Annotated in this window: 58 protein-coding genes and 1 tRNA gene (2 of these 59 only partly in view); 18 read left to right on the top strand and 41 right to left on the bottom strand. The window is 68.7% G+C overall.

Annotated elements, in window-relative coordinates:
* Positions 1-189 carry the 5' portion of a DNA polymerase I gene (gene polA / locus QM841_RS26145; protein WP_280782499.1) on the bottom strand. The gene continues 2556 nt to the left of window position 1, outside the view, so the window shows 189 of its 2745 coding nt (coding positions 1-189); the start codon lies at positions 187-189; its stop codon lies beyond the left edge, outside the window.
* 226 nt (positions 190-415) lie between these two features.
* Between polA and QM841_RS26140 the strand changes: the two genes are divergently transcribed.
* Genes QM841_RS26140 through QM841_RS26125 form a run of 4 tightly spaced genes read left to right on the top strand, consistent with a single transcriptional unit; the run spans position 416 to position 4583 of the window.
* Complete coding sequence (locus QM841_RS26140; RefSeq protein WP_283334311.1) at positions 416-1786, top strand: branched-chain amino acid ABC transporter permease; 1371 nt, start codon at positions 416-418, stop codon at positions 1784-1786.
* A gap of 4 nt (positions 1787-1790) precedes the next feature.
* Complete coding sequence (locus QM841_RS26135) at positions 1791-2780, top strand: branched-chain amino acid ABC transporter permease (protein WP_009473649.1); 990 nt, start codon at positions 1791-1793, stop codon at positions 2778-2780.
* Positions 2773-3792, top strand: a complete 1020-nt coding sequence (locus tag QM841_RS26130; RefSeq protein WP_105413707.1) for an ABC transporter ATP-binding protein — start codon at positions 2773-2775, stop codon at positions 3790-3792. Before QM841_RS26135 ends, QM841_RS26130 begins: the two co-directional genes overlap by 8 nt.
* The gene (locus QM841_RS26125) at positions 3789-4583 is read left to right on the top strand and encodes an ABC transporter ATP-binding protein (RefSeq protein WP_005247455.1); all 795 of its coding nucleotides are present in this window, start codon (positions 3789-3791) and stop codon (positions 4581-4583) included. Before QM841_RS26130 ends, QM841_RS26125 begins: the two co-directional genes overlap by 4 nt.
* Positions 4584-4651: 68 nt before the next feature.
* Here the strand turns inward: QM841_RS26125 and QM841_RS26120 are convergent, their stop codons facing one another.
* Positions 4652-5974 (bottom strand): ABC transporter substrate-binding protein, encoded by a 1323-nt coding sequence (locus tag QM841_RS26120; RefSeq protein ID WP_007295814.1) that lies wholly within the window; start codon positions 5972-5974, stop codon positions 4652-4654.
* Between the two features lie 313 nt (positions 5975-6287).
* Positions 6288-6917 (bottom strand): ANTAR domain-containing response regulator, encoded by a 630-nt coding sequence (locus tag QM841_RS26115; protein WP_005260374.1) that lies wholly within the window; start codon positions 6915-6917, stop codon positions 6288-6290.
* A gap of 100 nt (positions 6918-7017) precedes the next feature.
* On the opposite strand from QM841_RS26115, the gene QM841_RS26110 reads away from it, so the two are divergent.
* A tRNA-Leu gene (locus QM841_RS26110) sits at positions 7018-7091 on the top strand.
* A gap of 83 nt (positions 7092-7174) precedes the next feature.
* Here the strand turns inward: QM841_RS26110 and QM841_RS26105 are convergent.
* A complete protein-coding gene (locus tag QM841_RS26105) occupies positions 7175-7627 on the bottom strand; it encodes a carboxymuconolactone decarboxylase family protein (protein WP_105413705.1) in 453 nt (150 codons plus the stop codon).
* 97 nt (positions 7628-7724) lie between these two features.
* Between QM841_RS26105 and QM841_RS26100 the strand changes: the two genes are divergently transcribed.
* The 3 genes from QM841_RS26100 to QM841_RS26090 all read left to right on the top strand — a co-directional run bounded on the left by QM841_RS26100 (position 7725) and on the right by QM841_RS26090 (position 10261).
* Positions 7725-8600: a sigma-70 family RNA polymerase sigma factor gene (locus tag QM841_RS26100; protein ID WP_283334310.1), complete on the top strand. Its 876-nt coding sequence runs from the start codon at positions 7725-7727 to the stop codon at positions 8598-8600.
* 105 nt (positions 8601-8705) lie between these two features.
* The gene (locus tag QM841_RS26095; RefSeq protein WP_005260370.1) at positions 8706-9209 is read left to right on the top strand and encodes an SRPBCC family protein; all 504 of its coding nucleotides are present in this window, start codon (positions 8706-8708) and stop codon (positions 9207-9209) included.
* Positions 9210-9277: 68 nt separating this feature from the next.
* On the top strand, positions 9278-10261 hold the full coding sequence (locus tag QM841_RS26090; protein WP_283334336.1) for a glycoside hydrolase family 183 protein: 984 nt from the start codon (positions 9278-9280) through the stop codon (positions 10259-10261).
* A 12-nt stretch (positions 10262-10273) separates the two neighbouring features.
* Here the strand turns inward: QM841_RS26090 and QM841_RS26085 are convergent, their stop codons facing one another.
* The 13 genes from QM841_RS26085 to QM841_RS26025 all read right to left on the bottom strand — a co-directional run bounded on the left by QM841_RS26085 (position 10274) and on the right by QM841_RS26025 (position 28555).
* Complete coding sequence (locus QM841_RS26085; RefSeq protein ID WP_005247472.1) at positions 10274-12061, bottom strand: ABC transporter ATP-binding protein/permease; 1788 nt, start codon at positions 12059-12061, stop codon at positions 10274-10276.
* A 198-nt stretch (positions 12062-12259) separates the two neighbouring features.
* Complete coding sequence (locus QM841_RS26080) at positions 12260-12508, bottom strand: hypothetical protein (RefSeq protein WP_009473659.1); 249 nt, start codon at positions 12506-12508, stop codon at positions 12260-12262.
* A gap of 105 nt (positions 12509-12613) precedes the next feature.
* Complete coding sequence (locus tag QM841_RS26075; protein WP_009473660.1) at positions 12614-13492, bottom strand: acyl-CoA thioesterase; 879 nt, start codon at positions 13490-13492, stop codon at positions 12614-12616.
* Entirely contained in the window at positions 13493-14911 is a 1419-nt protein-coding gene (gene pyk / locus QM841_RS26070) for a pyruvate kinase (RefSeq protein ID WP_009473661.1), read from the bottom strand.
* Positions 14912-14948: 37 nt separating this feature from the next.
* On the bottom strand, positions 14949-16451 hold the full coding sequence (locus tag QM841_RS26065) for a glutamate synthase subunit beta (protein WP_283334309.1): 1503 nt from the start codon (positions 16449-16451) through the stop codon (positions 14949-14951).
* A complete protein-coding gene (gene gltB / locus QM841_RS26060; RefSeq protein WP_283334308.1) occupies positions 16444-21027 on the bottom strand; it encodes a glutamate synthase large subunit in 4584 nt (1527 codons plus the stop codon). Before gltB ends, QM841_RS26065 begins: the two co-directional genes overlap by 8 nt.
* 275 nt (positions 21028-21302) lie before the next feature.
* Complete coding sequence (locus QM841_RS26055; RefSeq protein ID WP_283334307.1) at positions 21303-22148, bottom strand: TM2 domain-containing protein; 846 nt, start codon at positions 22146-22148, stop codon at positions 21303-21305.
* On the bottom strand, positions 22141-23193 hold the full coding sequence (gene lgt, locus QM841_RS26050) for a prolipoprotein diacylglyceryl transferase (RefSeq protein ID WP_280782506.1): 1053 nt from the start codon (positions 23191-23193) through the stop codon (positions 22141-22143). Before lgt ends, QM841_RS26055 begins: the two co-directional genes overlap by 8 nt.
* Entirely contained in the window at positions 23190-23993 is an 804-nt protein-coding gene (trpA, locus tag QM841_RS26045) for a tryptophan synthase subunit alpha (protein WP_009473666.1), read from the bottom strand. The genes lgt and trpA overlap by 4 nt, the downstream gene beginning before the upstream one ends.
* Positions 23990-25309, bottom strand: coding sequence for a tryptophan synthase subunit beta (gene trpB, locus QM841_RS26040; RefSeq protein ID WP_005247488.1), 1320 nt, complete (start codon positions 25307-25309; stop codon positions 23990-23992). Before trpB ends, trpA begins: the two co-directional genes overlap by 4 nt.
* 62 nt (positions 25310-25371) lie before the next feature.
* Positions 25372-26181 carry an indole-3-glycerol phosphate synthase TrpC gene (gene trpC / locus QM841_RS26035; protein ID WP_005247490.1) on the bottom strand — a complete coding sequence of 270 codons (810 nt, stop codon included), beginning with the start codon at positions 26179-26181 and terminating at the stop codon, positions 25372-25374.
* 86 nt (positions 26182-26267) lie between these two features.
* Positions 26268-26972, bottom strand: a complete 705-nt coding sequence (locus QM841_RS26030; protein ID WP_283334306.1) for a TIGR02234 family membrane protein — start codon at positions 26970-26972, stop codon at positions 26268-26270.
* On the bottom strand, positions 26969-28555 hold the full coding sequence (locus QM841_RS26025) for an anthranilate synthase component I (protein WP_280782508.1): 1587 nt from the start codon (positions 28553-28555) through the stop codon (positions 26969-26971). The genes QM841_RS26030 and QM841_RS26025 overlap by 4 nt, the downstream gene beginning before the upstream one ends.
* 59 nt (positions 28556-28614) lie before the next feature.
* On the opposite strand from QM841_RS26025, the gene QM841_RS26020 reads away from it, so the two are divergent.
* Positions 28615-29079, top strand: coding sequence for a peroxiredoxin (locus QM841_RS26020; RefSeq protein ID WP_009473669.1), 465 nt, complete (start codon positions 28615-28617; stop codon positions 29077-29079).
* On the opposite strand, the gene QM841_RS26015 is transcribed toward QM841_RS26020, so the two are convergent.
* Positions 29067-29846: a dioxygenase family protein gene (locus QM841_RS26015; protein WP_283334305.1), complete on the bottom strand. Its 780-nt coding sequence runs from the start codon at positions 29844-29846 to the stop codon at positions 29067-29069. The two genes, QM841_RS26020 and QM841_RS26015, sit on opposite strands and share 13 nt — an antisense overlap.
* A 178-nt stretch (positions 29847-30024) precedes the next feature.
* Between QM841_RS26015 and QM841_RS26010 the strand changes: the two genes are divergently transcribed.
* Positions 30025-30534 (top strand): MarR family winged helix-turn-helix transcriptional regulator, encoded by a 510-nt coding sequence (locus QM841_RS26010; RefSeq protein ID WP_105413693.1) that lies wholly within the window; start codon positions 30025-30027, stop codon positions 30532-30534.
* A gap of 1 nt (position 30535) precedes the next feature.
* Here QM841_RS26010 and QM841_RS26005 read toward each other — a convergent pair whose 3' ends face one another.
* The 14 genes from QM841_RS26005 to QM841_RS25940 all read right to left on the bottom strand — a co-directional run bounded on the left by QM841_RS26005 (position 30536) and on the right by QM841_RS25940 (position 41993).
* Positions 30536-30715: a tautomerase family protein gene (locus QM841_RS26005; protein WP_005247502.1), complete on the bottom strand. Its 180-nt coding sequence runs from the start codon at positions 30713-30715 to the stop codon at positions 30536-30538.
* Between the two features lie 29 nt (positions 30716-30744).
* A complete protein-coding gene (gene hisI, locus QM841_RS26000; protein WP_061044217.1) occupies positions 30745-31089 on the bottom strand; it encodes a phosphoribosyl-AMP cyclohydrolase in 345 nt (114 codons plus the stop codon).
* Entirely contained in the window at positions 31086-31859 is a 774-nt protein-coding gene (gene hisF, locus QM841_RS25995) for an imidazole glycerol phosphate synthase subunit HisF (RefSeq protein ID WP_283334304.1), read from the bottom strand. The genes hisI and hisF overlap by 4 nt, the downstream gene beginning before the upstream one ends.
* Positions 31856-32689 (bottom strand): inositol monophosphatase family protein, encoded by an 834-nt coding sequence (locus tag QM841_RS25990; RefSeq protein ID WP_280782513.1) that lies wholly within the window; start codon positions 32687-32689, stop codon positions 31856-31858. The genes hisF and QM841_RS25990 overlap by 4 nt, the downstream gene beginning before the upstream one ends.
* A 9-nt stretch (positions 32690-32698) precedes the next feature.
* On the bottom strand, positions 32699-33433 hold the full coding sequence (gene priA, locus QM841_RS25985; protein WP_005247511.1) for a bifunctional 1-(5-phosphoribosyl)-5-((5-phosphoribosylamino)methylideneamino)imidazole-4-carboxamide isomerase/phosphoribosylanthranilate isomerase PriA: 735 nt from the start codon (positions 33431-33433) through the stop codon (positions 32699-32701).
* Between the two features lie 19 nt (positions 33434-33452).
* Positions 33453-33710, bottom strand: a complete 258-nt coding sequence (locus QM841_RS25980; RefSeq protein ID WP_009473676.1) for a membrane protein — start codon at positions 33708-33710, stop codon at positions 33453-33455.
* Positions 33707-34342: an imidazole glycerol phosphate synthase subunit HisH gene (hisH, locus tag QM841_RS25975; RefSeq protein WP_009473677.1), complete on the bottom strand. Its 636-nt coding sequence runs from the start codon at positions 34340-34342 to the stop codon at positions 33707-33709. Before hisH ends, QM841_RS25980 begins: the two co-directional genes overlap by 4 nt.
* A gap of 9 nt (positions 34343-34351) precedes the next feature.
* Complete coding sequence (locus tag QM841_RS25970) at positions 34352-35533, bottom strand: MFS transporter (RefSeq protein ID WP_283334303.1); 1182 nt, start codon at positions 35531-35533, stop codon at positions 34352-34354.
* On the bottom strand, positions 35533-35685 hold the full coding sequence (locus QM841_RS25965; protein WP_007297398.1) for a CG2302 family histidine operon protein: 153 nt from the start codon (positions 35683-35685) through the stop codon (positions 35533-35535). Before QM841_RS25965 ends, QM841_RS25970 begins: the two co-directional genes overlap by 1 nt.
* A gap of 13 nt (positions 35686-35698) precedes the next feature.
* Positions 35699-36313, bottom strand: a complete 615-nt coding sequence (hisB, locus tag QM841_RS25960; protein ID WP_005247522.1) for an imidazoleglycerol-phosphate dehydratase HisB — start codon at positions 36311-36313, stop codon at positions 35699-35701.
* Positions 36310-37452 (bottom strand): histidinol-phosphate transaminase, encoded by a 1143-nt coding sequence (locus tag QM841_RS25955; RefSeq protein WP_283334302.1) that lies wholly within the window; start codon positions 37450-37452, stop codon positions 36310-36312. Before QM841_RS25955 ends, hisB begins: the two co-directional genes overlap by 4 nt.
* Positions 37449-38771: a histidinol dehydrogenase gene (hisD, locus tag QM841_RS25950; protein ID WP_283334301.1), complete on the bottom strand. Its 1323-nt coding sequence runs from the start codon at positions 38769-38771 to the stop codon at positions 37449-37451. The genes QM841_RS25955 and hisD overlap by 4 nt, the downstream gene beginning before the upstream one ends.
* Positions 38772-38876: 105 nt before the next feature.
* Positions 38877-39938 carry a zinc-binding metallopeptidase family protein gene (locus tag QM841_RS25945; RefSeq protein WP_283334300.1) on the bottom strand — a complete coding sequence of 354 codons (1062 nt, stop codon included), beginning with the start codon at positions 39936-39938 and terminating at the stop codon, positions 38877-38879.
* A 111-nt stretch (positions 39939-40049) separates the two neighbouring features.
* The gene (locus tag QM841_RS25940) at positions 40050-41993 is read right to left on the bottom strand and encodes an acyl-CoA dehydrogenase family protein (RefSeq protein ID WP_105413685.1); all 1944 of its coding nucleotides are present in this window, start codon (positions 41991-41993) and stop codon (positions 40050-40052) included.
* Positions 41994-42080: 87 nt separating this feature from the next.
* Here QM841_RS25940 and QM841_RS25935 point away from each other — a divergent pair, with 87 nt between their 5' ends.
* Entirely contained in the window at positions 42081-43358 is a 1278-nt protein-coding gene (locus tag QM841_RS25935) for a glycoside hydrolase family 1 protein (protein ID WP_283334299.1), read from the top strand.
* 37 nt (positions 43359-43395) lie between these two features.
* The gene (locus QM841_RS25930; protein ID WP_283334298.1) at positions 43396-44025 is read left to right on the top strand and encodes a LysE family transporter; all 630 of its coding nucleotides are present in this window, start codon (positions 43396-43398) and stop codon (positions 44023-44025) included.
* A 51-nt stretch (positions 44026-44076) separates the two neighbouring features.
* Here the strand turns inward: QM841_RS25930 and nadC are convergent, their stop codons facing one another.
* The 3 genes from nadC to nadA are packed head-to-tail and all read right to left on the bottom strand — an operon-like array spanning position 44077 to position 47548.
* Positions 44077-44946 (bottom strand): carboxylating nicotinate-nucleotide diphosphorylase, encoded by an 870-nt coding sequence (gene nadC / locus QM841_RS25925; RefSeq protein WP_283334297.1) that lies wholly within the window; start codon positions 44944-44946, stop codon positions 44077-44079.
* Entirely contained in the window at positions 44946-46514 is a 1569-nt protein-coding gene (locus tag QM841_RS25920) for an L-aspartate oxidase (protein ID WP_283334296.1), read from the bottom strand. Before QM841_RS25920 ends, nadC begins: the two co-directional genes overlap by 1 nt.
* A complete protein-coding gene (gene nadA / locus QM841_RS25915; RefSeq protein WP_005247541.1) occupies positions 46511-47548 on the bottom strand; it encodes a quinolinate synthase NadA in 1038 nt (345 codons plus the stop codon). Before nadA ends, QM841_RS25920 begins: the two co-directional genes overlap by 4 nt.
* Before the next feature lie 78 nt (positions 47549-47626).
* Here nadA and QM841_RS25910 point away from each other — a divergent pair, with 78 nt between their 5' ends.
* On the top strand, positions 47627-48352 hold the full coding sequence (locus tag QM841_RS25910; RefSeq protein ID WP_283334295.1) for an NUDIX hydrolase: 726 nt from the start codon (positions 47627-47629) through the stop codon (positions 48350-48352).
* Between the two features lie 19 nt (positions 48353-48371).
* Here the strand turns inward: QM841_RS25910 and QM841_RS25905 are convergent, their stop codons facing one another.
* Entirely contained in the window at positions 48372-48971 is a 600-nt protein-coding gene (locus QM841_RS25905; RefSeq protein WP_283334294.1) for a TetR/AcrR family transcriptional regulator, read from the bottom strand.
* A gap of 83 nt (positions 48972-49054) precedes the next feature.
* Between QM841_RS25905 and QM841_RS25900 the strand changes: the two genes are divergently transcribed.
* The gene (locus QM841_RS25900; protein WP_283334293.1) at positions 49055-49867 is read left to right on the top strand and encodes an SDR family NAD(P)-dependent oxidoreductase; all 813 of its coding nucleotides are present in this window, start codon (positions 49055-49057) and stop codon (positions 49865-49867) included.
* Here the strand turns inward: QM841_RS25900 and QM841_RS25895 are convergent.
* Genes QM841_RS25895 through bioB form a run of 3 tightly spaced genes read right to left on the bottom strand, consistent with a single transcriptional unit; the run spans position 49857 to position 51710 of the window.
* Positions 49857-50414 carry a DUF2567 domain-containing protein gene (locus QM841_RS25895; protein WP_283334292.1) on the bottom strand — a complete coding sequence of 186 codons (558 nt, stop codon included), beginning with the start codon at positions 50412-50414 and terminating at the stop codon, positions 49857-49859. The genes QM841_RS25900 and QM841_RS25895 overlap by 11 nt on opposite strands.
* Positions 50415-50424: 10 nt before the next feature.
* Positions 50425-50700 carry a biotin synthase auxiliary protein BsaP gene (bsaP, locus tag QM841_RS25890; protein WP_283334291.1) on the bottom strand — a complete coding sequence of 92 codons (276 nt, stop codon included), beginning with the start codon at positions 50698-50700 and terminating at the stop codon, positions 50425-50427.
* Positions 50697-51710: a biotin synthase BioB gene (gene bioB, locus QM841_RS25885; protein ID WP_005260291.1), complete on the bottom strand. Its 1014-nt coding sequence runs from the start codon at positions 51708-51710 to the stop codon at positions 50697-50699. The genes bsaP and bioB overlap by 4 nt, the downstream gene beginning before the upstream one ends.
* A gap of 153 nt (positions 51711-51863) precedes the next feature.
* On the opposite strand from bioB, the gene QM841_RS25880 reads away from it, so the two are divergent.
* The 4 genes from QM841_RS25880 to QM841_RS25865 all read left to right on the top strand — a co-directional run bounded on the left by QM841_RS25880 (position 51864) and on the right by QM841_RS25865 (position 55166).
* Positions 51864-52493, top strand: a complete 630-nt coding sequence (locus QM841_RS25880; RefSeq protein WP_283334290.1) for a TetR/AcrR family transcriptional regulator C-terminal domain-containing protein — start codon at positions 51864-51866, stop codon at positions 52491-52493.
* A gap of 77 nt (positions 52494-52570) precedes the next feature.
* Positions 52571-53701: a lipase family protein gene (locus QM841_RS25875; protein WP_283334289.1), complete on the top strand. Its 1131-nt coding sequence runs from the start codon at positions 52571-52573 to the stop codon at positions 53699-53701.
* 59 nt (positions 53702-53760) lie between these two features.
* Complete coding sequence (locus tag QM841_RS25870) at positions 53761-54498, top strand: FadR/GntR family transcriptional regulator (protein WP_283334288.1); 738 nt, start codon at positions 53761-53763, stop codon at positions 54496-54498.
* Entirely contained in the window at positions 54495-55166 is a 672-nt protein-coding gene (locus tag QM841_RS25865) for a sterol desaturase family protein (protein WP_283334287.1), read from the top strand. The genes QM841_RS25870 and QM841_RS25865 overlap by 4 nt, the downstream gene beginning before the upstream one ends.
* 61 nt (positions 55167-55227) lie before the next feature.
* Here the strand turns inward: QM841_RS25865 and QM841_RS25860 are convergent, their stop codons facing one another.
* Both QM841_RS25860 and QM841_RS25855 read right to left on the bottom strand, forming a co-directional pair.
* Positions 55228-55977 carry a succinate dehydrogenase/fumarate reductase iron-sulfur subunit gene (locus tag QM841_RS25860; RefSeq protein ID WP_105413673.1) on the bottom strand — a complete coding sequence of 250 codons (750 nt, stop codon included), beginning with the start codon at positions 55975-55977 and terminating at the stop codon, positions 55228-55230.
* A 1-nt stretch (position 55978) separates the two neighbouring features.
* Positions 55979-56574, bottom strand: the end of a protein-coding gene (locus tag QM841_RS25855) for a fumarate reductase/succinate dehydrogenase flavoprotein subunit (protein WP_283334286.1). It continues 1339 nt past the right edge of the window; the window shows 596 of its 1935 coding nt (coding positions 1340-1935); its start codon lies off the right edge, out of view — the gene reads right to left on this strand; it ends in the stop codon at positions 55979-55981.

Here is a 56574-nt window from a genome sequence, read left to right as displayed (position 1 = left end):
CGTGAACCCGTAGACGGCGTTGGTGACCTGACCGCTGTGCGTCTTGAAGTTCTCGGCGGGCAGGGCGTAGAACGCGCGGAAGGCCAGCGAGTGGCCGTCGAGCAGCATCAGGGTGGGGCGATCGTCGGACGACGCGGCGGCGCCGGACGCGGGGGACGTGGTGGACCGGGGGGTGGTTGCAGGGCTCACGGTTGCCCAGTCTAGGGAGCGGATCCGACACCGATCAGCCGGATGGTTCGATACCCAACCGAAACGTGCCGGAAATCCGAGAACCCCATTTCGCGCGACCGGAGCCGTTAGAGTCCGGAAATTGCGGCACGGGCGGTAGTCGAGTCCGTCGCAGCACGTTCCTGACCGATCTACACGTCCCCGGAGGACCTGCGTGGCCCCAACCGTGAGGAAGCGACTCCCAGCAGTGAGGACGCGACCGACATCCGCGAGGAAACGCACGAGGCGAGGGTCGGTCACCCGGCAACTCGGCCGTGCGTTCGTCCTCGTCCTGCTCGGCCTCGTCGCGGCGATCGCCTTCGGCGGTCCCGCGGCGGCGCAGGAACCCACCCCGCCGCCCCCACCGCCCGCGACGAGCGGGCAACCGGCGCCCCCGGAGAACGCGGTGCGGGTCAGCGGCAATCTGAACAACGCCGGCGAACGGCTCGCGGACGTCGAGGTACGCGCTCTCGATTCGTCGGGCAACGAGGTGGCGAAGGCGACGTCGGAGTCGAACGGCCGCTGGGAACTCCAGGTCGCGCCCGGCACGTACACGTTCGAGATCGTGGCGGACTCGCTTCCCGACGACGTCAGCGTGCAGGCCACGGTGCAGCGGGAAGTGGTGGCCGGTCGCACCAACACGGTGATCTTCTCGTTCGGCGAGGCCCGTACCGGTTCCGCGGTCCCGTTCTACGAGAAGCTGATTCGCCAGACCATCGACGGACTCCGGTTCGGTCTCGTGATCGCCATCGCCGGAGTCGGGCTGAGCCTGATCTACGGCACCACCGGCCTGACGAACTTCGCGCACGGCGAACTCGTCACCCTCGGCGCGGTCGCGGCGTGGGTGATCAACGTGACGTTCGGTGTGCAGCTGATCCCGGCCACCATCCTCGCAGTGTTCGTGGGCATCCTGATCGGACTGCTGAACAACGCCGGGATCTGGAAACCGCTGCGGCGACGCAAGACCGGCCTGATAGCGCAGCTGGTGGTGTCGATCGGGCTCGCGATCTCCCTGCGCTACCTGATCCTGATCTTCTTCTCCGATCGCGCGGAACCGTTCGTCGACTACCAGGCCCAGGTCGAGAGGCACTGGGGTCCGATCGCGATCACCGACGCCAACCTCGTGAGCATCGGCATCAGTCTCGTCGTTCTCGTCGGAGTGGCCCTGCTGCTGCAGAAGACGCGCATCGGCAAGGCCATGCGCGCGGTGTCCGACAACCGCGACCTGGCCGCGTCGTCCGGCATCGACGTCGAACGGGTGATCCGCTTCGTGTGGGGTCTCGGCGGCGGTCTCGCCGCGCTCGGCGGCGTCCTGTTCGGCATCTCCGAACTCGGCGGCCGCGTGCAGTGGGAGATGGGCTTCAAGCTCCTGCTGCTGATGTTCGCCGGCATCACGCTCGGCGGACTCGGCACCGCATACGGCGCGCTGCTCGGCTGCGTGATCGTCGGTCTGCTCGTCCAGCTGTCGACGCTGGTGATCAACCCCGACCTCAAGTACATCGGAGGACTGCTCATCTTGATCGTCATCCTGGTGGTCCGGCCTCAGGGCATTCTCGGCAGCCGGCAAAGGATCGGGTGAGGGCATGGACATCGCAGGAGCACTCCAGGTCTCGCTCGCCCAGCTGATCGGCCCGTCCGCGATCTTCTACGCGCTGCTGGCGATCGGCCTCAACCTGCACTTCGGCTACGCCGGACTGCTCAACTTCGGTCAGATCGGTTTCGCCCTCCTCGGCGGCTACGGCGTCGGGATCATGACCGTCACCTACCAGCAGCCGCTGTGGGTCGGCATCCTCGTCGGTCTCGCCGCGGCCGGACTCCTGGCCGTCGTCCTCGGTATCCCGACGCTGCGGTTGCGGGCCGACTACCTCGCCATCGTCACGATCGCCGCATCCGAGATCCTCCGCCTGATCTTCCGCTCCACCGCATCGGATTCCATCACCGGATCCACCAACGGGCTGTTCGGTTTCGCGGACCCGTTCACGACGCTCAGCCCGTTCGACTCGGGTAAGCAGTACAACTTCCTCGGCGTGAAGTTCTACGGCGACGACCTCTGGTCGATGGTCGTGGGGTGGACTCTCGTCCTGGTGCTGTGCGGGTTCGTGTTCCTCCTGACGCACAGCCCGTGGGGCCGTGTCCTCAAGGCCGTCCGCGAGGACGAGGACGCCGCACGCGCCCTCGGCAAGAACGTGTTCGTCTACAAGATGCAGGCGCTGGTCCTCGGCGGCATGATCGGCGGGCTCGGCGGCGTGTTCAACGCACTGCAGACCAAGTCGATCAACCCCGACTTCTACTCCACCGCACAGACGTTCTTCGCGTTCGGCGCCCTCATCCTCGGCGGCGCCGCCACGGTCTTCGGACCGGTGGTCGGCGCGATGCTGTTCTGGTTCCTGCTGGCCATCCCGGACGCCCTGTTGCGACAGGCGATCTCCGGGCCGGAGCCGCTGCTGCCGCTGACGGAACAGCAGGTCGGGGCCATGCGGTTCGTCCTGCTCGGCATCATGATCGCGGTGCTGATGGTCTTCCGGCCACAGGGCATACTGGGCAACAAGCGGGAGGTGCAGCTCAATGCCTGACCACAGACTGCCGGATCATCTGCAGACCGACACCGTGCTCACCGACGAGGAACGAGCCTCGATATTCACCGACGTCCCGCACTCCCCCGGCGCACCGAAACCCGACCCGATCCTCGTGGTCGACAACGTGTCCCGGACGTTCGGCGGGCTCAAGGCCGTCGACGTGGCGCATCTGGAGATTCAGCGCGGCTGCATCACCGGACTGATCGGTCCGAACGGTGCAGGCAAGACCACCCTGTTCAACCTGCTCACCGGTTTCGACCGGCCGGACAGCGGCACGTGGTCGATGGATGGCCAGTCGCTGGGCCGGATGTATCCGCACCAGGTGGCCCGCCGCGGCGTCGTCCGCACGTTCCAGCTCACCAAGGCGCTGTCGAAGCTGACGGTGCTCGACAACGTTCGGCTCGGCGCCACCGGGCAGCGCGGTGAGCGGATCTTCAACACGCTCCTGCCGTGGACGTGGAAGGCGCAGGAACGGGCCGTCACCGAACGAGCGAACGAACTGCTCGCGCGGTTCAAGCTCGACACCAAATCCGACGATCTCGCCGGCTCGCTGTCCGGTGGTCAGCGCAAGCTGCTCGAGATGGCGCGGGCGCTGATGACCGAGCCGACCGTGGTGATGCTCGACGAGCCGATGGCCGGCGTGAACCCGGCGCTCACCCAGAGCCTGCTCGGCCACATCAAGTCGCTTCGGGACGAGGGCATGACCGTCGTGTTCGTCGAACACGACATGGACGTCATCCGCGACATCAGCGACTGGGTGGTGGTGATGGCTCAGGGCAGTGTGATCGCCGAGTCCACGCCGGGACACCTCTCGTCCAACAACGCGGTGGTCGACGCCTACCTGGGCAGCCACCACGATCAGGCGCTCGAGTTCGACGACGAGGGGAATCCGGTGGGCGCGACGGCCGTTCTGGCCGAGGCACTCGAGAACGCGGAGGCGGCAACCCTCGAGACCGGCGGCGACCTCTCCGAACCCGACATCACCGAGCTGAGGCGTGAGAACTCATGACCGAACTGACCCCAGCGGAATTCGCGGCCACACCCGAGGAGCATGCCCGGCTCGCCGAGGGTGCCCTCGTCCGCGCGGACGGTGTGGTGGCCGGCTACATCCCCGGCGTCAACATCCTCCGCGAATGCAACTTCTTCCTTCGCGAGGGGGAGATCGTCGGCATCATCGGTCCCAACGGCGCCGGGAAGTCCACGCTCCTGAAGTCGCTGTTCGGGCTGATACCGGTGCGTGAGGGTTCGGTGACCCTGCGCGGTGAGGACATCACGTCCAAACCCGCCCACGTTCTCGTGCAGAAGGGTGTCGGCTACGTCCCGCAGACGCAGAACGTCTTTCCGTCGCTCACCATCGAGGAGAACCTCGAGATGGGGATGTATCTGCGGCCCAAGCTCTTCGCGGAGAGATTCGCGTTCGTCGGCGACCTCTTCCCGCTGCTCGTCGAACGGAAGAAGGTGAAGGCGGGCGCCCTGTCCGGCGGTGAACGGCAGATGGTCGCGATGGGCCGGGCACTGATGATGGAACCGTCCGTGCTGCTGCTCGACGAGCCGTCCGCCGGACTGTCCCCGATGTTCCAGGACGAGGTGTTCATCCGCTGCAAGCGAATCAACGCGGCGGGCGTCTCGGTGATCATGGTCGAGCAGAACGCCCGCCGGTGCCTGCAGATCTGCGACCGCGGCTACGTCCTCGACCAGGGCCGCAACGCCTACACCGACTCGGGACCCAACCTGATGCACGACCCGAAGGTGATCGAGCTGTACCTCGGGACCCTCGCGGGAAGTCAGGAGAAGAAGTAGGTCCGGTGGTTCCGGACACGACTGTGGGCCAGGTTCCCTGGCCCACAGTCCGTTTCAGGTGAGTGCGATCATCCGCCGACGACGATGTATCCGTCCGTCGTCAGCTTGTTGTCGGCACCGAACTTCAGCTTGCCGTACGAACCGATGGACGGCTCGCCTGCGGCGGTGAAGTCGAGTTTGCCGGTGATGCCGTTGTAGTCGACGTCCGTGCCGGCCTGCACGAGCGGCAGGCACTCCTGGTACGACGTGCACGGGGTTCCGCCCTCGGTGACGGCGTTGATGTTCGCGGCGATGTCGCGACCGGCCGTCGACTTCGCGGCTTCCGCGGCGAGCGCGGAAACGACTACGGCGTCGTAGGACTCACCGGCGTAGTTGAAGTCGATCAGACCCGGGTTGATGCCCTTGAGACGATCCTGGAAGGCCGGACCGACGTCCGTGAGCGGCGTGGTGCCCTGCATGCCGTCGAGCAGCGGTGCGGCCACCGACTCGCCGAGCGCGTTACCCATGTTGCCGTCCACGCCGTAGACCTTCATCCCGTCGGACGGGCCGATGCCGACCTCGTGCATGCGGGTGATGATCTTCGCGGACTCCTCGAATCCGACCACCGCGACGGCGTCGGGGGCGAAGTCCTTGACCTGGTCGATCTCGGAGTTGAACGACTGCGCGTTGGGGTCGTAGATGATCTTCTGGATCTGGTCCTCGGGGATGCCCGCGTCGACGAGGTTCTTCTGGATGTTGTCGGCGAGCCCGGTTCCGTACGGGTCGTTGAGGGCCAGGATGGACACGCGCTGGCCGCCGTCGTCCGAGATGAGTTGCGACACAGCCTGAGCCTGCAACACGTCGGTGGGGGCGGTGCGGAAGTACTGGCCCTTGTCCGGGTAGCAGACGAACTGGTCGGACGTGTTGGCCGGGGAGAACATCACGACGCCGGCGCTGGACACCTTGTCGATGACCTTCAGCGACACCGAGGACGACGCCGCGCCGATGATCACCTGGGTGCCCGCGGCCAGTTCCCGGTCGACGGTGGTGTTCGCCGTGTCGGTGGTGGTGTCGCCCGAGTCGCCGGGAATCAGCTGGACCGGCTGGCCGAGGACACCACCGGCCGCATTGACGTCGTTGACGCCGAGTTGGGTGCCCGCCACCATCGGCGGTCCGAGGAAGGAGAGGCTTCCCGTGTCGGGGAGCAGAGTGCCGATCTTCAGCGGCGCCGTGGACGGGGCACCCGCTGCCGCCGCCTCTTCGGGCGTGCAGTCGGTGGAAACAGTGGTGGCCGAGGCAGAGCTGTCACTCCCACTCGCGGAGTCGTCGCCACTGTCCGAACTACAACCTGCCAGTGCGAGAGATGCCGCGCCGAGAACCGCGGCCGCCCGCACGAGGGTCCGTTTAGCCATCCAAACTCTCCTTAGATCACCTGAGTGCGGGCGCCACCCGAGTTGGCGTCCGCTGTGGGATCAGACGCTAGCGGTCCGGCGGCTTTCGCGATCCGTCCAGAAAGGCTCGTGACCTTACTGTGATCTGAATACGACGAGTGTTTACGCGGCCGTAGCGTGGCGAGCCTCAGGCGCCGAGGAGAAGACGCACGGAGTCGACGACCACCTGACGCCGGAGGCCCAGCGGTGGGCCGACGTCAGCCGATCCGCGGACTTCCCCGCCGGCGCCTGGCCCCTCCGGCGAAAACGCATCGCCCGTCGCCGATCTCGCGCGTCAGCTGGTGGGAGCTTCCCCACCGAGGGTCTCGAGCACCACCTGCGCGACCGCCTTCATCGTCGACCGGCGGTCCATCGCGGCCCGCTGGATCCACTTGAACGCTTCGGGCTCGGTCAGCGACTGCTTCTCCATCAACACGCCCTTCGCCCGCTCGACGATCTTGCGGGTCTCCAGACGCTCGGACAGATCGGAGATCTCCCGCTCGAGCGCGGTCACTTCCTTGAACCGGCTGGCCGCCAACTCGACCGCAGGAACCAGGTCGGCAGTGGAGAACGGCTTGACGAGGTAGGCCATCGCCCCGGCGTCGCGAGCCCGCTCCACCAGCTCGCGCTGACTGAACGCTGTGAGAATGACCACGGGCGCAATACGTTTCGCCGCGATCTCCGAGGCCGCATCGATGCCGTCACGACGGGGCATCTTCACGTCCATGATCACGAGGTCGGGTTTGAGCTCCACCGCCAGGTCGACGGCGGCCTGCCCGTCCCCCGCCTCACCAACCACGTCGTAGCCCTCCTCCCGCAGCATCTCGACCAGATCGAGCCTGATCAGCGCCTCGTCCTCGGCCACCACGACCCGTCGCGGCTGCGACGGCACACCTTGCTGCTGGGGAGCGTTCATGGCCACCATTCTCCTCTGCTCGGACGACCCCGGCACGGGGAGCGAACGTTAGAAGGGTACCGGTGGTTGACTCCCGACGGCGATCTTCTACAGTGGTACAGCGCAACACGCCCTCGTATCCCAATTGGCAGAGGAAACGGATTCAAAACCCGTCCAGTGTGAGTTCGAGTCTCACCGAGGGCACTGCCAGGATTTCTCGCGAATCGCAGGTCAGATGCATTCTCTGACCTGCGATTCGCATTTCGTCCCCCGTCACGGTGTTTGCGTCACCACTGGCCCGCGACCTGCCGGGTGGCGGCGTTGAGCCGGTTCCAGAGGTTCACGGTGGCGATCGACAGGACCAGCGACGCGAGCGCCTGCTCGTCGTAGTGCCGGGCGGCCTCGTTCCACACGTCGTCGGGCACCGGGTCCGAACGGTCGCTCAACCGGGTCATCGACTCGGCCAGCGCCAGGGCCGCGCGTTCGGCGTCGCTGAAGTACGGAGCCTCCCGCCACGCGGCCACCGCGAAGATCCGCTCGTTGGTCTCGCCCTCCTTCTCCAGCTCACGCGAATGCATGTCGACGCACACGCTGCAGCCGTTGATCTGGCTCGACCGCAGATGGACGAGAGCGTGCGTCACCGGCGGCACGTCCGCCTTCGACGCTGCCTTTCCCAGAGCCAGCAGAGACTTCATGGCGTCGGGAACGATCATCGCGGGGTTGGTCATCCGGGCTTTCATGATTGCCTGCCTCCAAAGGTATTCGGGTGATCTGATGTCACACCGGGTGATTTTCGTTCTCACTGACATGACGAACCGCGACGGCAGAATGTGACAGATGAACGACGACGAAGTTCTGGCACACCGCTTCGAGGAGAGCCGGACGCATCTGTCTGCGGTCGCCTACCGGATGCTCGGCTCGATCAGCGAAGCGGAGGACGCCGTGCAGGAGGGCTGGCTCCGGCTCAGCCGTGCCGAGACCTCGGATGTGGAGAATCTGCGGGGTTGGCTGACGACGGTCGTCGCCCGGGTGTGCCTCGACATGCTCCGCTCACGGAAGATGCGCAGTGAGGAGCCCCTGGACGTCCATGTGCCGGATCCGATCGTGAGCGAGCTGGACGGGGCCGATCCCGAGCACGAGGCGGTGCTCGGTGATTCGGTCGGACTCGCGCTGCTGGTCGTGCTCGACACGCTGACGCCCGCCGAGCGGCTCGCCTTCGTGTTGCACGACATGTTCGCACTGTCCTTCGACGAGATCGCCCCGATCGCCGGACGCACCCCCGCCGCGTCCCGTCAGCTGGCGAGCCGCGCGCGCCGCCGCGTCCAGGGGTCGGGGCCGGTTCCGGATGCCGACCTGACCCGGCAGCGCGAGATCGTCGAGGCATTCATGGCCGCCTCACGGGGCGGCCGGTTTGACGATCTCCTCGCCCTGCTCGACCCGGACATCGTCCTGCGGGCCGACGGCGGCGCGGACGGATCCTCTCTCGTGCGCGGAGCCCGCGCCGTCAGCGAGCAGGCCCTCACCTTCGCGCGCTTCGCTCCTTTCGCCCGGCTCGCCCTGGTGAACGGCGCCGCCGGGGTCGTGACCGCACCCGAGGGAAAGGCCATGTCCGTCATGGCCTTCACCGTCTCAGGTGGGAAGATCGCCCGGATCGACATCCTCGCCGACCCGCACCGCCTGCAGGTTCTGGGGCTCTCTTCCGCCGGCGACTGACGACCCCGCAGGTAGCGGCGGTTTTTTGTGCCCGATCCTGGGGATCTGCGCCGTCCTGCCAGTACCATGGTGGAACAGGTACGCCCTCGAGCACGGAGGTCACCCATGGAGCTCGGCACCGTCACTTTCACCTACGACGGGCGGGTAGCCCTTCGATTCCAGCAAGCGCTCTCGCACTCGCCGGAGAAGGTGTGGCGAGTTCTCACCGACCCGCAGTACCTGAAGGCCTGGTTCCCCGCCGACGTCGAATTCGACCTCACCCCGGGCGCCGAACTCGTCTTCCGCGTGACGCCGGAGCAGGTGCGCCGATTCGGATTGCCCGCAGATCAGACCACCACCGGGACGGTCATCTCGGTGCATCCCGCGCACATCCTCGAATACCTGTGGGACGCCGAGACCCTGCACTGGGAACTCGTCCCCGACGGCAGCGGAGGCTGCTGGCTGACGCTCACCCACACCGTGGAAGAAGAAGAATCCGCCTACGCCCACGCCGCCGGCTGGCACGCGGGACTCGAGGTAGTCGAAGCGCAACTGGACGGCCGCGAGGTCGACTGGTCCCCGTGGGATCGGGCCGACGAACTCGCCGCGTCCTACCGCAAGACGTCCTGACCACCGGATTCACCGACACGGGAGAAGCGCGTATCGCGGGCAGCACAACCACACCGGCAGCGACCTTCGTGAAGGAGGTCACCGGCGAGGCGACGCGACGCTGGGGTGTACACGGCACCGACCTCGGCTGTCCCGCGCGCCTCGCCGACGGGAGAGTCGCGTTCTTCTTCGGCGACACGTTCAGCTCGCACGGCCGGCACGGCAGGCGGTGGCGCAGCCCCGTGATGTTGCGCTCCACCACCACCGATCTCCGGGGCGGCATCGAGTTCGACTCCGCGGCCGGCGGCCGGACGGCGCGGGAGATCCTGCCGAACGCGCACGATGTCCGCGAACTTCCCGACCGGGAATCGGCGGGCACCGAGTTCACCGTCGTCCCTGCCGACGCCGTCACGATCGGTGATCGGACGTATCTGTCCGTCGTCAGTGTGCACTCGTGGAGGTCACGTGCGTGGCCGACGAATTTCACGTATCTCGCCTGGTCCGACGACGGCGGCGAGAACTGGCACCGCTCACCCGCCCGCTGGGACAACCGTGGTGGGTCGCTCGATCAGCTGTGGACCATGGAGCGGCACGACGGCTACGTCTACGTCGTCTCGAGCGCGTTCGACCGCACCAATCCGGGTGGGATGATCCTCCGGCGGGTCCCCGAACCGTGCATCCTCGAGCCCGGAGCCTACGAAGAGTGGGGCTGGGACCGCGGCACGGGGTGGGCGTGGGGACAGCCCGCGACCCCGATCCTGCCGGGCCCCGTCGGCGAGATGTGCCTGCGACGGATCGACGGCACCTGGGTCCTCGCGTACTTCGATCCCGCCGCGTACGCGATCGTCACACGCACGGCGGAGCGCATCGACGGACCCTGGTCGGAACCGACCGTGCAGATCGCCGGCGGCGACTGGGGAGCGACGGACGGCACGTGGGCGCAGATCTACGGTGGATTCATCCATCCGGCGTCCACACTGGGCGAGCTGCATCTGTTTGTGTCGCAATGGAACACGACGACCGGTGACCCTTATCGCGTCCTGCAGTTCACGACTCGGCTGGACGCCGGGTAGCCCGCCGCAGAGTCACCCGACGAGTTCCGACTCCGTCCACCGGCCCTCGCCCTCCAGTTCCACACCGCGGGAATGGAACTGGTTGAGGGTGCTGCGGTGACCCACACTCACCACGATGCTGTCCGGGAGTTCGGTCCGGAGCAGGGTGTAGAGCGTGTATTCCAGGCCCTCGTCGATGGCCGACGTGGCCTCGTCGAGGAAGATCACTGCGGGCCGTGCGATCAGCACCCGCGCGAACGCGAGACGCTGCTGCTCACCCGGCGACAGGATCCGCGTCCAGTCGGCGGTCTCGTCGAGCCGATCCCCCAGATTGCCGAGCGACACCTTCGACAACGCAGCGCGCACGACGTCGTCGGCCGCCGTCGGCTCCTTCGGGTATGCCAGTGCGGTTCGCAGCGAACCGAGCGGCAGGTACGGCCGCTGGGACAGGAAGATGGCCTCTCCCGCGGGTCGCGACACCGTGCCGTCGGCGTACGGCCACAGATCGGCGAGTGTGCGGAGCAGGGTGGTCTTGCCCGAGCCGGACGGGCCCTTGACCAGCAACGACTGCCCGGGGGTCACGGTGAGCTCGAGGCCCTCGATGAGGGTCTGGCCCGTGGGGATGCGCACGTCCAGCTTCTCGACCTGGAGGTCGTCGCCCGACTTGCCGGTCTTCAGGATCGGAAGTTCGGCGGCGTGCTGGTTGTCGTTGGCCAGACCGTTGAGTCGGATGAGGGTGGCGCGGAAACTCGCGAAGTCGGCGTACGACTCACGGAAGAAGGACAGGGAGTCGTGGACCTGCCCGAACGCCTGCGACGTCTGCATCACGTCACCGAGCGACACCTGACCGGTGAACAGTCGGGGCCCCTGCACGAGGAACGGGAAGATGACGGCCGTCTGGTTGACGGTGAGGTTCCATCCACTGAACTTCAACGTCCGGAAGACGATCTGCCACATGTTCCGGATGACGTCCGCGAACCGTCCGGCAAGGGTGCGGCGCTCGACGTTCTCGCCGCGGTAGAACGCGATGCTCTCGCCGTACTCCCGCACCCGGATCAGCGCGTAGCGGAAGTTGGCGCCCAGTTTCTCGTTGAGGAAGTTCAGCTTGATGAGCGGCTTGCCGATCCAGAACGCCACCACCGTGGTCACCAGCACATAGATGTAGACGAGGAAGATCATCGCCCGCGAGATCTCGACGCCGAACACCGTCATCGGGCCGGACAGATCCCACAGGATCCCCGTGAACGACACGATCGACAGCACGGCCGTCACCGCGCCCATCGACAGCGAGCGGGACGTGGTCACGAAGTTGGTGATGTCGGCCTGGACGCGCTGGTCCGGGTTGTCGATCGCGTCGTCCAGGAACCGGTCACGGTAGTAGGCGCGGCTGTCGAGCCAGTCGTCGACGAGATGGTGGTTGAGCCACGTCCGCCAGTCGATGTCGAGGGTCTGCCCGATCAGGTACTCGATCAGGGCCCGCACCACGTGGACGGTCGCCAGAAGGGCGAAGACGCGGAGGAAGTGCCAGAACGCCGACTCGTCCAGGTTCTGGATCGAATCGTAGAAGTCGTTGTACCAGTAGGAGAACAGCACCGTCATCCGCACCGCGAAGACCGTCGACAGCAGCAGCACCGCCAGGATCGTCAACGGCTTCAGGCTGCGCCGCGGATTGAAGTACGGCGCGGCGAAGCGCCAGAACTGCCTACCCCATTTGGTGAACCGCGCGAGCAGTATCACTACGACGACGAACGCGACGACAGTCATGACGTAGGCCTTGAGCAGCCACATTGCGCTGTCCCAGACGACGTTGTTCCAGTCCACGACCCATATCCCCGATCACGAGGTGAAACTCACCAGAAAAGATGGCGAAGTCTAACCCCGGACCTCGGTCGTCGGCGAGAGATACACGCAGGACACGCATCGACGCGCACCCACACGTCGCCCGATGTCCCATTTGGGCGGTTTCGGCCGCACAGGTGGGACATCGGGCAGGGAGAACGGGCGTCCGTCGACGGGAGTCTACGAGTCCTTCTCGGGCTCAGGCTTTTTCAGGTTGCCCTCGTCGTCGACGTAGTCATCGAAGGCGGTACCCGACACCGTGCCGTCGGAGCCGGGCAGGACGACCGTCTCGCGGGCGCCCGGCTCGTAGCGGGCGTCGATCTCCTCCACCTTCTTCTTGGCTGCGGCGAGCGCCTCGTCGTCGGGAAGGGGAACTTCGGTCTCGGCCGGCCGGCCGGTGTTCTTCTGCTCGGGTGCGTCTGCGCTCATAATGCACGTCCGTTCCGTTTCGGAGATTCCAGACCGACCATACGCCGCGGCCACCAGTTGGACTACCGTTCAAAACCGTTCGGTGGCAAAGGAATGGCGGAGTCGCTACTTCCGCGGCGGGAAGTGGCGGATGAGACCTTCCTGAACCACGGTGGCCAGCAACTCGCCTTCCAGGGAGAAGAAGCGCCCCGTCGCGAGGCCGCGGGACCCTGCTGCGACCGGCGACTCGGTGGCGTAGAGCGTCCAGTCGTCGAACCGGAACGGCCGGTGGAACCAAATGGAATGGTTGACGGTGGCCGCGACGATCCGGTCCAGCCCCCACGACAGTCCGTGGGTGGTGATGATGGAATCCAGGACCGTGGTGTCCGACGAGTAGCCCATGACGGCCACGTGAATGAGCGGGTCGTCGGGAAGGTCGCCGTCCGATTTCATCCAGACCCGGTTGTGGGTGAGCTTCTCCCCCGTGCCCTTCATGATCCACGACGGGTCGTTCGCGTAACGCATGTCGATCGGCTTGAGGGCGTCGACGAACATCTTCAGTCGATCCTCGTACCCCAGGAAGTGGTCGCCCAGTGGCGGCAGCGTGTCCGGGAACGGGACGTCGGGCACCTCGACCGCGTGCTCGAGACCCTTGCCCCAGTCCTGGAACGCCGCCAGCATGACGAACAGTTCCTCACCGTTCTGCAGCGCCGTGACCTGACGGTTCGCGAAGGCCCGTCCGTCACGGTGCCGCTCGACGCGGTATTCGATGGGTTCCTTGACGTCGCCGCCGCGGATGAAGTGAGCGTTGATCGCGTGCACGGCACGCTCGCCGCTCACGGTGCGGCCGGCGGCGACCAGTGCCTGGGAAATCAACTGGCCGCCGAACGTCCGGCTACCCACCTGCGCGGGATGCCGACCTCGGTACGTGTCCTCGCCGGTCTTCTCGAGATCGAGAAGTTCGAGCAGAGTCTGGAGATCGGTCTTCGCCGCGACTTCGCTCACCTAGTGGTCCTCTTCGCCGATTCTGTGGACGTGGATCAGGTTGGTCGAGCCTACGGTGCCGGGCGGCGACCCGGCCACGATGACCACCAGTTCACCCTTCTGGTACCGGCCCAACCCGAGCAGGGCGTGGTCGACCTGCCGCACCATGGCGTCGGTGCTCTCGACCGGGTCGACGATGAACGTCTCGGTGCCCCACGTCAGCGACAACTGGCTGCGCACCTCAGGCAGCGGGGTGAACGCCAGCAACGGCAGCGGCGTGTGCAGTCGCGCCAGCCGGCGCACCGTGTCCCCGGACTGGGTGAACGCGACCAGCGCCTTCGCATCCAGCCGCTCCCCGATGTCGCGGGCGGCATAGGAGATGACACCGCGCTTGGTGCGCGGCACATGCGTCAGCGGCGGCACCTGGGTGGACTCGTTCTCCACCGCCTCGACGATCCGCGCCATCGTGCGCACCGTCTCCATCACGTACTTACCGACCGACGTCTCACCCGACAGCATCACCGCGTCCGCGCCGTCGAGGACCGCGTTCGCGACGTCGGACGCCTCGGCGCGGGTGGGCCGCGAGTTCTCGATCATCGACTCGAGCATCTGGGTGGCCACGATGACCGGCTTCGCGTTCTCCCGGGCGATCTGGATCGCCCGCTTCTGCACCAGCGGCACCTGCTCGAGCGGCAACTCCACACCCAGGTCACCACGGGCGACCATCACCGCGTCGAACGCCAGCACGATCGCCTCGAGGTTGTCGATCGCCTCCGGCTTCTCGAGCTTCGCGATCACCGGGATCCGGCGACCGACCCGATCCATCACGGCGTGAACCAGTTCCACATCGGCCGGCGATCGCACGAACGACAGGGCGATGAAGTCGACGCCGAGGCCGAGCGCGAACTCGAGGTCGGCGATGTCCTTCTCCGACAGCGCCGGGACCGACACGTTCATCCCCGGCAGGGACACACCCTTGTTGTTGCTGACCGGGCCGCCCTCGGTGACCCGGCAGATCACGTCGTTGCCGTCCACCCCGGAGACGACGAGACCGACCTTGCCGTCGTCGACCAGCAGGCGGTCACCCGCCTTGGCGTCCTCGGCGAGTTGCTTGTAGGTGGTCGACACCCGGTCGTGGGTGCCCTCGACCTCGTCGACGGTGATCCGCACTTCCTCACCGTTGGCCCACGTGGTGCGCCCCTCGGCGAACCGGCCGAGCCGGATCTTCGGGCCCTGCAGGTCGGCGAGGACACCGACCGCCTTCCCCGTCGCGTCCGAGGCGGCCCGGACGCGTTTGTAGTTCTCCTCGTGGTCGGCGTGTTCGCCGTGGCTGAAATTCAGCCGCGCCACGTCCATACCGCTTTCGACGAGCTCGCGAATACGGTCACCGGTGGCGGTAGCAGGTCCAAGTGTGCATACGATCTTCGTGCGTCGGTTCACGGCCTCGAGCCTAGTCGCCCCGCGCGCCCTTCTCCATTTAGACGACTGCCAGCGGGAGCGCCGTCGGATGCACCGGCGACGGGAGGTCCGATGCCCCGGTCAGATACACGTCGACGGCGTGCGCCGCGGACCTGCCCTCCGCGATCGCCCACACCACGAGCGACGCGCCGCGGTGCGCGTCCCCGCAGACGAAGACCCCGGGTGCGGTGGTCTGCCAGTCCGGGCCGCAGGAGAGCGATCCGCGCCGGGTGGGCGACAGCCCGTAGTCGTCGAGCAGCGGGCCGAGATCGACACCCTCGAATCCGATCGCGAAAAGCGCCAGTTCGCACGGTAATTCGATCTCCTCGCCGACCGGCGTGATGATGCGTTTGCCGTCCTCGCGGGTGACCCGGACCTCGGCGAGCACCATGGATCGGACGTTCCCGTTCTCGTCGCCGAGGAAACGCTGCACCGCGACCTGATACCGGCGGACACCGCCCTCGGCGTGCGCGGGCGACGTGCGCAGCACCATCGGCCACGCAGGCCACGGCGTCGCGGCCTCGTCCCGTTCCGTCGGCAACTCCGGGTTGTAGTCCAGCTGGGTCACCGACAGCGCACCCTGGCGGTGCGCCGTTCCGAGGCAATCGGCCCCGGTGTCGCCGCCGCCGATGATGACGACATGCTTGCCTTTGGCGGTGATCGTCGCGGGACCGTCACCCTCGCATTCCTTGTTCGAGGTGACGAGGTGTTCCATCGCGAGGTGGATCCCGTTCAGCTCCCGGCCTTCGACGGTCGTGTTGTCGCGGCCCCGGAGCGCGCCGATCGCGAGCACGACGGCGTCGAAGTTCTCGCGCATCTGCTCCACGGTGAGGTCGACGCCGACCTCGCAGTCGGTGACGAAGTGCGTACCCTCGGCGCGCATCTGCATCAGGCGCTGATCGAGGATCGCCTTCTCCATCTTGAATTCCGGGATGCCGTACCGCAGCAGTCCCCCGAGCCGGTCGTCGCGCTCGTACACGGTCACGTCGTGCCCCGCCCGGGTCAGCTGCTGTGCCGCCGCAAGGCCTGCCGGGCCGGAACCGACCACCGCCACCTTGCGGCCCGTCGCGATCATCGGCGGCTTGGGCACCACCGAGCCGGACTCCCAGGCGACGTCGGCGATGGCCTGCTCGATCCGCTTGATGGTGACGCTGCCGGTCGTGTGCGTGTCGGCGAGGGCGAGCACACACGCCGACTCGCACGGCGCCGGACACACCCGCCCCGTGAACTCCGGGAAGTTGTTGGTGGCGTGCAGGCGCTCACTGGCCGCCGACCAGCGGCCGCGCCGCACCAGGTCGTTCCACTCCGGGATCAGGTTGCCCAGCGGGCAGCCCGCACTTCCCGAGTGGCAGAACGGGATTCCGCAGTCCATGCACCGCGCGGCCTGCTCGGACACCTCGGCGGCCCGCTCCGCCGGACTCTGCGGCGCATACACCTCGTGCCAGTCGTGCACCCGCTCCGCGACCGGACGCTTGCGCGCCTCCTTCTTGACGATGTGCAGAAAGCCCTGCGGATCAGCCACGTGCCGCCTCCATGATCGCAGTGTCCACGTCGAGTCCCTCGGCCTTGGCGATCCGGGTCGCGTCCAGCACCCGCTGGTAGTCCACCGGCATCACCTTGGTGAACAACGCGGACCGCCGGGGCCAGTCGGCGAGCACCGACGCCGCCACCGCGGAACCGGTCCAGCGGTGGTGGCGGGTGACCGCTCCGCACAACCAGTCGAGGTCGTCCGGGTCGGGTTGCAGGAGCTTCACCATCGCCGGGTTCACGTCCTCGGGGTCCAGGTCGAGGACGTACGCGATGCCGCCGGACATGCCGGCCGCCATGTTCCGGCCGGTGGGTCCGAGGATCACGACCCGTCCGCCCGTCATGTACTCGCAGGCGTGGTCGCCGACGCCCTCCACGACGGCCGACGCACCGGAGTTGCGCACCGAGAAACGCTCGCCGACGCGGCCCCGCAGATACAGTTCGCCCGAGGTGGCACCGTAGAGGAGGGTGTTGCCCGCGATCACCTGGGTTTCGGGGACGAACAGGACGTCGTCGGCGGGACGGACCACGATCCGTCCGCCCGACAATCCCTTGCCGACGTAGTCGTTGGCGTCACCGGTCAGGTCGATGGTGATGCCCGGCGGCAGGAACGCGCCGAGCGACTGCCCCGCCGAACCCGTGAACGTGAGCCGGATCGTGTCGTCCGGCAGCCCGGCGGCGCCGTACCGGCGGGTCACCTCCGCACCGAGCAGCGTGCCGACGGTCCGGTTGACGTTGCGCACCGGCATCTCGATCTCCACGGCGTGCGCGTCCTCGAGGGCACCCTCGGCCAGCTGGATGAGCGTCCGGTCCAGCGCCCGGTCCAGTCCGTGATCCTGATCGCGGTCCCGGCGCCGCTGCGGCAGCGGCGCCCCGTCCGGTCCGGTGGGCACGGCGAAGATCGGGGTGAGGTCGAGTCCGCGATTCTTCCAGTGCGCGATCCCCTGCGCGGTCTCGAGGACGTCGGCGTGACCGACGGCCTCGTCGATGCTGCGGAACCCCAGGTCCGCCAGGTACTGGCGCACGTCCTCGGCGACGAAGCGGAAGAACTCCTCCACGAACTCCGGTTTGCCGGTATACCGCTTGCGCAGCTCCGGGTTCTGGGTGGCGACACCGACCGGGCAGGTGTCGAGGTGGCAGACCCGCATCATGATGCAGCCCGCCACGATCAGCGGGGCCGTCGAGAACCCGAACTCCTCCGCACCCAGGAGCGCCGCGACCACGACGTCCCGCGCGGTGCGCATCCCGCCGTCGCACTGGACGGTGATGCGGTCGCGGAGACCGTTGAGCACGAGTGTCTGCTGGGCGTCGGCCAGCCCGATCTCCCACGGCGCCCCGGCATGCTTCATCGACGTCAGCGGGGTGGCGCCGGTTCCGCCGTCGTTCCCGGAGATCAGGACCACGTCGGCGTGCGCCTTGCTGACGCCGGCGGCGACCGTTCCCACACCCACCGAGCTGACCAACTTCACGTGGACCCGGGCCCGGTCGTTGGCGTTCTTCAGGTCGTGGATCAGCTGGGCGAGATCCTCGATCGAGTAGATGTCGTGGTGCGGCGGCGGCGAGATGAGCCCGACCCCCGGCGTCGAATGCCGGGTCTCCGCGACCCACGGGTACACCTTGTACGCCGGCAACTGGCCGCCCTCACCGGGCTTCGCGCCCTGCGCCATCTTGATCTGGATGTCGCTGGCGTTGATCAGGTAGTCGCTGGTGACACCGAACCGCCCGCTCGCCACCTGCTTGACGGCGCTGCGGCGGGACGGATCGTAGAGGCGGTCGACGTTCTCGCCGCCCTCGCCCGTATTGGAGCGCCCGCCGAGATTGTTCATCGCGACGGCCATCGTCTCGTGGGCCTCGGCGGAGATCGAGCCGTAGCTCATCGCGCCGGTATTGAACCGGGTGACGATCCGCTCGACCGGTTCCACCTCGTCCAGCGGCACCGGCGGGCGCACGCCCTCGCGGAACGTGAACAGGCCGCGCAGTGCGCCACCGGCCTCGGCCAGCCGGTTGACCTCCTCGCTGTACTTCGCGAACACCTCGTGCTGACCGGTGCGGGTCGCGTGCTGCAGCAGGAACACCGTCTCCGGCGTGAACAGGTGCAGTTCGCCGTCGCGGCGGAACTGGTACTCGCCGCCGTCCTCGAGCCGCCGGTGGGCGAACTCGGCCGGGTTGTCCGGGTACGCCTGCCGGTGGCGGACGGTGACCTCGCGGGCGATCTCGTCGAGACCGGCGCCGCCCAGCTTGCTGACGGTGCCTGTGAAGTACTCGTGGACGAGGCCGCGGTCCAAGCCGATCGCCTCGAACACCTGCGCCGCGGTGTACGAGCCGACGGTGGAGATGCCCATCTTCGACATCACCTTCAGCACACCCTTGCCGAGAGCGGTGAGGTAGTTCCGCACGGCGATCGTGTGCTCGACGCCGGTGAGTTCGCCCTCGGACACGAGGTCCTCGATCGACTCCATCGCGAGGTAAGGGTTGACCGCGGCGGCGCCGTACCCGATGAGCAGCGCCAGGTGATGGACCTCGCGGGCGTCACCGGATTCGACGACCAGCGCCACCTTGGTGCGTTCCTTGGTCCGCACCAGGTGATGGTGCACCGCGGCGACCGCGAGCAGCGACGGGATCGGCGCGCGGGTGTGGTCGGAGTCGCGGTCCGAGATCACCAGCGTCCGATAGCCGTCCGCGATCGCGGCGCTCGCCTGCGCCCGCAATTCCTCGATCGCCTCGGCCACCCCCGCACCGCCGCGCTCCACGTCGTACAGCGCGCGCAGCACCGTCGCGGCCAGCCCCGGATGGTTGCCGTCGGCGTTCACGTTGATGATCTTGTTCAGCTCTTCGTTGTCGAGCACCGGCCACGGCAGCACGATCTGCCTGCACGACGCCGCGGTCGGCTCGAGCAGGTTCTGCTCCGGGCCCATGACCCGCGACAGCGACGTCACGATCTCTTCGCGGATCGCGTCGAGCGGCGGGTTCGTGACCTGCGCGAACAGTTCGACGAAGTAGTCGTAGAGCAGCCGCGAACGCTGCGACATGACCGCGATCGGGGTGTCCGTCCCCATCGAGCCGAGGGGCTCGCCGCCGGACGCGGCCATCGGCGCGAGCAGGATGCGCAGATCCTCCTCGGTGTACCCGAACGCCACCTGCCGTCGCACCACCGACTCGTGGTTGTGCTGCGCGTGCGGGCGATCAGGCAGCGTCTTCAGTTCGAGCAGACCGGCGTACAGCCACTCGGCGTACGGCCGCTCCGCCGCGAGCCGCATCTTGATCTCCTCGTCGGGCACGATCCGGCCCTCGGACGTGTCGACCAGGAACATCTGCCCCGGTTCGAGGCGGCCCTTCGCCACGACCTCCGCCTGCGGCACGTCGAGGACACCGCTCTCGCTCGCGAGGACCACCCGCCCGTCGACGGTCTGCCACCAGCGTCCCGGACGCAGGCCGTTGCGGTCGAGCACGGCGCCGACCACGGTCCCGTCGGTGAACGTCACACACGCCGGTCCGTCCCACGCCTCCATCAGCGACGCGTGGAACTGGTAGAACGCCCGCCGGTCGGGGCACATCGACGTGTCGTTCTCCCACGCCTCCGGCACCATCATCATCACCGCGTGCGCCACGCTGCGGCCTGCAAGGTGCAGCAGTTCGAGCACCTCGTCGAACGACGCCGAATCCGACGCGTCGGGGGTGCAGATCGGATACAGCCTGCGCAGGTCGCCCGGGATCACCGAACTCGACAGCAGCGCCTCGCGGGCACGCATGCGGTTCCGGTTGCCGCGGACCGTGTTGATCTCGCCGTTGTGCGCGACGAACCGGAACGGGTGCGCGAGCGGCCAGGACGGGAACGTGTTGGTCGAGAACCGGCTGTGCACGATCGCGATCGCACTCGCGATCCGGGGATCGCGCAGGTCCGGGAAGTACCGCGACAGCTGGGACGTGGTCAGCATTCCCTTGTAGACGACGGTCCGGCTCGACAGGGACGGGAAGTACACGCCGCTGCCCTCGGACTCGATCTCGGGAGTGACCTGCTCGGCCCGCTTGCGCAGCGCGTAGACCAGGCGGTCGAGTGCCAGCCCGCCGGGCCGGATCCCGCCGACGGCGGGTGCGGTGACGAACAACTGGCTCATGTGCGGTTCGCAGGCCCGGGCCGTGGAACCGACGTCCGCGCCGTCCGGATCTACGGGCACCCGGCGCCAGCCGAGGATGTCGAGCCCCTCCTCGGCCGCGAGGTCGGACACGCGTCGTTGCGCCGCCGCCCGCGCCTGCGGGTCGTGCGGGAGGAAGCAGGTGCCCGCCGCGTACGTGCTGCTGCCGTCGTCGAGCGGCGCCGGGAGATCGAAGTCGACGACGTCCGCGAAGAATTCGGTGGGGAGCTGGAGGAGGATGCCGGCGCCGTCTCCGCTGTTCGGTTCCGATCCCGCCGCACCGCGGTGCTCGAGATTCTCGAGGGCGAGGAGTCCGTCGGAGACGATGGAGTGTGAGCGGCGGCCGTGCACGTCCGCCACCATCGCGACGCCGCAGGAATCGACTTCCTGGTCCGGGTCGTACAAGCCCTGGGGACCGGGCAACTGAGAGAACAGCACCGATATACCTCCACATCGGCCGGGAAGACCACCAGTGTGTGCGCTCCGCACGTGCTGTCGGCGGCCTCCGCAAGCGGGGTCGCCACGACGGGCGCTAACTGCTTTTCGGGGGTCTACCGGGACAGCATCGGCCCGTGAAGGTTGTTACCGGACATACACCCGGCGCGCTCAGCTTACCAGGACCGATACCTCGCACGATATGCCGAATCCGGCCCCGGAAAGCACTGTGGCCCGTGTCGCATCAGCAACACGGGCCACAAATCGGCCGGGGATCGTCACTGCTCCCGCAGGGGTCGTCCGTACTTGTCCTTCACGCTCCCGGTCAGCATCATGATGCCGTCGACCAGCGGCCAGATTCCGCCGATTCCACAGGTGAGCCACGTGACGGCGATCTGCGCCACGGCGATGCCGGGCTGGTTCAGGTAGAACCGCCCGACTCCGAAGCCGCCGAGGAAGATCTGCAGCAGACCGGCGGTCAGCTTGGACTTGTCGGAGTACGGCTCACCCGTCAGCGGGTGCCTGCCGAACGGCGCCGACGGATCGGCGTACGCGTTGTAGCCGGAGGGGGCGTATCCGGGCGGCGGGAACCCCTGCTGGGGGTAACCCTGCTGCTGTCCGTACCCGGGCTGCTGGTACCCGGGCTGCGGGTAGTCCTGCGACGACTGCGGAGCCGCCCCGTACTGCGCGCCGTAGTTGGGGTCGGGTGCGCCGTAGGTGGGACCGTCCGGCTGCTGCTGGGGGTTCTCGTACCCGGTGTAGGGCGCTGTCGGCGAAGTCGGCTCGCCCACGTTCGGGAACGGGGCCGTCGGCTCGGTGCCGCTCGGCGACGGGTAGGTCGGCGTGGACCCCCACCCCGGGCCGTTGCCGACACCGGAGTAGGTGTCCCAGCCCGGTCCGGTGCCGGTCGAACTCGGTGACGGCGTCGCGTCCGACGTGGCCGGCGGCTGGGACAGCGAGGCCTCGGCGGTGGCGTCGTAATCGAAGGGAGAGCCGAACTCGGGCGGCAGGCTCGACTCCGTGCTGTTCTCCGTGCCGTCGCTGCTCTTGCCCAGGTCGACCTTGTGTGCGTCCTCGGATGCACCCTTGCCGGAATCGTCGGATGCTTTCCCCGGTTCAGTCATTCGCGTCATCCTTCTTGCTGTCGATGGTCTTCGTGCCCGCCTCGCCGCCGGTACTCGCAGTACTCGCGGCCTTGTCGTCCGATACCGGCTCCGACGTGCCCTCGTCCTTGCCTGCGTCCTCGACGCTCTTCTCGGGCTCCTTCTCCGCGGTCTCGCCGTCGACCGGTTCGCCGTCGGCGGGCCGCAATTCGGCCGGGTCCTCGCGGCCCTTCGTGGCGGCGAAGAAGTACACCAGGGCCGCGACGAACACCAGGGCGGAGGTGAACGAGTTCACGCGGACACCGGCGATGAGGCTCGCGTGATCGCTGCGCATCAGTTCGATCCAGAAGCGGCCGGCGCAGTAACCGGCCACGTACAGGGCGAACAGTCGGCCGTGACCGATGCGGAAGCGGCGATCGACCCACACGAGCAGGATCACGATCAGCACGTTCCACAGCGCCTCGTACAGGAACGTCGGGTGCACCACGAACGCGACCTCGCCGGTGGACACCCCGTCGATCAGCTGCGGTGACACCTGGCCCACGTCGTTGCGCCGCTCGAAGATCTCGAGCCCCCACGGCACGTCGGTCTCGCGACCGTAGAGTTCCTGGTTGAAGTAGTTTCCGAGCCGGCCGATCGCCTGCGCCAGCAGGATCGCGGGCGCGACCGCGTCGCCGAGCGCAGGCAGCGGGATGCCGCGACGGCGACACCCGATCCAGGCGCCGACACCGCCGAGTGCCACGGCGCCCCAGATACCGAGACCGCCCTGCCACACCTTCAGGGCGTCGACGGGGTCGCCGCCCTCCCCGAAGTACGTCGGCCAGTCGGTCATCACGTGGTAGAGACGGCCGCCGATCAGGCCGAACGGCACCGCCCAGATGGCGATGTCGAGGACGGTGCCCTTCTCGCCGCCGCGGGCGACCCAGCGACGGTCACCCCACACGATTGCGACGACGATCCCGACGATGATGAACAGCGCGTACGCGCGCAGGGCCACCGGTCCGACATACCAGACACCTTGGGGCGGACTCGGAATGTAGGCCAGTACGTCCACAGTGGAAGTCACGACGCCACGGTAGCGGAGCGAACGCCCTCGGCGAGTTCCTTCGTGAGCGAGCGTACCGCGTCCAGACCACTCTCCGCGGCCGTGACCAGCGCCGATCCGACGATGACCGCATCGGCGTACGCGGCGATCTCGGCGGCCTGCGCGCCGGAGCGGACACCCAGTCCGACACCCACCGGAATGTCCGAGTGGGCGCGGATACGGGCCGTCAACTCGGGTGCCATCGACGACACCGCGTCACGGGCGCCGGTGACACCCATCGTCGACGCGGCGTACACGAAGCCGCTGCTCGCGTCCAAGGTCATCGAGAGACGTTCCTCGGTCGACGACGGCGCCACGAGGAAGATCCGGTCGAGGTCGTGTTCCTTCGACGCGGCGATCCACTCGCCGGCCTCCTCGGGGATGAGGTTGGGCGTGATCAGGCCGAGGCCGCCCGCGCTCGCCAGGTCGCGGGCGAACTTGTCGACGCCGTACTGCAGGACCGGATTCCAGTAGGTCATCACGACGGCCTTACCGCCGACGGAGGCGATCGCCTCGACGACGGTGAACACGTCACGCACACGGACACCGTTCCGCAGCGCCGTCTCGGCCGCCGCCTGGATGGTGGGCCCGTCCATCACCGGGTCGGAGTAGGCGATGCCGACCTCGACGATGTCGCAACCGGACTCGACCATCGCCTTGAACACGTCGATGGACTCCTGCACGGTGGGGAAACCGGCCGGGAGGTACCCGACGAGCGCGGCGCGCTTCTCCTCGCGGCACTGCGCGAACGTCGGGGCGAGGCGCGAGAGTCGTTCGCTCACTTGGCCGAACCTTCCTTGTCAGTCGTGGTGGTCTCGGTCGAGTCGTCGGGATCGAACAGTCCGAACCACTTGGCGGCCGTGTCCATGTCCTTGTCGCCGCGCCCGGACAGGCTGATGACGATGATTGCGCCCTCCCCCAGTTCGCGGCCCAGTCGCAGCGACCCGGCGACGGCGTGGGCGGACTCGATGGCCGGGATGATGCCCTCCCGCTCGGACAGCAGACGCAGCGCGTCCATGGCCTCCGTGTCGGTGACCGGCTCGTAGGTGGCGCGGCCGATGTCCTTGAGGAGTGCATGCTCCGGTCCGACACCGGGGTAGTCGAGGCCCGCGGAGATCGAGTGCGACTCGATGGTCTGGCCGTCCTCGTCCTGCAGCAGGTACGAGTACGCGCCCTGGAACGCGCCCGGGGTGCCCGCCGCGAACGTGGCGGCGTGCCGCCCGGTCTCGACGCCGTCACCGGCGGCCTCGTAGCCGACCAGCCGCACGGCCGGGTCGTCGAGGAACGCGTGGAAGATGCCGATGGCGTTGGAACCGCCGCCGACGCACGCCGTCACGGCGTCGGGCAGCCGACCCGTCAGCGCCTGCACCTGGGCACGCGCCTCCAGACCGACCACGCGCTGGAAGTCGCGGACGATGGTCGGGAACGGGTGCGGCCCGGCAGCGGTGCCGAAGCAGTAGTACGTGTTGTGGGCGTTGGTGACCCAGTCGCGCAGCGCCTCGTTGATGGCGTCCTTCAGGGTCCTCGACCCCGACTCGACCGACACCACCGAGGAGCCCAGCAACCGCATGCGGGCGACGTTCAGCGCCTGCCGCTCGGTGTCGACGGCACCCATGTAGATGACGCATTCGAGGCCGAGGAGCGCACAGGCGGTGGCGGTGGCCACACCGTGCTGGCCGGCGCCGGTCTCCGCGATGATGCGGGTCTTGCCCATGCGCTTGGCGAGCAGCACCTGGCCGAGCACGTTGTTGATCTTGTGGGAGCCGGTGTGGTTGAGGTCTTCGCGCTTGAGGATGAGCCGGGCCCCACCGGCGAACTCGCTCATCCGTTTCGCCTCGAAGATCGGGGACGGACGGCCGGTGTAGTCGCGCTGGAGACGATCGAGTTCGTTCAGGAACGCGTCGTCGGCGCGGGCCTTCTCGTACTCGGCGGTGACCTCCTCGATCACTGCCATCAGGGCCTCGGGCACGTGCCGTCCGCCGTACACGCCGAAGTGTCCTCCGGCGTCGGGGTCGTGCGTCGTGCGCTCGGCGATTCCGGCGCTGGCAGTCGGCAGATTGCCACCCTTGAAGACGGTTTCCTGATTACGTGAAGTCACAGGTCCAGTCTGCCCCAACGCCGGGTTCCGCCGCCGTCCGGGTCAGTTCCGCCGACGCAGCCTCAGCGTGACGGCTTGGGGCAGGACGGGTGAGCGCCGGCGTTGACCAGATCGGCCACCGCCTTGCGCGGATCCCCGCTGGTGACGAGGCCTTCGCCGACCAGCACCGCGTCGGCTCCCGCGCCGGCGTAGGCCAGCAGGTCGGCCGTGCCGCGCACACCGGACTCGGCGATCTTGATGATCTCGGTGGGCAGCCCGGGAGCGATCTCGCCGAACGTGTTCTTGTCGACCTCGAGCGTCTTGAGATTGCGGGCGTTGACACCGATGACCTTGGCGCCCGCCTCGAGCGCGCGGTTGGCCTCTTCCTCGGTGTGGACCTCGACGAGGGCCGTCATGCCCAGCGACTCCGTGCGGTCGATCAGCGACGCGAGCGCGTCCTGCTCGAGGGCGGCGACGATGAGCAGCACGACGTCGGCGCCGTGCGCGCGGGCCTCGTGGATCTGATACGGCCCGACGATGAAGTCCTTACGGAGGATCGGGATGCTCACCGCGCGGCGGACGGCGTCGAGGTCCGCGAGGGACCCCTGGAATCGGCGCTCCTCGGTGAGCACGCTGATCACGCGGGCGCCACCGGCCTGGTAGGCGGCGGCCAACTCGGCGGGATCGGTGATGTCGGCGAGCGCGCCCTTCGAGGGGCTCGCACGCTTGACCTCGGCGATGACTCCGATGCCCGGCTCGAGCAGGGCGGCCGCGGCATCGAGGGCCGGCGGTGCGGCAGCGGCGGCAGCCTTGACTGCGGCGAAGTCAAGGACGGCTTCGCGGGCGGCGACGTCGGCGCGCACCCCGTCGAGAATCGAGTCGAGAACGGTCATCGTGGCCCGAGTCCTTTCTGGGCAGAAACCCGATGTGAGGAACATCATCAGGGGTGAAGTCAGCCTAGATGGCACTCTGATTCTGTTTACGTTCGGGTCCCCGGGTCTTTGTCCGGTCCGTCAACTTTGTCGACAGGTTCGGCTTTCTTGTCTTCGACCGTGGGGTCCTCCCCCGCGTCCAGTGCGTCCCAGAGCATGCGCTGGGTGACGGGCCCCTCGGCCGAATCGGCGCCGGCCTTCTTCGCGGCGTCCCGTCGCGCACCGGGGCTGTCGTACTTGGAGGAGAGCCCGGCCCGCACCCGCGGACGGCGGACGAGTTCCACCCCGGCTGCGAGCGCCGCCAGGGCGCCCACCAGCGCGAGAACGGCGGGTCCGACGTGCACGGACACCGACTGGACCTCGGCGCGGCCCGGCAGCTCGGCCAGCCGGCCCGCGTCGTCGTCGGAGGCGCCGGAGACGATCAGCCCCACCGCGGGGACCGCGGCCCCGACGGCCACGACCGCGACGAGGACACCGAGCACCCGCAGCGCCCAGCCCTTCACGGCGAACGACGCGGCGATCGCGGCGACCAGGGTCAGCGCCAGCGGCGTGAGCGCCGCCGCCCACGTGCCGCCGACTAGCGCCGACGTGCGCTCCTCGCCGAGCCCGTCGGAGGAGGTGACCTCCACCCACGTCATCCGGGAGGCACCCCACAGACACAGAGCGGCGACCGCGAGCAGCAGCACCGAGATCATCGACCGGCGACGTCCCGCCTGCGCAGGTTCCCGGGCCGTCTCCGACGCGTCACTCACTGCGTGTCGCCTCCCAGGGTCTTCAGCGTGTGCGCCGCCGCGATCGCGCTGAGCACCGCCATCGCCTTGTTCCGCGCCTCGGTGTCCTCGTATTCGGGGTTCGAGTCGGCGACGACGCCCGCACCCGCCTGGACGTACCCGATGCCGTCCTTGATCAGCGCGGTCCGGATCGCGATGGCCGTGTCGGCGTCGCCGGCGAAGTCGAGGTACCCGATGATGCCGCCGTAGATGCCCCGGCGCGTGGGTTCGAGTTCCTCGATCAGCTGCATCGCCCGGACCTTCGGCGCACCCGACAGCGTGCCCGCGGGGAAGCACGCGGTGACGGCGTCCAAGGCGTGCTTACCGTCCGCGAGGTGACCCGTGACGGTGGAGACGAGATGCATCACGTGGCTGTACCGCTCGATGTGGCGGTAGTCGTGGACCTTCACCGTGCCCGGTTCGCACACGCGCCCGAGGTCGTTGCGGCCCAGATCCACGAGCATCAGGTGCTCCGCGTTCTCCTTCTCGTCGGCGAGCAGGTCCTTCTCGAGCAGGATGTCTTCCTCCTCGGTGTGCCCGCGCCACCGGGTTCCCGCGATCGGGTGCGTGGTGGCGACGCCTTCCGACACGGTCACCAGGGCCTCCGGGCTCGAACCGACGATCGAGAACGCGGTCTCGCCGTCGCCGTTCGGCACGTTGAGCAGGTACATGTACGGGCTGGGGTTGGAGGCGCGCAGCATCCGGTAGACGTCGATCGGGTCCGCGGTGCAGTCGATCTCGAAGCGCTGCGACAACACCACCTGGAATGCCTCGCCCGCCTCGATGTCTCCCACGAGTTTCTGCACGTCGGCGCCGAAACCTTCGGTGGTGCGCTGACGCCGGTAGTCGGGGGCGGGCTTCGCGAACGTGGACACGGTGGACGACGCCGGGGCTGACAGGGCGTGCGTCATCCGGTCCAGCCGCTCGACCGCGGAGTCGTAGGCCTCGTCGACGCGTTCGTCGGTGCCGTCCCAGTTGACCGCGTTGGCGATCAGGGTGATGGCGCCCTCGTGGTGGTCGACGGCCGCGAGGTCCGTCGCCAGCAACATGACCATCTCGGGGATCTGCAGATCGTCGGTGGCGTGCTCGCCGATCCGCTCGATCCGGCGCACCGCGTCGTAGCCGAGGAAACCCACCATGCCGCCGGTCAGCGGCGGCAGGTCGGGCAGCCGCTCGCTGCGGAGCAGTTCCAGCGTCTGGCCGAGGGCCGCGATCGGGTCGCCGCCGGACGGTGCGCCCGCGGGAACGTTGCCGTACCACGCGGCCTCGCCGTCGACGACCGTCAGCGCGGCGGGACTGCCCGCGCCGATGAACGACCATCGCGACCACGATCGGCCGTTCTCCGCCGACTCGAGCAAGAAGGTCCCCGGCCGGTTCGCCGCCAGCTTGGTGTACGCCGACAGCGGGGTTTCCGCGTCTGCCAACACCTTGCGCGTCACCGGGACCACCCGGTGTTCGGCGGCGAGAGCGTGGAACTGCTCGCGCGTGGTGGTCGAGTCGGACCCGCCGTCGGCCGGGGTGGCGGCGGACTCGGGTGCGGGAATCGTGGTGGGCTCGCCGTGCATGCCGACCATCATCCCAGGCGCACTCGTCGTGTCTGCGTGCGCGGGTAGCCTCGGCTCTCATGAAGCCAGGTCAGCTCGCACCGGAATTCACCCTGCCCGATCAGGACGGCATCGCGCGATCCCTGTCGAGCCTCCTCGAGGACGGCCCCCTGGTGCTGTTCTTCTACCCCGCGGCGTCGACGCCGGTCTGCACCGCCGAGGCCTGCCATTTCCGTGACCTCGGAATCGAGTTCTCCGCGGTGGGCGCGTCCCGCGCCGGGATCAGCACCGACGCGGTGGAGAAGCAGGCGTCGTTCGCGCAGGCGCAGTCGTTCGACTACCCGCTGCTGTCGGACGCCGACGGAGCCGTCGCGGAGAAGTTCGGCGTCCGGCGCGGACTGCTCGGCAAACTCGCCCCGGTGAAGCGGTCGACGTTCGTCATCGACACCGACCGCACCGTGCTCGAGGTCATCTCGAGCGAGTTCCGCGCCAACACGCACGGCGATCAGGCGCTCGCCTTCCTCCGGACGCGTCAGTCCACCTGAATCGACCGTTTGGCCAGCCCCATCCAGAAGCCGTCGATCACCTGCCGGGGGATCTGCTCCGGATCGCTCGAGGCGCCCAGCGTGACGAACAGCGGCGCGAAGTGCTCGATCGTCGGGTGGGCGTACGGCATGCCCGGCGCGAGCGAGCGGAAGTCGATGAGCGAATCGACGTCGCCCACGGCGAAACGCTCGTCCGCCCAGGCGTCGAACTCCGACGACCAGCCGGGCGCCTTCGCGTCGGGTGACGGGTCGCGCAGGAACGGCAGCCCGTGGGTGGTGAATCCCGAACCGACGATCAGCACACCCTGCTCGCGCAGGGGTCGCAGCCGCTCACCGAGGTGCAGCAGTCGCTGCGGGTCGAGCGTGGGCAGCGAGATCTGCAGGACCGGAATGTCGGCGTCGGGGTACATGACCGTCAACGGCACGTAGGCGCCGTGGTCCAGGCCGCGGTGCGGCTGGTGCGACACGGTCTCGTCGTCCGGCATCAGCGCCACGATCTGCGCCGCGAGTTCGGGGGCGCCGGGCGACTCGTACGTGGTCCGGTAGAAGCGCTCGGGGAAGCCACCGAAGTCGTAGACGAGGGGCGTGCCCGTGGTGGTGGATCCGATCGTGAGCGGCGCCGATTCCCAGTGCGCCGACACCATGAGGATGGCCTTCGGCCGCGGCAGGTCACCTGCCCACTTCGCCAGCTGCGACACCCACAGTTCGCTGTCGACCAGCGGAGGCGCACCATGACTGAGGAACAGTGCGGGCATCGTGGCGGTCATCGCGACTCCTTCGGATCCGAGATCCAACATCGACAGCCAATGTTGAACCTTCAAGTTACTATAGGAGTCAACCGATGGGCGCGGCAACTATTCCCCGGACACGATCCGGCCCGCGACGTGCTAACTATGGTGAACACGCTGCACGCGTGGATCGACGTACGGATGGAGGACACCACTGATGAGTGGGAACGACGAGGGCAAGCCCGCAGAACCCGGCACCCGATGGCTCGACGCAGAGCAGCAGGAGGCCTGGCTCACCCTCATCGCCCTGGTCACCCGGCTCCCCGCCGCACTGGACACCCAGCTCCAACGCGACTCGGCACTCACCCACTTCGAGTATTTCGTCCTCGCCTCGCTGTCCGGCGAAGCCAACCGGCGCCTCCAGCTGTCCCTGCTCGCCCAGCGCGCCAACGCGTCACTGTCCCGGCTGTCGCACGTCATCACCAAGATGGAAAAAGCCGGCTGGGTGCGCCGCGAGAGCATCCGCGGCAGCCGGGGCTCCGACGCCGTCCTCACGGACGAAGGCATGGCCAAAGTAGTCGAGGCCGCACCCCCGCACGTCGAATCCGTTCGCTCACTGATCTTCGACGGACTGTCCGCCGAACAGGTCCGTCAGCTGTCCGAACTGTCCGGCGCCATGCTCACCCAACTCGACAAGAGCATCGCGTCAGGCACCGGCAGAGCCTGACTCACCCCAGCGGCGTCCCGCCGACACCCCAGCTGTCGCGCGGGACCTCGGTGATCGTCACCCACACCTTCGCGGGATCCTTGCCCGTCGCGTCGGCGTAGGCCTTGGTGACGGCCTCGATCGTGGCGCGCTTCTGCTCGGCGGTGAGCCCGGGGGTCTGGCTGATCTGAATGAGTGGCATGGCGAACATTCTGCCCGAGTGCCGGTGCGCTACTCCGCAGTGAGCAGCACGTCGGTGTCGAAGCAGGTGTGCGTGCCCGTGTGGCACGCCGCCCCCTCCTGATCGACGACGAGCAGCACGGTGTCGCCGTCGCAGTCGAGCCGCACCTCGTGGACGTACTGCGTGTGACCCGACGTCTCGCCCTTCACCCAGTACTGCTGACGGGACCGGGAGTAGTACGTGCCCTTGCGGGTGTCGAGGGTGCGCGCGAGGGCCTCGTCGTCCATCCACGCCACCATCAGGACGTCGCCCGTCGACCGTTCCTGCGCGACAGCACTGAACAGTCCCGCCTCGTTGCGCTTGAGCCGTGACGCGATGGCGGGGTCGAGACTCATCGGACGGTGATCCCTTCTTCACGCATGGACTTCTTCACCTCGCCGATCGTCATGTCGCCGAAGTGGAAGACACTGGCCGCCAGGACAGCGTCCGCGCCGGCGCCGACCGCGGGTGCGAAGTGCTCGACGGCGCCCGCTCCCCCGCTGGCGATCACCGGCACGTGCACGGCGGCGCGCACCGCCCGGATCATGGGCAGGTCGAAACCGGCCTTCGTGCCGTCGGCGTCCATCGAGTTGAGCAGGATCTCCCCGACACCCAGTTCGGCGCCGCGGACCGCCCACTCGACCGCGTCGATACCGGTGCCGCGCTTGCCGCCGTGCGTCGTGACCTCCCACCCCGACGGGGTGTCGGGCTGACCCTGCGGCACGGTCCGCGCATCGACCGACAGCACGATGCACTGGGAGCCGAAGCGTTCGCTGAGTTCGCGGAGCAACTCGGGCCGGGCGATCGCGGCGGTGTTGACGCTGACCTTGTCGGCACCGGCGCGCAGCAACCGGTCGACGTCCTCGACGGTGCGGACACCGCCGCCGACCGTGAGCGGGATGAAGACCTGCTCCGCCGTCCGGCTCACCACGTCGAGCATGGTGCCCCGGTCCGCGGTGGACGCGGTGACGTCGAGGAACGTGAGCTCGTCGGCTCCCTGGGCATCGTATGCGGCGGCCAGCTCGACGGGGTCACCCGCGTCCCGCAGGTTCTCGAAGTTGACGCCCTTGACGACGCGTCCGGCATCGACGTCCAGACACGGGATCACTCGAACCGCCAGAGTCATTGCGTACGCCCTCCTGAAGGCTCGGAACGAGGATCACCCAGTGATCCGAGGATATCGAGAATTTCGCCGTGCACTCCGGGCGCTCCGGCGAGCACCGAGTCGGACGTCACGGTCCAGGGCTTGCCGCCGAGATCCGTCACCACACCACCCGCAGCGCGCACCAGCGCGACGCCGGCGGCGTTGTCCCACGCATTGTGGCCGAACACCACCGCGCCACCGAGTATTCCGGCCGCGGTGAACGCGAGGTCGACGCCGGTGGATCCGTGGATCCGGATCCGGGAGGACACCCGGCTGAGCTGCGCGAGGACCTGCAGCCGGTACGCGCCGGGGATGCGCCCGCGACTGTCGATGTTCAGTGCGCCCAAGCCCACGATCGACGACGCCAGCGACGTGCGACCGAGCGCAGGCAGGGGCGTGCCCCCTTCGAGCAGCGGACCGTCCGCGACGGCCGCATACCGGCGTCCGACGAGCGGCAGCCATGTGAGACCGAGAACGGGAACCCCGTCGTCGAGCAGCGCGAGCAGCGTGCCCGCCGTGGGCAGACCGGCCGAATAGTTGAACGTGCCATCGATCGGGTCGAGCACCCACACGGGTCCGCTGCCGAGGTCGGGGCCGCCGAACTCCTCGCCGTGGACGTCGATGCCGGTCCGGTCGCGCAGTTCGCCGGTCAGCCGCTTCTCGAGTTCGAGGTCGACGGCGGTCGCGAAGTCGTCGGGACCCTTGTGGACGGCGCTGGGCGCACCCACGCCCGAGACGAACCGGTTGTGCACGCCGTCGAGCAGCTCACTGGCGACGGCGAGGAGCTCCCGGGGATCACGGGACAGGGCCATGGCGGGAACTCAGCCCGAAACCGCGGCGAGCGCCTCGGGGAGGGTGAACCGCCCCGCGTACAGCGCCTTGCCGACGATGGATCCCTCGACCCCCTGATCGACGAGCCCGGCGATCGCCCGGAGGTCGTCGATGGTGGACACGCCGCCCGAGGCCACCACGGGGGCGTCGGTGGCCGCGCAGACCTGCGCGAGGAGTTCGAGATTGGGGCCGGTGAGGGTGCCGTCCTTGCTGACGTCGGTGACGACGTACCGGGAGCAGCCGTCCTTGTCGAGCCGGGCGAGCGTCTCCCACAGGTTTCCGCCCTCGGTGACCCAGCCGCGACCGCGGAGCTGGTATTCACCGTCGACGAGGCGCACGTCGAGACCGACGGCGATCTTCTCGCCGTACTTGGCGATGGCGCGGGCACACCACTCGGGGTTCTCGATGGCGGCGGTACCGAGGTTGACGCGGCCGCAGCCCGTGGCCAGTGCGGCCTCGAGCGACGCGTCGTCGCGGATCCCACCGGACAGTTCCACCTGGACGTCGAGCTCGCCCACCACGTCGGCGAGGAGTTCGCGGTTCGAGCCGCGACCGAACGCGGCGTCGAGGTCGACGATATGCACCCACTCGGCACCGTCGTTCTGCCATGCGAGGGCGGCATCACGAGGCGAGCCGTATCCGGTCTCGCTTCCTGCCTCCCCCTGGACGAGGCGAACAGCTTCACCGTTGACGACATCTACAGCAGGCAAAAGGACCAGGCTCACGTGCGACAACCCTAGTCGCTCAGCGGTCGGAACCCGGCTCCGGGTCCTCGGGATCGGGACCGTACGCGTTGCGGGTCATGCGTTTCGACACGAAGCCCATGGCCGCGATCGCACCTGCGACACCGAGCAGTCCGACGATCAGCCCGAGGACGGGGCCCGGTTTCACCACCAGAATGATGGCGGTGGCGAGTACCAGCACCGCGGTGGCGGCGCCCATCGCGTACACGGCGAGCCTGCCGATCGACAGGTCGCCGCGCCCGTCCCCGGGTTCGGTCACAGACTGCGAACCCAGTTCCGGAGCAGCTCCGCGCCCGCGTCACCGGACTTCTCGGGGTGGAACTGGGTGGCGGACAGCGCGCCGTTCTCGACGGCGGCGAGGAACTTGCCGCCGTGGTCGGCCCACGTCAGGGCGGGGGGCGCCAGCCGCTCCGGTGTCGGCATGTCCCAGGACTGGGCCGCGTACGAGTGGACGAAGTAGAACCGGGTGTCGGGATCGATGCCGGCGAACAGCGTGCTGTTGTCGGGGGCCTCGACCGTGTTCCATCCCATGTGCGGCAGCACGTCGGCCTGGAGCCGTTCGACGGTGCCGGGCCATTCGCCGCAGCCTTCCGCCTCGACGCCGAACTCGACTCCGCGTTCGAAGAGGATCTGCATGCCGACGCAGATCCCGAGGACCGGCCGTCCACCGGCCAGACGCTGACCGATGATCCGCTCCCCGCGGACCGCACGCAGTCCCTCCATGCAGGCGGCGAAGGCGCCGACGCCGGGAACGACCAGACCGTCGGCCGCGAGTGCGACCTTGTGATCGGATGTGACCTCGACGCGCGCGCCGGTCCGGGCCAGAGCGCGGGTGGCCGAATGCAGGTTGCCGGAGCCGTAGTCGAGGACGGCAATCGTGGAGACGGTCATGACACAACCTTATCCGGCGGCTGCACGACGCCCGAGGGCGCGGCCGACGACCATCCCGGCGGCCGGGACCACCGCGACGGCCGTCGCCGCGACCGCGAACACCCAGGAGTACCCGGCCGCCGACGCGACAGCTCCGAGCGCCAGGGAACCGAAACCGGTTCCGGCGTCGAACCCGATGTTCCATCCGGCGCTCGCCGAGCCGAATCGGGCCGGTCCCGCGGCGGTGAAGATCATGACGAGGGATTCGTTCTGCACCGCCCCGAATCCGAATCCGAAGGCCAGGGCCGCGCACACCAGCAACGGCACCGGCGCACTCGTCGCCGCCGCGACGGCGAACAGCACCAGACCGAGGCACACGAACGTCAGGGCGGGAACCAGGGCGCGGCCCACCCCCAGCCGGTCGGAGAACGATCCCGCGGCGTATCGCCCGATCAGCGTCGCACCGCTCGAGACGGCGAGGGTCACCCCGGCGAGCGAGGCCCGCTCCGAGATCGCGATGGGCAGCAGGCTGGACAGGCCGCCGAACGCGGCCGCGGAGATCGCGATCGCGAGCCACGGCGTGAGTAGGACGGCGAGCGGGATGCGGCCCTGCGACGTGCGATCCGCGGGGGCGTGGATCGCGGGGAGGCGCGTGATCGCGAGCACCGCGAAGGCGGGAATGAGGGCGCCGATCACGAAGACGGGGGTCGCGGACCAGTGCTGCATGATCGCGAGCCCCGCGGGCAGCCCGACCATCTGCGCGGCGGCCACCGCGATACCCTGCGCACCCGTCGCGCGGCCGAGCATCTCGCGGGGAACGAGTTCGGCGACCAGCGCACTGCTGGCGACGGTGAGCATGCCGAAGCCCGATCCCCGGACGGCAGACACGGCCAGCACCGGGATCGCCTCGGTCGACAGGAGGAGGAGCAGCGACGGCGGCCCGAGCAGCATGCAGCCGGCGGCGAGCACCCAGCGATGCCCCCACCTGCGCAGGAGCCGGGGCACACCGAGTTGGGTGATCACGGTCGCGGCCATGAACACGGCCGTCACGCTGCCGGCGAGCGTGTCGGAGCCACCGGACAGCGAGACGATCAGCGGCACCACGGGCAGCAGCACCGCCCAGCCGCCGAACGCCGCCGCGCCCATCACCATCGCGGCGGGCATGCCGCGGGTGCGGAGCAGGCCGCGGCGCGGCTCCACTGCGACGGGCACTACATCAACCTGAGAACGCCTGCCACGGCTGCCAGCACCGCCAGTGCCAGCAGCACGCCCGAGGCCAGTTTGTTGAACTTCCACATGGAGTACGCCCCGCCCGCCGCGATCCCCGCGGCGATGAACAGGACGTAGACGAGGACGACACTCACGAATGCGCCCGGATCACAGGCTGCCCTTGGTGGACGGCACACCCGTGACGCGGGGATCCGGTTCGACCGCCTCGCGCAGTGCGCGGGCGACGGCCTTGAACTCGGCCTCGGTGATGTGGTGCTGATCGCGTCCGTAGAGCACCCGCACGTGCAGGGCGATACGCGCGTTGAGCGCGATCGACTCGAACACGTGCCGGTTGATCACCGTCGCGTACGGCACGCCCGGGTAGCCGCCGATGACGGCGTGCAGCAGGTGTTCGGGTTCGCCGGTGTGGACGCAGTACGGACGACCGGACACGTCGACCGATGCGTGGGCGAGCGTCTCGTCCATGGGGATGAACGCGTCACCGAACCGGCGGATGCCCTTCTTGTCGCCGAGCGCCTGACCGAGCGCCTGGCCGAGCACGATCGACGTGTCCTCCACCGTGTGGTGCGCCTCGATCTCGATGTCGCCCTTCGCGTGGACGGTGAGGTCGAAACTCGCGTGGGAGCCGAGCGCGGTCAGCATGTGATCGAAGAACGGGACCCCGGTGGAGACGTCGACGATGCCGGTGCCGTCGAGGTTCAGTTCGACGGTGATGCTGGATTCCTTGGTGGTGCGCTCCACGCGGGCGATGCGGTCGGTCATCCTCGGTCTCCTGAGCTGGTGAGTTCGGTGGCGGCGATCTCGTCGCTCGCCACGATGAAGGCGTCGTTCTCGGAGGCCAGACCGACGGTGGCGCGCAGGTAACCGGGGATGCCGACGTCCCGGATGAGCACTCCGCGGTCGAGGTAGGCCTGCCAGGCGTGGGCACTGTCGGTGAACTCACCGAACAGGATGAAGTTCGCGTCGCTGGGGATGACGCTAAACCCCGCGTCCTCCAATGCCTTCGACACCCGCACCCGCTCCGTGGCGAGCGCGTGCACGCTGGCGAGCGTCTCGTTCGCGTGCCGCAGCGCCGCGCGGGCAGCGGCCTGCGTGACCACCGACAGGTGATACGGCAGCCGGACCAGGAGCAGCGCCTCGATGAATGCCGGTGCGGCCGCGAGGTATCCGAGCCGGCCACCGGCGAACGCGAACGCCTTGCTCATCGTCCGCGACACCACCAGCTTCGACGGGTACTCGTCGATCAACGTCAGAGCGCTGGGCGCGTCGGAGAATTCGGCGTACGCCTCGTCGACGATCACGATGCCCGGTGCGGCGTCGAGGACCCGGCGCAGTTCCGCGATGCCGACGCTGTGCCCGGTCGGGTTGTTGGGACTGGTGACGAACACGACGTCGGGCCTGCGCTCGGTGATCGCCGCGGTCGCGGCGTCCACGTCGAGCGCGAAGTCGGCGCGCCGGAAGATCGGCAGCCACTCGGTCTCGGTGCCGTCCGCGATGATCGGGTGCATCGAATACGACGGCACGAAGCCCATCGCGCTGCGACCGGGACCGCCGAACGCCTGCAGCAGCTGCTGCAGGATCTCGTTGGACCCGTTGGCCGCCCACACGTTGTCGACCGTCACCGGCACCCCCGTCTGGCGGACGAGGTACGCGGCGAGGTCGGTGCGCAGTGCCACCGCATCACGATCCGGGTAGCGGTGCAGTTCCCGCGCGGCCTCCCGCACGGACTCGGCGACGTCGTCGACGAGCGCCTTCGTGGGCGGGTGCGGGTTCTCGTTGGTGTTCAGCTGAACCGGGACGGTCAGCTGCGGCGCCCCGTACGCCGACTTGCCACGCAGATTCTCCCGGATCGGCAGGGCGTCCACCCCGATCGACGAACCCGGCACATTCGCCGCGGTCACCGCAGCGCCTCGAACCGCAGCCGCACGGCCTCACCGTGCGCGGGCAGGTCCTCGGCGTTCGCGAGGGTGATGACGTGGCCGGAGACCTCCTTCAGCGCCGATTCGGAGTAGTCGACCACGTGGATGCCGCGCAGGAACGTCTGCACGCTCAGACCCGAGGAGTGCCGGGCGCAGCCCGCGGTGGGCAGGACGTGGTTGGACCCGGCGCAGTAGTCGCCGAGGCTGACCGGCGCCCACGGGCCGACGAACACCGCGCCCGCACTGGTCACTTTCGCGGCGACGGCGGTGGCGTTCTCGGTCTGGATCTCGAGGTGCTCGGCGGCGTATGCGTTGACCACCCGCAGCCCGGCCTCGACGTCGGAGACCAGGACGGTGCCCGACTGCGTGCCGGACAGCGCGGCGGTGACGCGCTCCTTGTGCTTGGTGATCTCGAGCTGCGCGGCCAGCGCCGTGTCGACGGCGTCGGCGAGTTCGACGCTGGATGTGACGAGCACGCTCGCGGCCATCACGTCGTGCTCGGCCTGGCTGATCATGTCCGCGGCGACGTGCACCGGGTCGGCCGTGTGGTCGGCGAGGATCGCGATCTCGGTGGGGCCCGCCTCGGCGTCGATGCCGACGAGTCCGCGGCAGAGGCGCTTGGCGGCCGTGACGTAGATGTTGCCGGGGCCGGTGATGAGGTCGACGGGGGCGAGTTCGGCGCCGTTCGTGTCGGTGCCGCCGTAGGCGAGGAGGGCGACGGCCTGACCGCCGCCGACGGCCCACACCTCGTCGACGCCGAGCAGGGCGGCCGCGGCGAGGATCGTCGGGTGCGGCAGACCACCGAACTCGGACTGCGGCGGCGACGCCACCACGAGGGACCGGACACCGGCGGCCTGCGCCGGGACCACGTTCATCACGACGCTGGACGGGTAGACGGCGTTGCCGCCGGGGACGTACAGCCCGACGCGGTCGACGGGCACCCACCGTTCGGTGACGGTGCCGCCCGGGACGACCTCGGTGGTGGTGTCGGTGCGGCGCTGGTCGGCGTGGACCTTGCGGGTGCGTTCGATCGCGACCTCGAGGGCGGCGCGGACGGCCGGATCGAGTTCGCCGAGCGCGCGGTCCAACTCGGACTGCGGCACTCGCACCTGCGCGGGACGGACGCCGTCGAACTTCTCGCTGAACTCGAGCGCTGCGTCGGCGCCGCGCTCCCGGACCGCCTCGACGACGGGGCGAACCTGATGCAGGACCGCGTCCACATCCACTCCACCTCGAGGAAGTGCGGCGCGAAGTTCGGCCGTGGAAGGGGTACGACCACGAAGGTCGGTGCGGGCGAGCATGAGAGGTCCTCTCTGCGACTGTCGGGACACGGTGTCTCGGACGAGCGGACTGTTCGCGGAGAACAGGGCTCGACACCGATTATCCAGGATAGGCGCACCCCATTTTCACCGGTCGGCGGCCGACCGGGTTTCCGCCGGCACCGGTGCCGGCTCGTCCCACGCCGGGGCGGGCTGGATCAGGGAGTGGATGAACCGCATCTTCTCCAGCACCGCGGCCGGAAGCACGAACGGATACAGGTCGTGGTGGCCCATCGACCTGTTCAGCTGGTTGAGCGCCCACGACAGCGGCAGCCACCAGTCGATGATCTGATCGAACCCCACGTCACCGCTGAGTTCGCTGCTCGTCGTCGCCCCGGCGGGCGCCATCGCGAAGGCTGCCGCCGTGTCCAGGGCATCGCGGATGTGCAGGTAGTGCGCGAAGGTCTCCGCCCAGTCCTCGGCGGGGTGCATCGTGGCGTAGGACGACACGAAGAGTCGGCCCCAGCCCTTCGGCGCACCCTCGCGGTAGTGGCGTTTCAGCGCGGCCTGGTAGTCGACGTCCGGATCCCCGAACAGTTCCTCGAACCGGGCGCGCTCGTCGTCGCCCCGGATCAGCATCACCTGGTAGTAGTGCCCGATCTCGTGCCGGAAATGGCCGACGAGCGTGCGATAGGGCTCGTCCATCTCGACGCGCAGCTGTTCCCGGTGCACGTCGTCGCCCTCGGCCAGGTCGAGGGTGATCACCCCGCCGGCGTGCCCGGTCACCACCCGGGTCCGTGCGCTCGACAGCAGGTCGAAGGCCAGCCCGGTGCCCGGGTCCTCGAACTTGGGGACGATCGGGAGACCGAGCTCGTCGAGTTCGAGAACGACCCGCCTCTTGTTGGTCTCGGCGGTCGCGAACGCGGCTATGCCCTCGTCGTCACCATCCGCGGGACGCGTCCGCGTCAACCGGCACGACGTGCACAGGCTCTGGACGTCGTCGTTCCGGACGAGCCAGTTGCACTTCGCCGTGCCGGCATTCGCGCACCGCACCCAGGTTTCGCCGTCCACCTCCGCCCGGTCGGCGCCGTCGAGGACGACGATGGACCGGCTCGGCAGGTGGAATCCCAGGGCGCTGTCACATTTCAGGCAGAGACTGTTCTCGAACGACAGTCGTTGGCCGCATTTGCGACACATGAAGCTACGCACTGGTGTTCCCTCGGCTCGTCCCGCCCGCGTCCGAGAACGCAGGCGGGTGCCACGCTGGTGTGCGCGTCTCCTCGGAGGGTACCGCCGAGCCGGGGCGCCGAACCCGAGGGCCTAGAGGCGGGTGGAGTGCAGGAACCTCCTCGCCAGGTTTTCCTCGGTGGAGGCGCCGGGGGTCCACTCGGTGATCCACGGACCGGTGCCTTCGCTGGGGTCGACCACTCCCCGCTCCAGCCACGCATACCGTCCCTCGAGGATCGAGTGCGCGACCTGCTTGTCCACGTCGTCGGTGTTGTGCCACAGACCGTCGAACAGTTTCTCGACCCGCAGCGCCGCCTGCCGGCAGAACACGTCGGCGAGTTCGTAGGCGGCCGCACCCTCGGCCTCGTTCTCCTCGCGCTGCATCTCCGCCTTGACGCACGTGGCGGACATCGCGAACAGTTCGGCGCCGATGTCCACGACCCGGCCGAGGAAGCCCTGCTGCTTCTCCAGCGCCGCCTGCCACCGGGCCATCCCGTAGAACGTGGAGCGGGCCAGCTTGCGGGAGTGCCGTTCGACGAACCGCAGGTGCTTGGCCAGGACGCCGAATTCGCTGTATGACGTCGGCACCTGCCCCTTGCCTGCCACGAGTTGCGGCAGCCACTTCGCGTAGAAACCGCTCGCCTTGGCGGCCGCGCGGGCCTTCGCACCGGTGTCGGCGTGCGGGTCCGCGAGATCGCCCGCCGCCGTGAGGTGCGCGTCCACGGCCTCGCGCGCGACCAGCAGCCGCATGATCTCGCTCGAGCCCTCGAAGATCCGGTTGATGCGCAGGTCGCGGTCCAGCTGCTCCACCGGCACCGCGCGTTCACCGCGGGCGGCCAGCGACGCCGCCGTCTCGTATCCGCGGCCGCCGCGGACCTGGATCAGCTCGTCGGAGATGACGCAGGCCATCTCGGACGACCACAACTTGGCGAGCGCCGCCTCGATCCGGATGTCGTTGCGACCCTCGTCGTTCATCTGCGCCGACAGGTCCACCACGGCCTCGAGGGCATACGTGGTCGCGGCCATGAATGACAGTTTGTTGGCGACGGCAGTGTGCTCGGCGATCGGCTTGCCCCACTGGACGCGGACGCCCGACCATTCGCGGGCGATCTTCAGCGACCACTTCCCGGCCCCGGCGCACATCGCCGGAATCGCCAGCCTGCCGGCGTTGAGGGTGGTGAGCGCGATCTTGAGTCCGTCGCCTTCCCGGCCGATCAGGTTCTCGGCCGGGACGCGAACCTTGTACATGCGGGTGACGCCGTTCTCGATCCCCCGCAGTCCCATGAACGCGTTGCGCCGTTCGACGGTGATGCCCGGGGTGTCGGCCTCGACGACGAAGGCGGAGATGCCGCCGCGGTGGCCTTCGCTCTTGGGTACCCGCGCCATGACGACGAGCAGTTCGGCGACGACGCCGTTGGTCGTCCACAGCTTCACGCCGTCGAGCTCGTAGGCGGCACCGCCCTCGATGGGGGTCGCGGAGGACGCCAGCCGCGCGGGGTCGGAACCGACGTCGGGTTCGGTGAGGAGGAAGGCGGAGATGGCGCCGCGGGCGCAGCGCGGCAGGAACTCGCGCTTCTGCTCGGGAGTGCCGGCCAGCTTGAGCGGTTCGGGGACGCCGATCGATTGATGCGCGGACAACAGGGCGCCCAGGCTCGGATGCACCGAGGCGACGAGCATCAAGGCCCGGTTGTACGCGACCTGCGAGAGTCCGAGGCCGCCGTACTCCTCCGAGATCTTCAGGCCGAAGCACCCGAGGTCGGCGAGACCGCGGACGTATTCGTCGGGAATGCGCGACTGGGACTCGATGACGCTGCCGTCCATCTCCTCGCAGTAGGCGCGGAGGCGAATGAGGAATTCCTCGGCCTTGGCGGCGTCCTCGGTGGCCGGGCGGGGGAAGGGATGAACCAGATCCAGCCGGAACCGTCCCAGAAACAGTTCTTTCGCGAAGGAGGGTTTGTCCCAGCCGGATTCCCTCGCCTCCTCCGCGACCGCTCGTGCTTCTTCCTCGGTGACCTTCGGAGCTGAGGTATCGACCATGACGCGCCTCCTACTGGCGGGTAGTCCTACTCACCAGTATCACCCAATCGGCGCACTCGGGACAGCGTTTCCGCTACTCTTCGGCCGATGCGGACTCCCTCGCGACTCCTGGGCGCCGGCGCGGTCCTGCTGTGCTTGCTGGCGCCCGCGACCGCGGCGCACGCCGCCCCTCTCCCCGACGACTTCCTGTGGGGCGTGGCGACGTCCGGGTTCCAATCGGAGGGTTCCTCACCCGACAGCAACTGGCGGCGGTATTCCGACTCCGGACGGACCCACGACGCGATCGGCAACTCGGTCGACTTCCGTCACCGGTACACCGAGGACATCGCCCGCGCCGCGGACCTGGGTGTCGACGTCTTCCGATTCGGCGTCGAATGGGCCCGCCTGCAGCCCGCCCCGGGCGTGTGGGACGAGACCGAACTGCGGTACTACGACGACGTCGTCCACGAGATCACCAGCCGCGGCATGACCCCGATGATCACCCTCGACCACTGGGTGTATCCGGGGTGGGTCGCCGATCAGGGCGGCTGGGCCGACCCGGACACCGTCGACGACTGGCTCGCGAACGCGCAGAAAGTGATCGAGCGCTATTCCGGTCTCGGTGCGCTCTGGATCACGATCAACGAACCGACCGTGTACGTGCAGAAGGAGCTGACGTTCGGTGGCATCACCCCCGACCGGGCCCCGCAGATGCTCGACCGGCTCGTCGAGGTCCACCGCCGCGCCTACGACCTGATCCACGAAAACGACCCCGGCGCCCGGGTGAGCAGCAATCTCGCATACGTCCCGGCCGCCATGGACGCGCTCGACGCCACCTTCGTCGACAGGATCCGCGACAAGCTCGACTTCCTCGGCGTCGACTACTACTACGGCCTCTCCCCCGACAACCTCACCGCGGCACATGCGGTCACCGACGCCTTCTACGACATCAACCCCCAACCGGACGGCATCTACCACGCCCTGATGCGGTACACCGGAAAATTTCCGGGACTACCGCTGTACGTCGTGGAGAACGGCATGCCCACCGACGACGGGACACCGCGCCCGGACGGCTACACGCGGTCCGATCATCTCCGCGATCACGTCTACTGGCTGGAGCGGGCACGCGCGGACGGCGCCCCGGTGATCGGATACAACTACTGGTCGATCACCGACAACTACGAGTGGGGCACGTACCGTCCCCGGTTCGGCCTGTTCACCGTCGACGCGCTGACCGATCCCACCCTCACCCGCCGACCGACCGATGCGGTGACCACCTACGGGGACCTCGTCGCGAACGGGCTCCCGCCCGGCTACGGACCCGAACGCCCTGCCGCACTCTGTTCCCTCGTGAATCCGCCCCTCAGCTGCACCGATCCCCCGTAGAACGGGTGCCGCCCGGGGCGCGACGTACCATCACGTGGTGTCGTGGCAGATGTGGTGTGCAGTGCTCGGGGCCTCGTGCGTGATCAGTCTGTCCCCGGGGGCCGGCGCGATCGCGTCGATGGCCACGGGGATGCGGTTCGGGTTGCGTCGGGGCTACTGGAACATCGCGGGTCTCCAGCTGGGGTTGCTGCTGCAGATCGCGGTGGTCGCCGCCGGACTCGGGGCGCTGCTCGCGAACTCGACACTCGCCTTCTCGGTGATCAAGTGGTTCGGCGTCGCGTACCTGGTGTATCTCGGCATCCGCCAGTGGCGGGCGAGTGCGACCGACGTGTCCGGCGTCGACGGCCAGGTCGCCGAGACCAGCGGTCCCGCGATGACCCTGCGCGGCTTCCTGGTCAATGCCAGCAACCCGAAGGCCGTCGTCTTCATGCTCGCGGTGCTCCCACAGTTCATCACCCCGTCGGCGCCCCTGCTCCCCCAGTACCTGATCATCGCCGCCACCATGATCGCGGTCGATGTCGTCGTCATGACCGGCTACACCGGGCTGGCGTCGAAGGTCCTGCGGCTGATGCGGTCACCACGCCAGCAGCGCGCGACCAACCGGACGTTCTCCGGATTGTTCTTCGTCGCGGCCACGTTCCTGGCGACGGTGCGCCGCGCCGTCTGACCCGTGAGTACTTATCAACCGCGGGCGGTTGATAAGTACTCACGGGTGGGGTCACATGTCGAGGCCGAGATCCAGCACGGTGACGGAATGGGTGAGCGCACCGACCGCGAGGTAGTCGACTCCGGTTCCGGCGTACTCGGCCGCGACGTCCAGCGTGAGACCGCCCGACGACTCCAGCTTGGTGCCGGGGGCGTTCGCGTCACGGCGTTGCACGGCGATCTGCGTCTGCCAGAGCGGGAAGTTGTCGAGCAGCACCAGTTCGACGTTCTCGGCCAGCACCTCGTCGAGTTGCTCGAGGCTGTCGACCTCCACCTCGCACTCGATGTCCGGTGCCGCCGCGCGCACCGCCCGCAGCGCCGCCACCACCGAACCGGCGGCCGCGACGTGGTTGTCCTTGATCAGTGCCGCGTCGCCGAGCCCCATGCGGTGATTGACCCCGCCGCCCACCCGGACGGCGTACTTCTGCAGGCCGCGCAGTCCCGGCAGCGTCTTGCGACTGTCGCGGATCTTCGCGCCGGTGCCCTCGACCGCGTCCACCCAGGCGGACGTCGCCGTGGCGATGCCGGACAGGTGGCACACCAGATTGAGCATCGTCCGCTCCGCGGTGAGCAAACCCTGCGTGGGCGCGGTGACCGTCAGCACGGCCTGGCCGGGCGCGACCCGGGCACCGTCGGCGACCCGGTCGAGAACCTGGTAGCGGCCCGCCCCGATCACCTCGTCGAGCACCAGCAGTCCCACGTCGAGGCCGGCGACGGTGCCGTGCGCGCGGGAGACCACGGACGCCTTGGCCACCGCGTCGGCCGGGACCGTGGACGACGACGTCACGTCCGGTCCGTACCGCAGGTCCTCGTCCAGGGCGAGACGCACGAGCGCACGCACCTCGTCCGCGTCCAGACCGTCGGGAAGGACATGGTCGGACATCACAGCACTCCTGTCAGTTGGGGTTCGAGAAGCTCGAGTTCGCCGTCGCGCAGACGCACGTGCGTGCTGCGGCGCCACTCGTCGGACGTCTGCGGGTAGTCGCTGCGGGTGTGGCATCCACGACTTTCGGTCCGCGCCGCGGCAGCGAGTACCAGTGCGGACGCCGTCAGGGTCAGCGCGGCGTCTTCGAGCGCGGTCTCACCCTCGGGCACCGTGCGCGTCGCGCCGGCCAGGGCGGCGGCCACCGCCTCGAGTCCGGTGCCGTCCCGGACGACGGAGGCGTTGGCGGTCATCAACTGCTGCACCAGTTCCCGCGGTGCGGACGGCCGGGCACGCCGCTCGGGGTCGGTTGCCTCGACGCGGAGGCCGGCGCGTTCGACGCCCGCGGCGCCGACCCGCTCGCCGACCACCAGGCCTTCGAGAAGACTGTTGGAGGCCAGCCGGTTCGCTCCGTGCAGCCCGGTGCGGGCCACCTCGCCCGCGGCGTAGAGGCCGGGGACGGCGGTGCGCCCGTCGACGTCGGTGACCACTCCGCCGCACGCGTAGTGCGCGGCGGGCGCGACCGGGATCAGCTGTTCGCGCGGGTCGATCCCGGCTTCCAGGCACGAGGCCGTCACGGTCGGGAACCGCTGCGCGAAGCCGGACAGGTGACGCGCGTCGAGGTAGACGTGGTCGTGACCCAGTTCCCGAAGCCTCGACGCGATCGCCCGCGACACGACGTCGCGGGGGGCGAGGTCGCCGCGCGGATGCACACCCGCGGTCACCGATTCGCCGTTGGCGTCGACGAGGATCGCCCCCTCGCCGCGGACGGCCTCGCTGATCAGCGGACGCCGTCCGAGACCGCCGGGGGTGAACAGGACGGTCGGGTGGAACTGCACGAACTCGAGATCGGCGACGGCCGCGCCTGCGTCCAGCGCGAGAGCGACGCCGTCGGCGGTGGCTCCGGGCGGATTGGTGCTGCAGGCGTACAGCTGCCCGAGTCCGCCGGTGGCCAGGAGGACGGCCGGTGTGTGAACGACGCCGAGTCCGCGCGGCGAATCCACGAGCACGCCGGTGACGCCGCGCGCATCGGTGAGTACCCGTACGGCGCAACTGTCGAACAGGACCGGAAGCCCGGCGGCACCCAGGGCACGCTGCACCTCGGCGCCCGTGGCGTCCCCGCCGGCGTGAATGATCCGCCGGGTGCTGTGCCCGCCCTCGCGGGTGCGCGAGACGGCGCCGTCGCGGCCGCGGTCGAACACCGCGCCCAGGTCGGTCAACGCGGCCACGGCATCACGGCCGCCCGCGACGATCGACCGCACGGCGTCCTCGTCGCACAGGCCCACCCCGGCCTCGCACGTGTCGGCGACATGCGAGTCCACCGAATCGGTGACGGCGTCACCCACCACCGCGATACCGCCCTGCGCATACTGCGTCGCCGTGTCCGTCGCCCCGCCCTTGCTGACGGTGAGCACGGTCAGTCCGCGCAGCGAGGCGGTGCGGGCGGCCGTCAGTCCGGCCACCCCACCGCCCACGACCACGAGGTCGGCGTGCTCTTCCCAGGAAATCCCCCGGGCCGGGCTGCTCACTCGCCGCCGCCCGGGTTTCCGATCTCGATCATGCGCTGCACCGACTTGCGGGCACGCTCCGCGGTCGCGAGATCGACGTGAACCTCGTCCTTGCCCTCGAGCAGGCAGCGGAGCAGGGCCGCGGGGGTGATCATCTTCATGTACGGGCAGGACGCGCGGTCGTTGACGGCCTGGAAGTCGACCTCCGGTGCGGCCTTGCGCAGCTGGTGCAGCATTCCGACCTCGGTGGCCACGAGAACCTGCTTGGCCCCGGTCGCGCGGGCGGCGTCGAGCATCCCGCCCGTCGACAGGATCTTCACCTTGTCCTCGGGCACGAACCCTTCACCGGCCAGGTAGAGAGCCGAGGTGGCGCAGCCGCATTCGGGGTGCACGAACAGTTCGGCACCGGGGTGCGCCTTGGCCTGCGCGGTGAGCTCGTCGCCGTTGATGCCGGCGTGGACGTGGCACTCACCCGCCCAGATCTGCATGTTCTTGCGGCCGGTGACGCGCTTGACGTGTGCGCCGAGGAACTGGTCGGGAAGGAACAGGACCTCACGGTCGGGGTCGATCGACGCGACCACGTCGACGGCGTTGGACGACGTGCAGCAGATGTCCGTCAGACCCTTCACCTCGGCGGTCGTGTTGACGTACGACACGACGACGGCGTCGGGGAACTCCGCCTTCCACTCACGCAGCTGATCGGCGTTGATCGAGTCGGCCAGCGAGCAGCCGGCGCGCTCGTCCGGGATCAGCACCGTCTTGGCGGGGCTGAGGATCTTCGCGGTCTCGGCCATGAAGTGCACGCCGCAGAACACGATGGTGTCCTCGGGGGCCTCGGCCGCGATGCGCGAGAGCGCGAGGGAGTCGCCGACGTGGTCGGCCACGTCCTGGATGGCGGGCAACTGATAGTTGTGCGCGAGGAGGGTCGCTCCCCGCTCACGCGCCAGCCGTTTGATCTCGGCAGCCCACTCTTCGCTCGCCTCGACGCCCGCGTAACCGCCGGGACCGTCCTGAATCTGCGGGTTGGTACCCGCCCACAACGTCGTGGTCGTCATGGCTTGCTCCTTCACCGTGAACTCGGGCGGGCTGGCCCGAGTTTCCGCAATCGAGGTTTTCGACTTAGGATCGAAAACATGCCCAATAGTAACACCACGCATGAAGTGCTTACCGCGGTGTTCCAGGTTCGCCACTTCCCGGACCACATCACCGCAGGTCAAGGCGGTGATGCGCGTCACGCCGGCGAGCTCGCCGTGCTGCTGTGGCAACGGGCCCTCGACCCCCAGGCGGGCGCCTGGTCTCTGCCCGGCGGACTGCTCCGCGAGGACGAGGACCTCACCACATCCGCGCGACGCCAGCTTGCCGAGAAGGTGGACGTGCAGGAGGTCTCCCACCTCGAGCAGCTGTCGGTGTTCAGCGACCCCCATCGCGTGCCCGGCCCGCGCACCATCGCGTCGACCTTCCTCGGACTCGTCCCCCTTCCCGCCGACCCGCAGCTGCCGCCGGACACCGCGTGGCACCCGGTGTCCGCGCTCCCCGAGATGGCGTTCGACCACGGCACCGTCGTCCGGCACGCCCGGACCCGCCTCGCCGCCAAGCTCTCCTACACCAACATTGCGTTCGGCTTGGCCCCCGGCGAGTTCTCCATGTCGACGCTGCGCGAGATCTACTGCGCCGCACTCGGGTACCAGGTGGATGCGACCAACCTCCAGCGCGTCCTCGGACGACGTGGGGTGCTGACCCCCACCGGGAACACGGCGCCGTCGGGCCGCGCCGGTGGGCGCCCGGCCGCGCTCTACCGGTTCACCGACTCCACGCTGCGGGTGACGGACGAGTTCGCGGCGCTTCGACCGCCGAGCTGATCCCGCACGTCAGGCGGCCTCACGCCTGGGCGAGACCCCGCCAGAACGTGTCCGATGCGGTGGTGACGACTTCGTCCACCGGCGCGCCGTCGAGCATTCCGCCGGCGGCGAGGGTGGCGATCCCGTGGAACGTCGCGAACGCGACGAGGGCGATGCGCGACGCGTCCCCGGGCCCGATGTCTCCCGCGGCCTGGGCTTCGGTGACGATCCGGACCGTCAGGTCCATCGAGGCGTGGCCGGCCTCCACGACCCGGGAGGCGGCTCCGGGCGCGTGCTTGTTGCCGTACATCAGGGCCAGCAACTCCCGGTGTGCGAGTGCGAAGCTCACGTAGGCGCCGGCGAGCGCGGCGAAGCGGGCCCGGGCGTGCGGTTCCGCCTCCTCGACCGCGCGTTCGAGGGCGGCCGTGAGGCGCAGGAAACCGGACTCCGCGAGTGCGTCGAGCAGCGCCTGTCGGTCGCGGAAGTGCTTGCTGGGTGCGGCGTGGCTGACCCCGGCCTCGCGGGCGAGTTGCCGCAGGGAGAGTCCGTCGACGCCGTCCTTCTCGAGCGTGCTCTCGGCGCGCGCGAGCAGCACCCGGCGAAGACTCCCGTGGTGGTAGGGCTGTTCGGCGACGGGCATGCCGCCAGCCTAGCAAAATGTTGCCATTGACTACATAGATGGCAGTGACTACATTCGAAGGACACCCACCGCCAGGAGCAGACATGTCCTTCGACGTATCCGGAACCACCGTCCTCATCACCGGCGCCAGCGCGGGCCTCGGTGTCGAATTCGCTCGCCGGTTCGCCGGACGGGGTGCAGATCTCGTCCTCGTCGCCCGCCGCGCCGACCGGCTCGAACAACTCGCCACCGAGCTCCGCGGCGCGCACCACGTCTCGGTCACCGTGCTCCCGTTCGACCTCGCGACACCAGGCGCCGGGGAGCGGTTGCGCGGCGAACTCACCGCCCGCGACATCCGCGTCGACTCTCTGATCAACAACGCGGGATTCGGGACGCACGGAGATTTCGCTTCCGCCGACCTGGAGCGCCTCACCTCCGAGATCCAGCTCAACGTCACCACCCTCGTCGAGCTGTCGCACACGTTCCTGCCCGACCTGCTCCGGGGACGCGGCGCACTCGTGAACGTGGCGAGCACTGCCGCGTTCCAGCCGACTCCCGGCATGGCCGTCTACGGGGCGACCAAGGCGTTCGTCCTCAATTTCACGGAGGCGTTGTGGGCCGAGGCGCGAGGCACCGGCCTCACCGTGCTCGCCGTCTGCCCGGGCCCCACCCGCACCGAGTTCTTCGACGTCGTCGGCTCCGAGGACGCCGCCGTCGGCCGGATGCAGACCGCGGATCAGGTGGTGTCGACAGCCCTGCGCGCCCTGGACCGGCGCAGCACCCCGCCGAGCGTCGTCTCCGGGCTGATGAACTGGGTGTCGTCGGTCAGCACCCGATTCGCGACTCGCCGCATCGGCGCTCTCGCCAGCGGGCGCCTCCTCGGGGACGTGCGGATGCGGACGTCGGTCACGAGGTAAGCGTCGCGTCGCGCTCTTCCGGCTCGTCGAGTTCGACCGGGGGACCACTGACGCCGAGATCGTCGTACGGATTGAGCGCGGCGAGCACCAACGTCACGACGCAGGCGACGAGGGGCTGGAAGATCAGCACCAGCAAGGTCCCGATCCCTGGCGCGACCGCCACGACCGTGCCGGCGGTCGAGGTGTCGGGGTCGGGAAAACGCAGCGCCGCCACGCCGATTCCACCCAGCGCCATCACACCGGCCCCGACCACACTGCCCGCGAGAACCGCACCCAGCGCCACCGGGCCGCGACTTCTCCGCGCCGTCCACGCCGCGACCGCGGTGAGGATCCCGACCACCAGGCCCGCGCACGCGAACATCCCGATCGCATCGAACCGGTGCACGCTCTCCCCTGTCAGCGACACCCCGCGGTCGGGGGCGACGACCAGCAGGTGCTCGGGCGGTGCGAGGACTCCCCACAGCACCCCGGCGAGCGCGCTCGCCACCACCGTCCCACAGAAGATTCCGGCGGCAGATCGAAGCCTGAAGCGCGGGAGCGTGGTCACCCGTCCGACGCTACCGCCGTCCGCCGTAGATCGAGTCGAACACACCGTGGCGGGAACATTTCGCCCACCAGCCGTCCGGGCTGATCTGCACCACCATCCGGCGGCCGCACGCCTCGCAGAAGCGGGGCGGCTCGAGTCCCAGCTGCGCGGCGGTGGGCACGGCGTCGTCCACACCGGCCACCACGCGGCGGCCGGTGTACGGGTTGTAGCGCTCCTCGAGGCCGTCGACCCGGCCCTCGAGGCCGTCGGGGCGGTCGCCCATGGTCGCCTCTGCCATGATCGTCACAGGGTGTCGTTCAGGGCCTTGATCGGCATCTGCAGATCGACGAGCAGGTCGAGATCCTGTTCGGCCGGGCGGCCGAGGGTCGTGAGGTAGTTGCCGACGATGACGGCGTTGATGCCGCCGAGGATGCCCTGCTTGGCCCCGAGGTCGCCGAGCGTGATCTCGCGCCCGCCCGCGAAGCGGAGGATGGTGCGGGGCAGCGCGAGGCGGAACGCGGCCACCGACTTGAGGGCCTCGCTCGCGGGCAGGACCTCGAGGTCGCCGAACGGGGTTCCGGGACGCGGGTTGAGGAAGTTCAGCGGCACCTCGTCGGGTTCGAGTTCGGCCAGGTTGGCCGCGAACTCGGCGCGCTGCTCGAGGCTCTCCCCCATGCCGAGGATGCCGCCGCAGCACACCTCCATGCCCGCCTCGCGCACCATGCGGAGGGTGTTCCAGCGCTCGTCCCACGTGTGGGTGGTGACGACGTTCGGGAAGTGGGACTTCGACGTCTCCAGGTTGTGGTTGTAGCGGTGCACACCCATCGCGGCGAGCTGGTCGACCTGCTCCTGGGTGAGCATGCCCAGCGAGCAGGCGATCTGGATGTCGACCTCGTTGCGGATCGCCTCGATGCCGGCAGCGACCTGGGCGAGCAGCCGCTCGTCGGGGCCGCGGACGGCGGCGACGATGCAGAATTCGCTTGCGCCGGACTTGGCGGTCTGCTTCGCAGCCTCCACGAGCGACGGAATGTCGAGCCACGCCGCACGCACCGGCGACTGGAACAGGCCGGACTGCGAGCAGAAGTGGCAGTCCTCGGGGCAGCCGCCGGTTTTGAGGCTGATGATGCCCTCGACCTCGACCTCGGGTCCGCACCACTTCATGCGCACGTCGTGCGCGAGGGCGAGCAGTTCCTCGAGCCGATCGTCGGGAAGTTGCAGGACCTCGAGCACCTGACTCTCGTTCAGCGCGTCACCGCGCTCGAGAACCTGCTCACGCGCGAGGGCGAGGATGTCTGTCTGTACCGGGGCCGATGTCACACGTATCTCCTGGAAAACGGGCCGATCACGTGCCGTGAATCGACGGAACCGAAAAATTGAACACCGTACAAGTTGAACGGTGTTCACGTTAGATCCGTGGTGGAATACTGTCAAAGCCGGGCGGGCTTTTCGACGAGATTGGGAGATCACACAGTGCAGTTGCGACGCGGCGACGTACTCGACGGCGCAATGGCCATCCTCGACGAGTTCGGCCTCGCCGACCTCACGATGCGGAGGCTCGCGACGGCTCTCGGCGTGCAGCCGGGCGCCCTGTACTGGCATTTCCCCAACAAGCAGACCCTGCTCGGGGCGCTCGCCGACAAGATTCTCGAAGACGTCGACGCCCCGGTCACGGCCCCCGGCTGGGACGCGGAATTCACCGAACTGGCCCATCGACTCCGCACCGCACTGCTCGCTCACCGCGACGGCGCCGAACTGGTCTCCGCCACGTACGCGTCGCGCATGACCAACTCCCGGGTCCGGGAAAGCTTCGCAGCAGTCGGCCTGCGATCCGGACTGTCCCGCGAACACGCGGAACTGTCGTCGTACTCGCTGCTGTACTACGTCCTCGGCCACACGGTCGACGAGCAGTCGCGGGCGCAGATGGAGTCGGCAGGCGCCCTCACCCGGGCCGCCCTCTCCCCCGACGCCCCACAGTCTCCGATCGCGGCGTACGACGGGGACCTCCTCGACGGCGATCCGGCGGTCCGGTTCGACTTCGGCCTGTCGCTGTTCGTCGACGGAATTCGCGCACGCTTGAAAGACTCCGCCCACCGACCCTGAGCGCGCACAATTGAGTCGACGCCGCGTCGGCCACTCGAGGACCGCGCGGCGCCTCCGACGGCCCAGGGACGGACGCGATGACGTCTTCACTCGGCCGCCGCACCGGAACGGTTCTCGCGGCGGCACTCGCACTGTCGCTCCTCGGCGCGCCCACCCCCTCGGCGGCACAGACCGCAGGCGGCGATCCGGGTGCGGTCGTCGTCGCGACGCCGGTGGCACCGGACGCGCGGCCGGCGGGCGTCGCCGACGCCACGTACGTCACCTACTGGACGACGGGGCCGATGGACGAACCCGCGCTCAGCACCGGCGCGGTTCTCCTGCCCCCCGGCGCGGCGCCACCCGGCGGGTGGCCCGTCGTGTCCTGGGCCCACGGCACGGTCGGTATCGCCGACAAGTGTGCGCCGACGGTGACGGGAAAACTCGTCGGACCGTACGTCCAGCACTGGCTCGACCAGGGATACGCGGTCGTCGCAACGGATTACGTCGGCCTCGGCACACCGGGTGTGCACCCGTACCTGGACGGCCCGACGGAGGCGCACAGCGTGATCGACATGGTGCGCGCGGCGCGGACCGTCACGCCGTCCCTGTCGAACCGGTGGGTCGCCCTCGGTCAGTCGCAAGGCGGCCATGCCGCTCTCGTCGCCGCGTCGATGGCCACCACGTACGCACCCGAACTCGACTTCCGCGGCACCGTCGCCACCGGCGCCCCGTCCAATCTGGAGAATCTCGCGCCGCTCGTCGGCCCGGGTTTCCCGGACGTGCCCCTCACCGGGAGCACGGTGTTCGTGGCGTACGCGCTCGCCGGATTGCGGGCGTCGCGGCCCGACCTCGACGTCGACAGCTACCTCACACCGCTCGGCGTCGACGTCCTGAATCGCGTCGAATCGCTCTGCTACGAGGAGGCGGCCCCGCAACTCGACGGCATCTCGATCGGCCAGTTGATGTCCCGTCCCCTCGACGACCCGGTGGTGCTGGCAGCGCTACGCACCACGCTGGGCGTGCCCGTGCGGGGCTACGACCGGCCGCTGTTCATCGGGCAGGGCCTGTTCGACGACGTCGTCCCGATTCCTCTTGCCTGGAAACTGACGGCGGACCTCGCCGCGAACGGGCAGCAGTTCGTGTTCCGGACGTATCCGACCGGCCATCTCTACACCATGCCCGCCTCCCTGCCCGACACCAGCGCGTTCGTCCGAAGCCTGTTCGGCTAGCAAAATTCACTGGTAAGACCACTTGACCTCTTACCTATTGCCGCCCTAGTGTCGTGATCATGATGTTCGAGCCGATCGCGCGGAAATCCGCTTCCACCGAAGTCTTCGACCAGATCACCGCGCGTGTGCTGGGCGGCGACCTCGCCGCCGGCGACGCCCTGCCGAGCGAACGACGACTCGCCGAAGCCTTCGGGGTGTCCCGGCCCGCGGTCCGGGAAGCGATCCAGAAGCTGGCCCAGGCCGGACTCGTCGACGTCCGGCAGGGCGACGCCACCTCGGTCCGCGACTTCCGCCAGCACGGCGGACCCGAACTGCTGTCCCAGCTGCTCGTCCGCGACGGCATCCCCGATTGGGCGGTGGTGCGCAGCGTTCTCGAGGGCCGGCGGATGATCGGCGTGCAGGTCGCCCGGCTCGCCGCCGGCCGGGCCACCGACCAGTCGGGTGCCGCTCTCCGCGAAGCCGTGGATCGTCTCGCCTCCGACAGCGACCCGGTCGCGCAGCAGGTCGGCGCCCTGGCCTTCTGGGAGCGTGTTGTCGACACGGCCGATTCCATCGCATTCCGGCTCATCTTCAACAGCCTCCGCAACGCGTATGAACCGACCATGACGGCGATGGCCGCAGTCATGGTCGCGGAAGTCGGACGCACCGACCTATACCACCAGCTGGCCGAGGCGATCACCGCCCACGACGAAGTCGCCGCGGCACAGACCGCCACCACACTCCTCGACCTCGGCACGGCCGCCGTCACGGCCGTGATCGACGCACTGCACCAGAACGATTCGGAGAAGGACACATGACCACGAAACCTTCCGCAGATCGCCGCCAACGCAGGTCGATCGCCCTCCGCGACGCCGCAGACCAGTTCCGCCGACACCCGTCCCCGTGGATGATCGGCGGCATGCTGGTCGCCGCGGTGGCCGCCCGCCTGATCGTCGGCGACTGGCAGCCGACCGACGCCGTGCTTCCGCTGGTGATGCTGGCCGTGTTCCCGTTCGCCGAATGGGTCATCCACGTCTGCATCCTGCACTGGAAACCCCGAAAAGTCCTGGGCCTGACCGTCGATTCGCTGCTCGCCCGGAAGCATCGCGAGCATCACGTCGACCCCCGGGACGTACCGCTGGTCTTCATCCCGTGGCAGACGTTGACGTGGCTGATTCCCGTTCTCGTGGCCCTCTCGCTGCTCGCGTTCCCGCGCATCGGACTCGGACTGACGTTCCTGGTGGTGCTGAGCATTCTGGGCATCCTCTACGAATGGACGCACTACCTCATCCACAGCGACTACAAGCCGAACTCCCGCCTGTACCGTGCGATCTGGCGCAACCACCGCCATCACCACTACAAGAACGAGCACTACTGGTTCACCGTCACCACCTCGGGAACCGCCGACCGGATCCTGGGCACCGACCCGGACCCCGAATCGGTCGAGAAGTCGCCCACCGCACGCAACCTCCACGCCGTGCGCTGACGCACCCGTGAGTACTTATCAACGTCGGGCGGTTAATAAGTACTCACGGGTGCCGGAGGCGCTAACCGCGGCGAAAGAGCTTGTTGCCCAACCAGACGATGGGGTCGTACCGTCGATCGACCACCCGCTCCTTCATCGGAATGATGGCGTTGTCGGTGATCTTTATCCCCTCGGGGCACACCTCGGTGCAGCACTTGGTGATGTTGCAGAGCCCGAGGCCGAACTCTTCCTGCGCCGCGTCACGACGGTCGGCCGTGTCGAGTGGATGCATCTCCAGTTCGGCGACGCGGATGAAGAAGCGGGGGCCGGAGAACGCCGGCTTGTTGTCGTCGTGGTCACGGATGACGTGACAGGTGTTCTGGCAGAGGAAGCACTCGATGCACTTGCGGAATTCCTGCGACCGTTCGACGTCGACCTGCTGCATCCGATACTCGCCCGGCCCGAGCCCCGGGGGCGGGGTGAACGACGGGATCTCCCGCGCCTTCGCGTAGTTGAACGACACGTCGGTGACGAGATCCCGGATGACCGGGAACGCCCGCAACGGCGTGACCGTCACCACCTCGTCTTCCGTGAACGTCGACATCCGCGTCATGCACAGCAGCCGTGGCTGGCCGTTGATCTCCGCGGAACACGATCCGCATTTGCCCGCCTTGCAGTTCCATCGCACCGCCAGGTCCGGGGTCTGCGTCGCCTGCAACCGGTGGATGATGTCGAGCACCACCTCACCTTCGTTGACGGGAATGGAGTAGTCCTGGAGGGCGCCGCCGTCCGCGTCGCCGCGCCAGACCCGGAACTGCGCGTCGTAACCCATCTCAGGCCTTCCTTCCCGGGTGTCCCGCGAGTTCGGCGTCGGTGTAGTACTTGGCGAGTTCGTCGATGTCGAAGAGCTCCAACAGCTCTGCGCGCATCGGGAGCTGGAGCTCGCGGGTGACGGTGACGTCCGGCACCACCGAATCGGGATGTGCGGACATGTCGCCGACCACGCTGCACACCAGCAGGGTGTTGCGCCACTCCGCCTCCATGCTCGGGTGGTCGTCGCGGGTGTGCCCGCCGCGACTTTCCGTGCGCAGCAGCGCCGCCTGGGCCACGCATTCGCTGACCAGCACCATGTTCCGCAGGTCGACGGCGAGGTGCCATCCCGGGTTGAACTGGCGGTGCCCCTCCACCTCCACGCCCCCGATGCGGCCCTTGATCTCGGTGAGCTTCTCCAGGGCACGGACGATCTCGTCTTCCTTCCGGATGATGCCGACGAGGTCGTTCATGGTCTGCTGCAGTTCGGTGTGCAGCGTGTACGGGTTCTCGGTGGCGCCACCCTCCCCGACCGCGGGATCGAACGGCGACAACAACATCCGCGCCGCCGCATCGACGGCGTCCGCGGACACGACCGGCCGGTCCTCCAGCGACTTCA

It is taken from the genome of Rhodococcus sp. IEGM 1307, from assembly GCF_030056915.1.
GTDB classification, from domain to species: domain Bacteria; phylum Actinomycetota; class Actinomycetes; order Mycobacteriales; family Mycobacteriaceae; genus Rhodococcus_F; species Rhodococcus_F opacus_D.
This window is presented reverse-complemented; position numbering and strand designations above follow the sequence as displayed.

Coding starts and splice junctions, on each gene's coding strand:
- QM841_RS26135 (WP_009473649.1), top strand. CDS start 1,791: ATGGACATCGCAGGAGCACTCCAGGTCTCGCTCGCCCAGCTGATCGGC.
- QM841_RS26130 (WP_105413707.1), top strand. CDS start 2,773: ATGCCTGACCACAGACTGCCGGATCATCTGCAGACCGACACCGTGCTC.
- QM841_RS26125 (WP_005247455.1), top strand. CDS start 3,789: ATGACCGAACTGACCCCAGCGGAATTCGCGGCCACACCCGAGGAGCAT.
- QM841_RS26120 (WP_007295814.1), bottom strand. CDS start 5,974: ATGGCTAAACGGACCCTCGTGCGGGCGGCCGCGGTTCTCGGCGCGGCA.
- QM841_RS26115 (WP_005260374.1), bottom strand. CDS start 6,917: ATGGTGGCCATGAACGCTCCCCAGCAGCAAGGTGTGCCGTCGCAGCCG.
- QM841_RS26105 (WP_105413705.1), bottom strand. CDS start 7,627: ATGAAAGCCCGGATGACCAACCCCGCGATGATCGTTCCCGACGCCATG.
- QM841_RS26100 (WP_283334310.1), top strand. CDS start 7,725: ATGAACGACGACGAAGTTCTGGCACACCGCTTCGAGGAGAGCCGGACG.
- QM841_RS26095 (WP_005260370.1), top strand. CDS start 8,706: ATGGAGCTCGGCACCGTCACTTTCACCTACGACGGGCGGGTAGCCCTT.
- QM841_RS26080 (WP_009473659.1), bottom strand. CDS start 12,508: ATGAGCGCAGACGCACCCGAGCAGAAGAACACCGGCCGGCCGGCCGAG.
- QM841_RS26055 (WP_283334307.1), bottom strand. CDS start 22,148: ATGACTGAACCGGGGAAAGCATCCGACGATTCCGGCAAGGGTGCATCC.
- trpC (WP_005247490.1), bottom strand. CDS start 26,181: ATGACCGTTCTCGACTCGATTCTCGACGGGGTGCGCGCCGACGTCGCC.
- QM841_RS26025 (WP_280782508.1), bottom strand. CDS start 28,555: ATGCACGGCGAGCCCACCACGATTCCCGCACCCGAGTCCGCCGCCACC.
- QM841_RS26020 (WP_009473669.1), top strand. CDS start 28,615: ATGAAGCCAGGTCAGCTCGCACCGGAATTCACCCTGCCCGATCAGGAC.
- QM841_RS26015 (WP_283334305.1), bottom strand. CDS start 29,846: ATGACCGCCACGATGCCCGCACTGTTCCTCAGTCATGGTGCGCCTCCG.
- QM841_RS26010 (WP_105413693.1), top strand. CDS start 30,025: ATGAGTGGGAACGACGAGGGCAAGCCCGCAGAACCCGGCACCCGATGG.
- QM841_RS26005 (WP_005247502.1), bottom strand. CDS start 30,715: ATGCCACTCATTCAGATCAGCCAGACCCCCGGGCTCACCGCCGAGCAG.
- hisI (WP_061044217.1), bottom strand. CDS start 31,089: ATGAGTCTCGACCCCGCCATCGCGTCACGGCTCAAGCGCAACGAGGCG.
- hisF (WP_283334304.1), bottom strand. CDS start 31,859: ATGACTCTGGCGGTTCGAGTGATCCCGTGTCTGGACGTCGATGCCGGA.
- QM841_RS25990 (WP_280782513.1), bottom strand. CDS start 32,689: ATGGCCCTGTCCCGTGATCCCCGGGAGCTCCTCGCCGTCGCCAGTGAG.
- hisH (WP_009473677.1), bottom strand. CDS start 34,342: ATGACCGTCTCCACGATTGCCGTCCTCGACTACGGCTCCGGCAACCTG.
- hisB (WP_005247522.1), bottom strand. CDS start 36,313: ATGACCGACCGCATCGCCCGCGTGGAGCGCACCACCAAGGAATCCAGC.
- hisD (WP_283334301.1), bottom strand. CDS start 38,771: ATGCTCGCCCGCACCGACCTTCGTGGTCGTACCCCTTCCACGGCCGAA.
- QM841_RS25940 (WP_105413685.1), bottom strand. CDS start 41,993: ATGGTCGATACCTCAGCTCCGAAGGTCACCGAGGAAGAAGCACGAGCG.
- QM841_RS25935 (WP_283334299.1), top strand. CDS start 42,081: ATGCGGACTCCCTCGCGACTCCTGGGCGCCGGCGCGGTCCTGCTGTGC.
- nadC (WP_283334297.1), bottom strand. CDS start 44,946: ATGTCCGACCATGTCCTTCCCGACGGTCTGGACGCGGACGAGGTGCGT.
- nadA (WP_005247541.1), bottom strand. CDS start 47,548: ATGACGACCACGACGTTGTGGGCGGGTACCAACCCGCAGATTCAGGAC.
- QM841_RS25910 (WP_283334295.1), top strand. CDS start 47,627: ATGCCCAATAGTAACACCACGCATGAAGTGCTTACCGCGGTGTTCCAG.
- QM841_RS25905 (WP_283334294.1), bottom strand. CDS start 48,971: ATGCCCGTCGCCGAACAGCCCTACCACCACGGGAGTCTTCGCCGGGTG.
- QM841_RS25900 (WP_283334293.1), top strand. CDS start 49,055: ATGTCCTTCGACGTATCCGGAACCACCGTCCTCATCACCGGCGCCAGC.
- QM841_RS25875 (WP_283334289.1), top strand. CDS start 52,571: ATGACGTCTTCACTCGGCCGCCGCACCGGAACGGTTCTCGCGGCGGCA.
- QM841_RS25870 (WP_283334288.1), top strand. CDS start 53,761: ATGATGTTCGAGCCGATCGCGCGGAAATCCGCTTCCACCGAAGTCTTC.
- QM841_RS25865 (WP_283334287.1), top strand. CDS start 54,495: ATGACCACGAAACCTTCCGCAGATCGCCGCCAACGCAGGTCGATCGCC.
- QM841_RS25860 (WP_105413673.1), bottom strand. CDS start 55,977: ATGGGTTACGACGCGCAGTTCCGGGTCTGGCGCGGCGACGCGGACGGC.